At 67.0% G+C, this 57,671-nt stretch carries 45 protein-coding genes and 4 tRNA genes (1 of these 49 only partly in view); 15 read left to right on the top strand and 34 right to left on the bottom strand.

Going from position 1 to position 57,671, the window contains the following annotated elements:
- Positions 1-23 precede the first annotated feature (23 nt).
- Complete coding sequence (locus EGT50_RS02390) at positions 24-869, top strand: alpha/beta fold hydrolase (protein WP_127951359.1); 846 nt, start codon at positions 24-26, stop codon at positions 867-869.
- 8 nt (positions 870-877) lie between these two features.
- On the opposite strand, the gene EGT50_RS02385 is transcribed toward EGT50_RS02390, so the two are convergent.
- The gene (locus tag EGT50_RS02385) at positions 878-2,224 is read right to left on the bottom strand and encodes an MFS transporter (RefSeq protein WP_127950983.1); all 1,347 of its coding nucleotides are present in this window, start codon (positions 2,222-2,224) and stop codon (positions 878-880) included.
- Positions 2,225-2,329: 105 nt separating this feature from the next.
- On the opposite strand from EGT50_RS02385, the gene EGT50_RS02380 reads away from it, so the two are divergent.
- The 5 genes from EGT50_RS02380 (at position 2,330) to EGT50_RS02360 (ending at position 6,773) form a co-directional block, all read left to right on the top strand.
- The gene (locus EGT50_RS02380) at positions 2,330-2,869 is read left to right on the top strand and encodes a PadR family transcriptional regulator (protein WP_127950982.1); all 540 of its coding nucleotides are present in this window, start codon (positions 2,330-2,332) and stop codon (positions 2,867-2,869) included.
- A 44-nt stretch (positions 2,870-2,913) separates the two neighbouring features.
- On the top strand, positions 2,914-4,944 hold the full coding sequence (locus EGT50_RS02375) for an NADPH-dependent 2,4-dienoyl-CoA reductase (protein WP_127950981.1): 2,031 nt from the start codon (positions 2,914-2,916) through the stop codon (positions 4,942-4,944).
- A gap of 44 nt (positions 4,945-4,988) precedes the next feature.
- On the top strand, positions 4,989-5,792 hold the full coding sequence (cmrA, locus tag EGT50_RS02370) for a mycolate reductase (RefSeq protein WP_127950980.1): 804 nt from the start codon (positions 4,989-4,991) through the stop codon (positions 5,790-5,792).
- A gap of 225 nt (positions 5,793-6,017) precedes the next feature.
- Positions 6,018-6,617: an oligoribonuclease gene (orn, locus tag EGT50_RS02365; protein ID WP_127950979.1), complete on the top strand. Its 600-nt coding sequence runs from the start codon at positions 6,018-6,020 to the stop codon at positions 6,615-6,617.
- Positions 6,618-6,700: 83 nt separating this feature from the next.
- Positions 6,701-6,773, top strand: a tRNA-His gene (locus EGT50_RS02360).
- A 114-nt stretch (positions 6,774-6,887) separates the two neighbouring features.
- On the opposite strand, the gene EGT50_RS02355 is transcribed toward EGT50_RS02360, so the two are convergent.
- Entirely contained in the window at positions 6,888-7,115 is a 228-nt protein-coding gene (locus EGT50_RS02355; protein WP_127950978.1) for a hypothetical protein, read from the bottom strand.
- A 52-nt stretch (positions 7,116-7,167) separates the two neighbouring features.
- Positions 7,168-8,412, bottom strand: coding sequence for a L,D-transpeptidase (locus tag EGT50_RS02350; RefSeq protein WP_127950977.1), 1,245 nt, complete (start codon positions 8,410-8,412; stop codon positions 7,168-7,170).
- Between the two features lie 261 nt (positions 8,413-8,673).
- On the opposite strand from EGT50_RS02350, the gene EGT50_RS02345 reads away from it, so the two are divergent.
- Positions 8,674-8,746, top strand: a tRNA-Lys gene (locus EGT50_RS02345).
- 24 nt (positions 8,747-8,770) lie between these two features.
- Positions 8,771-8,843, top strand: a tRNA-Lys gene (locus EGT50_RS02340).
- A 266-nt stretch (positions 8,844-9,109) separates the two neighbouring features.
- Here the strand turns inward: EGT50_RS02340 and EGT50_RS02335 are convergent.
- The 3 genes from EGT50_RS02335 to EGT50_RS02330 all read right to left on the bottom strand — a co-directional run bounded on the left by EGT50_RS02335 (position 9,110) and on the right by EGT50_RS02330 (position 11,008).
- Positions 9,110-9,949, bottom strand: a complete 840-nt coding sequence (locus EGT50_RS02335) for a hypothetical protein (protein WP_127950976.1) — start codon at positions 9,947-9,949, stop codon at positions 9,110-9,112.
- 678 nt (positions 9,950-10,627) lie between these two features.
- Positions 10,628-10,762: a hypothetical protein gene (locus EGT50_RS17320; RefSeq protein WP_268960648.1), complete on the bottom strand. Its 135-nt coding sequence runs from the start codon at positions 10,760-10,762 to the stop codon at positions 10,628-10,630.
- A gap of 24 nt (positions 10,763-10,786) precedes the next feature.
- Positions 10,787-11,008 (bottom strand): DUF3618 domain-containing protein, encoded by a 222-nt coding sequence (locus EGT50_RS02330; RefSeq protein WP_127950975.1) that lies wholly within the window; start codon positions 11,006-11,008, stop codon positions 10,787-10,789.
- 161 nt (positions 11,009-11,169) lie between these two features.
- On the opposite strand from EGT50_RS02330, the gene bcp reads away from it, so the two are divergent.
- Positions 11,170-11,640, top strand: coding sequence for a thioredoxin-dependent thiol peroxidase (gene bcp / locus EGT50_RS02325; RefSeq protein WP_127950974.1), 471 nt, complete (start codon positions 11,170-11,172; stop codon positions 11,638-11,640).
- Positions 11,641-11,649: 9 nt separating this feature from the next.
- Here bcp and EGT50_RS02320 read toward each other — a convergent pair whose 3' ends face one another.
- A complete protein-coding gene (locus EGT50_RS02320) occupies positions 11,650-13,023 on the bottom strand; it encodes a dipeptidase (RefSeq protein WP_408014577.1) in 1,374 nt (457 codons plus the stop codon).
- 207 nt (positions 13,024-13,230) lie between these two features.
- Here EGT50_RS02320 and EGT50_RS02315 point away from each other — a divergent pair, with 207 nt between their 5' ends.
- Positions 13,231-13,842 (top strand): TetR/AcrR family transcriptional regulator, encoded by a 612-nt coding sequence (locus EGT50_RS02315; protein ID WP_235870564.1) that lies wholly within the window; start codon positions 13,231-13,233, stop codon positions 13,840-13,842.
- Between the two features lie 93 nt (positions 13,843-13,935).
- On the opposite strand, the gene acpS is transcribed toward EGT50_RS02315, so the two are convergent.
- Together acpS and EGT50_RS02305 are read right to left on the bottom strand one after the other, a co-directional pair.
- Entirely contained in the window at positions 13,936-14,349 is a 414-nt protein-coding gene (acpS, locus tag EGT50_RS02310; protein ID WP_127950973.1) for a holo-ACP synthase AcpS, read from the bottom strand.
- Positions 14,350-23,661, bottom strand: a complete 9,312-nt coding sequence (locus EGT50_RS02305; RefSeq protein ID WP_127950972.1) for a type I polyketide synthase — start codon at positions 23,659-23,661, stop codon at positions 14,350-14,352. It abuts the gene before it with no gap.
- Between the two features lie 611 nt (positions 23,662-24,272).
- Between EGT50_RS02305 and EGT50_RS02300 the strand changes: the two genes are divergently transcribed.
- Complete coding sequence (locus EGT50_RS02300) at positions 24,273-24,737, top strand: arsenate reductase ArsC (protein WP_127950971.1); 465 nt, start codon at positions 24,273-24,275, stop codon at positions 24,735-24,737.
- Here the strand turns inward: EGT50_RS02300 and EGT50_RS02295 are convergent.
- Both EGT50_RS02295 and phnA read right to left on the bottom strand, forming a co-directional pair.
- Entirely contained in the window at positions 24,715-25,338 is a 624-nt protein-coding gene (locus tag EGT50_RS02295) for a class I SAM-dependent methyltransferase (RefSeq protein WP_127950970.1), read from the bottom strand. The two genes, EGT50_RS02300 and EGT50_RS02295, sit on opposite strands and share 23 nt — an antisense overlap.
- 250 nt (positions 25,339-25,588) lie before the next feature.
- Positions 25,589-26,938 (bottom strand): phosphonoacetate hydrolase, encoded by a 1,350-nt coding sequence (phnA, locus tag EGT50_RS02290; RefSeq protein WP_127950969.1) that lies wholly within the window; start codon positions 26,936-26,938, stop codon positions 25,589-25,591.
- 368 nt (positions 26,939-27,306) lie between these two features.
- On the opposite strand from phnA, the gene EGT50_RS02285 reads away from it, so the two are divergent.
- A tRNA-Leu gene (locus EGT50_RS02285) sits at positions 27,307-27,391 on the top strand.
- A gap of 179 nt (positions 27,392-27,570) precedes the next feature.
- Here EGT50_RS02285 and EGT50_RS02280 read toward each other — a convergent pair.
- The 15 genes from EGT50_RS02280 to EGT50_RS02205 form a co-directional block, all read right to left on the bottom strand.
- Positions 27,571-28,665 carry a metal-dependent hydrolase family protein gene (locus EGT50_RS02280; RefSeq protein ID WP_127950968.1) on the bottom strand — a complete coding sequence of 365 codons (1,095 nt, stop codon included), beginning with the start codon at positions 28,663-28,665 and terminating at the stop codon, positions 27,571-27,573.
- 7 nt (positions 28,666-28,672) lie between these two features.
- Positions 28,673-30,247: a signal recognition particle protein gene (ffh, locus tag EGT50_RS02275; protein ID WP_127950967.1), complete on the bottom strand. Its 1,575-nt coding sequence runs from the start codon at positions 30,245-30,247 to the stop codon at positions 28,673-28,675.
- Positions 30,248-30,360: 113 nt separating this feature from the next.
- Positions 30,361-32,925, bottom strand: coding sequence for a [protein-PII] uridylyltransferase (locus EGT50_RS02270; RefSeq protein WP_127950966.1), 2,565 nt, complete (start codon positions 32,923-32,925; stop codon positions 30,361-30,363).
- Entirely contained in the window at positions 32,915-33,253 is a 339-nt protein-coding gene (locus tag EGT50_RS02265) for a P-II family nitrogen regulator (protein WP_127946474.1), read from the bottom strand. Before EGT50_RS02265 ends, EGT50_RS02270 begins: the two co-directional genes overlap by 11 nt.
- Positions 33,254-33,257: 4 nt before the next feature.
- A complete protein-coding gene (locus EGT50_RS02260) occupies positions 33,258-34,637 on the bottom strand; it encodes an ammonium transporter (protein WP_408014576.1) in 1,380 nt (459 codons plus the stop codon).
- Positions 34,638-34,894: 257 nt separating this feature from the next.
- A complete protein-coding gene (gene ftsY / locus EGT50_RS02255; RefSeq protein ID WP_127950964.1) occupies positions 34,895-36,322 on the bottom strand; it encodes a signal recognition particle-docking protein FtsY in 1,428 nt (475 codons plus the stop codon).
- A 31-nt stretch (positions 36,323-36,353) separates the two neighbouring features.
- Positions 36,354-39,962, bottom strand: coding sequence for a chromosome segregation protein SMC (smc, locus tag EGT50_RS02250; RefSeq protein ID WP_127950963.1), 3,609 nt, complete (start codon positions 39,960-39,962; stop codon positions 36,354-36,356).
- Between the two features lie 22 nt (positions 39,963-39,984).
- Positions 39,985-40,272, bottom strand: coding sequence for an acylphosphatase (locus EGT50_RS02245; RefSeq protein ID WP_127950962.1), 288 nt, complete (start codon positions 40,270-40,272; stop codon positions 39,985-39,987).
- Positions 40,273-40,280: 8 nt separating this feature from the next.
- Complete coding sequence (locus tag EGT50_RS02240; protein ID WP_127950961.1) at positions 40,281-41,204, bottom strand: SMP-30/gluconolactonase/LRE family protein; 924 nt, start codon at positions 41,202-41,204, stop codon at positions 40,281-40,283.
- Positions 41,205-41,290: 86 nt separating this feature from the next.
- A complete protein-coding gene (locus EGT50_RS02235; protein ID WP_127950960.1) occupies positions 41,291-41,725 on the bottom strand; it encodes an OsmC family protein in 435 nt (144 codons plus the stop codon).
- The gene (locus tag EGT50_RS02230) at positions 41,718-43,157 is read right to left on the bottom strand and encodes an alanine/glycine:cation symporter family protein (protein ID WP_127950959.1); all 1,440 of its coding nucleotides are present in this window, start codon (positions 43,155-43,157) and stop codon (positions 41,718-41,720) included. Before EGT50_RS02230 ends, EGT50_RS02235 begins: the two co-directional genes overlap by 8 nt.
- 249 nt (positions 43,158-43,406) lie before the next feature.
- Positions 43,407-44,852, bottom strand: a complete 1,446-nt coding sequence (locus EGT50_RS02220; RefSeq protein WP_127950958.1) for an alanine/glycine:cation symporter family protein — start codon at positions 44,850-44,852, stop codon at positions 43,407-43,409.
- Positions 44,853-44,953: 101 nt separating this feature from the next.
- Complete coding sequence (locus EGT50_RS02215) at positions 44,954-45,634, bottom strand: response regulator (RefSeq protein WP_127950957.1); 681 nt, start codon at positions 45,632-45,634, stop codon at positions 44,954-44,956.
- Complete coding sequence (locus EGT50_RS02210; protein WP_127950956.1) at positions 45,634-48,165, bottom strand: sensor histidine kinase; 2,532 nt, start codon at positions 48,163-48,165, stop codon at positions 45,634-45,636. Before EGT50_RS02210 ends, EGT50_RS02215 begins: the two co-directional genes overlap by 1 nt.
- A 386-nt stretch (positions 48,166-48,551) precedes the next feature.
- Positions 48,552-49,289: a FadR/GntR family transcriptional regulator gene (locus EGT50_RS02205; protein WP_127950955.1), complete on the bottom strand. Its 738-nt coding sequence runs from the start codon at positions 49,287-49,289 to the stop codon at positions 48,552-48,554.
- A gap of 149 nt (positions 49,290-49,438) precedes the next feature.
- On the opposite strand from EGT50_RS02205, the gene EGT50_RS02200 reads away from it, so the two are divergent.
- Positions 49,439-50,833: a GntP family permease gene (locus EGT50_RS02200; RefSeq protein ID WP_127950954.1), complete on the top strand. Its 1,395-nt coding sequence runs from the start codon at positions 49,439-49,441 to the stop codon at positions 50,831-50,833.
- A 43-nt stretch (positions 50,834-50,876) separates the two neighbouring features.
- Positions 50,877-51,437, top strand: a complete 561-nt coding sequence (locus EGT50_RS02195) for a gluconokinase (protein WP_127950953.1) — start codon at positions 50,877-50,879, stop codon at positions 51,435-51,437.
- Here the strand turns inward: EGT50_RS02195 and EGT50_RS02190 are convergent.
- Positions 51,379-52,734 carry an MFS transporter gene (locus tag EGT50_RS02190; RefSeq protein WP_408014594.1) on the bottom strand — a complete coding sequence of 452 codons (1,356 nt, stop codon included), beginning with the start codon at positions 52,732-52,734 and terminating at the stop codon, positions 51,379-51,381. The two genes, EGT50_RS02195 and EGT50_RS02190, sit on opposite strands and share 59 nt — an antisense overlap.
- Positions 52,735-52,952: 218 nt before the next feature.
- Between EGT50_RS02190 and EGT50_RS02185 the strand changes: the two genes are divergently transcribed.
- On the top strand, positions 52,953-53,333 hold the full coding sequence (locus EGT50_RS02185) for a MarR family winged helix-turn-helix transcriptional regulator (RefSeq protein ID WP_127950951.1): 381 nt from the start codon (positions 52,953-52,955) through the stop codon (positions 53,331-53,333).
- Positions 53,334-53,379: 46 nt separating this feature from the next.
- Here EGT50_RS02185 and mutM read toward each other — a convergent pair whose 3' ends face one another.
- The 7 genes from mutM to rsmD all read right to left on the bottom strand — a co-directional run.
- A complete protein-coding gene (gene mutM / locus EGT50_RS02180) occupies positions 53,380-54,240 on the bottom strand; it encodes a bifunctional DNA-formamidopyrimidine glycosylase/DNA-(apurinic or apyrimidinic site) lyase (protein WP_127950950.1) in 861 nt (286 codons plus the stop codon).
- 23 nt (positions 54,241-54,263) lie between these two features.
- Positions 54,264-55,046 (bottom strand): ribonuclease III, encoded by a 783-nt coding sequence (gene rnc, locus EGT50_RS02175; protein WP_127950949.1) that lies wholly within the window; start codon positions 55,044-55,046, stop codon positions 54,264-54,266.
- A gap of 16 nt (positions 55,047-55,062) precedes the next feature.
- The gene (gene rpmF, locus EGT50_RS02170) at positions 55,063-55,245 is read right to left on the bottom strand and encodes a 50S ribosomal protein L32 (RefSeq protein ID WP_127950948.1); all 183 of its coding nucleotides are present in this window, start codon (positions 55,243-55,245) and stop codon (positions 55,063-55,065) included.
- 2 nt (positions 55,246-55,247) lie between these two features.
- The gene (locus EGT50_RS02165) at positions 55,248-55,865 is read right to left on the bottom strand and encodes a YceD family protein (protein WP_408014575.1); all 618 of its coding nucleotides are present in this window, start codon (positions 55,863-55,865) and stop codon (positions 55,248-55,250) included.
- A gap of 82 nt (positions 55,866-55,947) precedes the next feature.
- Entirely contained in the window at positions 55,948-56,703 is a 756-nt protein-coding gene (locus tag EGT50_RS02160) for a DivIVA domain-containing protein (protein ID WP_127950947.1), read from the bottom strand.
- 106 nt (positions 56,704-56,809) lie between these two features.
- The gene (gene coaD, locus EGT50_RS02155; protein WP_127950946.1) at positions 56,810-57,304 is read right to left on the bottom strand and encodes a pantetheine-phosphate adenylyltransferase; all 495 of its coding nucleotides are present in this window, start codon (positions 57,302-57,304) and stop codon (positions 56,810-56,812) included.
- Positions 57,301-57,671 carry the 3' portion of a 16S rRNA (guanine(966)-N(2))-methyltransferase RsmD gene (rsmD, locus tag EGT50_RS02150; RefSeq protein WP_127950945.1) on the bottom strand. The gene runs 196 nt beyond the window's last position, so the window shows 371 of its 567 coding nt (coding positions 197-567); its start codon lies off the right edge, out of view; the stop codon is at positions 57,301-57,303. Before rsmD ends, coaD begins: the two co-directional genes overlap by 4 nt.

Raw genomic sequence — 57,671 nt, 5'->3', positions numbered from 1 at the left:
ATCGATTCGGCTACGGTGACCGCATGACTACGGATGCACGGATCGACCGAGTTCAGCTGGGTGAATTAACGTTCGACGTCACGATTTCCGGACCGGACGACGGAACCCCGGTCGTACTCCTGCATGGGTTTCCCGAGAGTTCGGCGGCTTGGCGGCTTGTTACTCCGCGGCTGGTCGACGCGGGAATGCGCGTCATCGCGCCGAATCAGCGCGGCTATTCGCGCGACGCCCGGCCACAGGCCATCGAGGACTACCGGGCCGATCGCCTCGTCGAAGATGTCGTCGGACTGCTCGATGCCTATGGCCTGGACTCGGCGCACCTGGTGGGTCACGACTGGGGTGCGGCCGTCGCCTGGGAGGTCGCCGGACACCATCCGGACCGACTCCGTAGCCTGACCGCGGTGTCGGTCCCGCATCCGGCTGCGTTCGGATGGGCCCTACGTGAGGATGAGGACCAACAGCGCCGCTCCAGCTACATCAACCTGCTCCGTCAGGAAGGCAAAGCAGAAGCTGTCTTGCTGGAGGACAACTCGCGGCGACTGCGAGCGATGTTCGGCGACGGGGTCGACCCCGAGCTCGTCGAGGAGCACGTGCGACTCCTGTCCGAGCCCGGGGCGCTGGCGGCTGCGCTGCATTGGTACCGCGCCATGGTCCAGGAGTCCGAGAACCTGCCACCGGTACGGGTGCCCACGACGTACGTGTGGAGCACCGCGGATCCGGCGCTCGGTCCGGCTGCTGCCAAGCGGTGCGTCGAGTTCGTGGATGCGCCATACCGTTTCGTCGTCCTCGACGGTGCCAGCCACTGGATTCCCGAGGAGAACCCGGATGCCCTGACCGACGCGATCCTCGCGCACGCGACGGTCGGCTGACGCATCGGTCAGCTCGGGAGGGTGCCGGCCGCACTGCGCGCCGGCCCCTGCACCACCGACACTGCCGCGAGGCCGACACCCAGGACTACGAGCAGCCCCACGATCCCTGCCCGGTCGGCACCGAGCCACCACGCGAAGAAGCCGAACAGCGTCGGCGCAAGAAAGGACACGGCACGGCCCGTGGTGGCGTAGAGGCCGAACAACTGGCCCTCACGCCCGGGCGGGGTGATCCGGGTGAGGAAACTGCGTGCCGAGGACTGCACCGGCCCGACGAACAGCGACAGCAGCAGCCCGAAGATCCAGAACAACGCCGGACCAGAGATCGCCAGCAGCACGATGCCGACGACGATCATCGCGACCAGCGAGGCCACGATGACGAGCTTCGGACCCGTACGGTCGTCGACACGTCCGCCGACGACCGCACCCAGTGCGGCGACAACGTTGGCCGCAACGCCGAACAGCAGGACGGTGTCGGACGCGAGTCCGTATACATTGACCGCGAGCACCGCTCCGAAGGTGAAGACGCCGGCCAACCCGTCGCGGAACAAGGCACTCGCGATGAGGAATTTCACGATGCGCCGATCGACGGCCCACAACTCGCGCAGGTCTCGCCACAGCCCCCGGTAGGAGTCGATGAATCCCCCCGTGTCCGCACCCGGGTCGGCGGAGGTGCGTGGCACTTCGGGCACCATCAGCAGCACGGGGATGGCGAACACCGCCAGCCACACAGCCGCGAGCAGCGCGACCAACCTGACGTTGAGACCGCCCTCGGTGGTCAGCCCGAGCAGGCCGCGTGTGTCGCCGTCTCCGGAGATGAACCCGAAATAGCATACGAGCAGCAGCACGATGCCACCGAAATAGCCCATCGCCCAGCCGAACCCGGACACCCGACCGACGGTCTCCGGCGTCGAGACCTGACGCAGCATGGCGTTGTACGGCACCTGAGCGAGTTCGAAGATCACCGAGGCGAAGCCCAGCAGGACCAGGCCGAGCCAGAGGTAGTGATAGTCGTCGACAACGAAGAACATGCCCGCCATCGCCGCGACCGTCAGGAACGTCAGCACGGCGAGTGAGCGCTTGCGCCGACCCGTCGCATCGAATCGCTGTCCGCTCACCGGCGCGAGCACCGCGACGAAGAAGCCTGCGATGCCGAGAGACCATCCCAGCCAAGTACTCGCAGACACCGAACCGGGCAGGTCGTCCCCGACCGCGTCGGTGAGGTAGACGGAGAACACGAACGTGAGGATGACGGCGTTGAACGCCGCCCCACCCCAGTCCCAAAGGCCCCATGCCGCGATCTGGCGTCGTGTCGCCGCCTGACCGATGCCCGCCTCCCCCGCCACACCGGCGCTCATGGCTCCTGAGCCTAATCGCGCACGCCGTCGACCTGCGGCCACAACACACCAACCTATTTAAGCACCGGGTTGCATACTCACCCTGTTGCATACAAGATGTTGGTCGTGGCACTCGAACACGCGATCCTCGTGTCCCTCAGCGAACAGTCCGGCTCAGGGTACGAACTCGCGCGCCGGTTCGACAGGTCGATCGGCTTCTTCTGGAGCGCCACCCACCAGCAGATCTACCGCGTACTCAAGCGGATGGACGATGCGGGCTGGGTCACGGGCGAATCGATCGCACAGGACGGTCGCCCAGACAAGAAGGTGTACCACGTCTCGAGCGCGGGACGGGCCGAAGTGGCCCGCTGGATCGCCGAGCCCACCCAACCCGGACCCCTACGCAACGAACTCGCCGTGAAGATCCGCGGCGTCGCGAACGGGGACGTGGCCTCACTGCTCGCCGAGGTACGCCGGCACCGCGACGAGCATGCCGCGCGCCTCGACCTGTACCGGCGCATCGAACGACATGACTTCCCCGAGCCCCGGGACCGCACCGGCCGGACCCTGCACCAGTACCTCGTCCTTCGTGGCGGCATCCTCGTCGAGGGAGGATTCGTCGACTGGTGCGATGAGGTGCTGGCCACCCTCGGCAACCAGCACTGACGACGTTCCCACGGTAAACCTCCTACCCGACCGAAAGGCCAGGCATGACCTCCTCCTTCCCACACATACTCGCGCCGCTCGATCTCGGCTTCACGACGCTGAAGAACCGCGTGATCATGGGTTCGATGCACACCGGCCTCGAGGACCGCGCGAAGAACACCGGGCGCCTGGCCGAGTACTTCGCCGAACGGGCACGCGGCGGCGTCGGGCTGATCGTGACCGGCGGATACGCTCCCAACCGCACCGGGTGGCTGTTGCCGTTCGGCGCCAAGCTGACCAACCGGCTAGAGGCCCGGCGGCACCGCACCATCACCAAAGCCGTCCACGACGAGGGTGGCAAGATCGCACTGCAGATCCTGCACGCCGGCCGCTACAGCTACCAGCCGTTGAGCGTGAGCGCATCGTCGATCAAGGCGCCCATCAACCCGTTCCGCCCCCGACGGCTCACCAGTCGCGGCGTGAAGTGGCAGATCCGCAATTTCGTGCGCTGCGCGCGCCTCGCCCAGTCGGCCGGGTACGACGGCGTCGAGATCATGGGCGGCGAAGGCTATTTCATCAACCAGTTCCTGTGTGAGCGCACCAACAAGCGCACCGACGAGTGGGGCGGCACATCGCAGAAGCGTCGGCGGATGGCCGTCGAGATCGTTCGTCGCACCCGTGCCGCAGTCGGGCCGGAGTTCGTCATCATGTTCCGCCTGTCGATGGCCGATCTCGTCGAGGGCGGGCAGACCTGGGACGAGATCGTCGCGCTCGCACAGGAAGTCGAGGAGGCCGGGGCGACGATCATCAACACCGACATCGGCTGGCACGAATCTCGGGTACCGACGATCGTGACATCGGTACCGCGGGCAGCGTTCGTCGACGTCACCGAGAAGCTCGCGAAGCACGTGTCGATTCCGGTCGCGGCGTCGAACCGGATCAACATGCCCGAGGGGGCCGAGGAGATTCTCACCCGCGATCAGGTGCAGCTGATCTCGATGGCCCGGCCGATGTTGGCCGACCCGATGTGGGTTCGAAAGGCAGAGGCGGGCACGCCCGACGAGATCAACACGTGCATCGCTTGCAACCAGGCTTGTCTCGACCACGCGTTCGGCAACAAGCACGTCTCGTGCCTGCTCAACCCGCGTGCGGGCCGTGAGACCGAATTGAAGCTGCTGCCCACACGCCGGAAGAAGAAGGTGGCCGTGGTCGGTGCCGGACCCGCCGGACTCTCAGCGGCGCTTGGCCTTGCACAGCGAGGTCACGCCATCACGTTGTTCGAGGCTCGGGACGAGATCGGCGGCCAGTTCGGGATCGCGCAGAAGATCCCTGGCAAGGAAGAGTTCGCCGAGACGATTCGGTACTTCCGGCGCCAACTCGAACTCACCGGGGTCGATGTGCGACTCGGGACCCGGGCCGAGGCCGCCGACCTGATCGCAGCCGACTACGACGAGGTAGTGATCGCCACCGGCGTCACCCCGCGTGTGCCCGACATCGCCGGCATCGACCACCCGAAGGTGCTCTCCTACGCCGACGTCGTCCGGGATGGTGCGACGGTCGGAGGTACGGTCGCGGTGATCGGCGCGGGCGGCATCGGCGTCGACGTCAGCGAGTTTCTCACCCACGAGCACTCCCCCACGCTCGACCTCGCCGAATGGAAGCGCGAATGGGGTGTGACCGACCCGGAAACGGCCGCAGGCGCCCTCACCAAGCCGGAGCCGTCACCGTCACTGCGCGAGGTCTACCTGCTGCAGCGCAAGCCCGGTCGGATCGGAGCGGGACTCGCGAAGACCACCGGCTGGGTGCATCGTGCCGCACTGAAGGCCAAAGGCGTCGAAGAACTTTCCGGTGTCAACTACGAACGCATCGATGACGAAGGCCTGCACATCACGTTCGGCGAGAAGCGCGAGCGTCCCCGCACCCTCGCCGTGGACAACGTCGTGATCTGCGCCGGTCAGGAATCGGTGCGCGACCTCGTGGACGACCTCACCACGGCGGGCGTGACGACGCACATCATCGGTGGTGCCGACGTTGCGGCCGAGCTCGACGCCAAGCGCGCCATCGAGCAGGGCACGCGCCTGGCAGCGGGGATCTGACGCATGACCACCATGTTTCCCATGACCCGCTACGCTGCACAGTCGTGAGTCTGCCGAATCCCAACCCTGACGCGCGCGCGGTCGTGACCGGCGCTTCCTCCGGCATTGGCGAGGCGCTCGCCGCCGAACTGGCCGCGCGCGGACACTCGCTGATCCTCGTCGCTCGCCGCGGCGAGGTGATGGAGAAACTCGCCGCAGAGCTACGCGAGAAGTACGGCGTGGAGGTCGAGGTCCGTGCCGCGGACCTGTCCGACCGCGATGCCCGCGGCCCGCTCGTCGCCGAACTGGCGGAGCGGGAGATCTCGATCCTGTGCAACAACGCGGGCATCGCGACGTTCGGGCCGCTCACCGAGCTGGATCCGGGCTACGAGCGCGACCAGGTCGAGCTCAACGCCGTCGCTGTGCATGATCTGACGTTGGCCGTCCTGCCCGGCATGGTGGCCCGCAGGTCCGGTGCAATCCTCATGGTCGGCTCGGCCGCCGGCAACATGCCGATTCCGAACAATGCGACCTATGCCGCGACCAAGGCGTTCGTGAACACCTTCTCCGAGTCGCTGCGCGGCGAACTCAAGGACAGCGGCGTCAATGTCACGTTGCTCGCCCCGGGGCCCGTCCGCACCGAGACCCCGGACCCGGCCGAAGCGTCCATCGTCGACAAGCTCGTACCCGATTTTCTGTGGATCTCGAGCGAGTACGTCGCGAAGGTCTCGCTCGACGCCCTCGCCGAGAACAAGATGCGGATCGTACCCGGCATCCTCAGCAAGGGTATGTCGGTTGCCGGGCAGTACAGCCCCCGTTCCGTCGTCGCACCCATCGTCGGCACGTTTTACAAGAAGCTGGGCGGCTGACCCGGACCATCTAGGGTCCAGTAGTACTGCGAATACCGGAACGGGGCGCCGAAACCCGCTGATCTCAGCGCTGGTTCGGTGCCCCGTCCCGGTCACCCCGCGACCAGGCCGTGCCGGTTCATGTCGCGGGTGGAATTCGCACGCGCGCAGCCGTATTTCCTGCGCCGTCTACGAAGTTGTCCACTGTTGACACCACCCCGACCGGGCCTGACTACTGTGTGTCTCGTGCAGGACAAACTGGTATGGATCGACTGTGAAATGACGGGCCTTCGGCTCGGTTCGGACAAGCTCATCGAGATCGCCGCACTGGTGACCGACAGCGACCTGAACATCCTCGGCGACGGAGTGGACATCGTGATCCACGCCGACGACGACGCGCTGGAGGCAATGCCCGACGTCGTGGCCGAGATGCACATGCGCTCAGGGCTCACCGAGGAGGTGCGCGCGTCGACCGTGACCGTGGCCGAGGCTGAGCGAATGGTGCTGGACTACATCCGCGACCACGTACCTGTCGCCGGCACTGTGCCGCTCGCCGGCAACTCGATCGCTACCGACCGTGGATTCATCGCCCGGGACATGCCCGAACTGGATGCGCACTTGCACTACCGCATGATCGACGTCAGCTCGATCAAGGAACTCTGCCGACGTTGGTACCCGCGCATCTACTACGGCCAGCCGGAGAAGGGCCTCGCACACCGTGCACTCGTCGACATCAGGGAGTCGATTCGCGAACTGCGGTACTACCGACGGACCGCCTTCGTCTCCGATCCGGGACCGTCCAGCGTCGAGATCGCGGCCGTCGCGAAGGAGCTGGGGCCCGCCTGACCTGGCGATTGGCCCAATCGTCGATCGTCAGGCTAATATTTGTCTCGCTGAAGCCGCCGGTTCCGACCGGCAGCGATGCGATGGTGAGTGTAGTTCAGTTGGTAGAGCACCAGGTTGTGATCCTGGATGTCGCGGGTTCGAGTCCCGTCACTCACCCCGAGAAAGACGTCCTCTGGCGATGCCGGAGGGCGTTTTTCGTTGCCCCGTTTCCGAACCGCTCTCTGGGGCTCCGGGTTCGGCGCAATCCGACGAAACAGTCCCGCGCGGTGCCTAGTCGAACAGCGTGGGCGCGTCCCCGCCGCTGGGCTCGCCGGCGGCGCGCATGGTGCGAGCACCGGGTTCGGCCTTGCGGACCACGGTCAACGTGGTCGTCCGGCGCGAAAGCCGACGTCCGTCCGCGTGCTCGAGTAGCGCCATACCGTGCCTGACCTCGAGGACAGTCCACGGGCCCGCGTGCCCCGCCGCCTGAACGAGATCTCCGACTCCCACCGTTTCCACGCTCAGCTCCCGTTACTTAGGATGATTCGGTCATACCCAGAATAGTCGGAAGCTACGCATTTCCTGCGCTCCAAGTCTCCCACGGGATGTTCCAGTCACCGAGCCCGTCGGTGCCGGACAACGTCGCACCGACCGTGTTCTTGACGATCACGATGTCGCCGCGCTTGGTGTTGTCGTAGATCCACTTCGCGTTCGATGGGCTCAGGTTGAGGCACCCATGGCTGACGTTGGTGTACCCCTGCTCCGCCACCGACCACGGAGCGGAGTGGAAAAAGATGCCACTGTAGGACATTCGCGTGGCCCAGTCGACCGGTGTGCGGTAACCGTCGGGCGAGTTCACCGGCACACCATATGTGGATGAATCCATGACGAGGTGATCGAAGCGATCGCCGATGATGTATATGCCGTTTTCGGTCGGCGTGCTGTCCTTGCCCATCGACGTCGCCATCGTCTTCACGTCGCGCCCAGACACGTTGACGGTGACCTGCTTCGTGTCGTCGTCAGCGGTGATGACTACGGCGTCGCCGATCGTGAACGACGATTGCACGTCCTCCTGGCCGAACAGCCCCGTACCGAGATCGCGTCCGTACACATTGACGTCGACGGTCACCTTGGTCCCCGGGGCCCAGTAGTTCTGTGGACGCCAACGCACCTCGCGGTTGTTCAGCCAATAGAAGGCTCCCTCGACGGGCGGGCTGGTGGTGATGTCGATAGCCGCCTCGGCAGCCTTGCGGTCGGGGATGTTCTCGTCGAACTGGACCGCGACAGGTTGCCCGATACCGACGACACTTCCGTCGCCCGGCATCACATACGGCATGGTGAGGTTCCCCGGCGCACTGGTAGTGAAGGACGTGGTCGTCGTCAACGCGCCACCGAGACCGTACGCGTCGACTTGCAGCGTGTACGTGCGGTTGTATCCGAGCGGCTCCGAGTTGGTCCACGTCATCGCATCGGGCGCGACCCTGCCCGCCACGACCCGCCCCTCGGGGTTGTGAAGGGTCGCGTTCGCCAACCTGCCGTCTGCGACACGGACGGCGACGGGATCCACCGGTGACACACCCACCGCTCCGTCGGTGACCGACGTGGTGAGCTTGGGCTTGATCAGCGCCACGAGCGGATTGGAATTGACGGACGCGGAGTCGGCGGTGGAGGCACCTACTGCGCCCGTCGGGATCGTGCATCCGGTGATGAGCATCACCATGCCCAGCCCCGCCCCGCTGACTGCGACCAGCGCCTGCAGCCGCTTTCCTCTTGCCCCGCCCCTGCGCCAACACCGACCAGCGCCCCTGATCCCCATGCAAACCCCACTTCGCACTGCGCAAACCACAGAGCCGCGCCCCCAGGAAAAGGCCCAACCGCGGATCGCTGACCATCCGCATCACTGCATGATGGCAGTTCCGACGAACACCCCACTTTCACGCGCCGAAGGCCGAAGTAACGGTCGAGTACCGATCGTCAGCTGCGGGTCGAGGGTTGCCGCGTGACTGATTTGCGTTAGCTCGAGGCGGTCCGTTAGTGTTCTCCTCGCACTGAGCGGGGGTCACCTCGCGAAGGTAATGCGCCGCTAGCTCAACTGGCAGAGCAAGTGACTCTTAATCACTGGGTTCGGGGTTCGAGTCCCTGGCGGCGCACGCTGGTTCTCGCCGGCGCAACGAGCGCCTATAGCTCAATTGGTAGAGCAAGTGACTCTTAATCACTGGGTTCGGGGTTCGAGTCCCTGTGGGCGCACCGAGAAGGCCTCGCACGCGAGCCGGATTCACACGGTCGTCGCAACGTTCTCTATGCGGGAGGTTGCGACGGCCGTGTCGTTTCCGGAGGGATGAGCCCCCAAACGATCTACCGAGCGACGTTCCCCCGGACCGACGGCACGCTCAAACGTGAAGTTCAACAAGCGCTTCGGAGCCTCGAACACGCCGATGCGCAGTTGGCCGGCCGCCCGCACAGACGCTCGGCTGAGATATCCCAGCCGAGCGTCTGCATGATCTACTTACTGCCTACTCGGGCGGAGCGACGACATCGACCGTCGCCAGCGGACCGGCGCCGGCGTTGAGCGGGTCGCTGCTCGAGTCGCGAGGAACGCAGCGGGTGTTGGCCCACTGGATTCCGAAGAACGAAGCCTTCGGCAGGAAGGTGTTGAAGTTCTCGTAGGCATTGAAGTTGCCCGCGTCACCATCCGTCCGCAGCTTGGGCTCGATCGGTGTTCCAGCCTCCCCGGCGACCACCGTGACGTCGACGGCCGGCAACTGGAACCAACTGTCACCGTTCTCGTTCGGCGTGCCGTCGAGGTTCAGCTGCAGCTTCGGTGCGCGGATGCCGCCCTCGGATCTGGTACTGACACTTTCCGAGGGCCCGTTCCCGATCACTTCGTTGTCTCCGGACAGACGCAAGATCTGACCGGTGTCGGACGGGTTTCCGGTCTCGTCGACGCGGATGACGCTCGGAGGCACGTTGTCGAGGTTGGTGCCCGAGCCGACCACCGCGGCTTCGACGAAGGTCGAGTTCTCCGGGATCATGAAGTCGAGCTTGAGCCGTGAGACATTCCTCGTCGTCGCGCCGGAATCGCGGTTCGGGTACGAGGACGGACCTGGCTGAATGCGGTAGGTGAAGGTCTCGCCGGCTTCGACCTGGGTCGGGGCGGTGACGCTCACAGACGTGTCCTGGATCTTCGTCACGTCGATGATGCTGTTCGCCTGACAGGCCGCTTTGTAGTTCGTCACCGTCGTGACCGGGTCGTTTGCCGCGGACGCCGCCTGTGCGCCGATCAGAATCGTCCCTGCCACGAGCGCTGCGCCTGTGATGGGGGCGGCGCAGTGCCTGAATAACGGACTTCTCATTCGTCACTCCTCTTCAGATATTGCTGATGGATGGGAGAGAGATCCGCGCAGATCGGGAACACCATAACGACTTCATCACGGCGGTGTAGCGCTTTTGCAGAACAAACGGTCTAGTTGTTGCTGCCGGTTTGCTAGTCGGCGATTAGATTACCGGCGAGTAGCCGCCGATCGACCCGCTCAGGGCCCGTTCCCAGGGGGTATTAGCTGTACTAACGACACATGGTCCGTCCAACCCTGTGCCCGATCGATAGCTCTCGCCTCATCGCGATCTCTCGATCCTGGGTTTGCTGTGGGCTGCCAAGAGTGGACGAATCACGCATCGGCGGCGTATGCGACGGGCCGAGACTCGCGGAACGATGCCGTTGAGGTGGCTCCGAGTTCCGGTGATCAGGCCGCTCGATACGACACCGGGTTATCGCATCGATCGAGGTTGCTTGTCGAGGGCTTCGACGGGCATCTTCCATCCGAGTGGAGTGCCGAGTGTCGGGCAGGGTCTACCGTTGAGGGAAGTCTGGATCTGTCGCCTTCGGGAAGTATTGCCGCATAGGACTATTGACGTCCTGGACGGCACCGGATTGACGCGCGCTATTCGGGTCGACGAAGTAGACCTTCACCCCGGCGTCGACGGCGAGGGTGATCGGAGAGTTCTTCGCCCCGATCCCCGTTGACAGAGCGCGGCTACCGCAGATCCGTCCCCGCCGCTCGAGCGACCTTGTGCACCCCACCGCGCTGCGCCTTGCACCACGCGATGTCCCCAAGCTCCACGAACGACGGATACCGGCCCGTGAGCGGGATGACGATGTACGTCGGCATCCCGCCACGCTCCCATTCGGTTGTTCAGCGGAAGATCTTGCGTAGCACCAGGAATCCGACGACGGTACCGGCACCGATGAGAGCCGCTTTGACTGCGGGCTCGTTCAGCTTCGCGAGCAGGTTGTGCTTGGTCGTCTCGACCAGCCGCTTGGGGTTGGTCCGGACAGCGAGCACGTCGAGTGTTTCCGCGAGCTGATTGCGGGCGTTCTCGATGTCCCGCTCGATGGCCTCGGTGTCCCTGGGCACGTGTCCTCCAACTGTCGAAATCGGTGCGGCTGTGATGCTGCTGTGCCGGTCACGCTACCGGCACCGGTCGTCACAACCGTAGAACAGTGCGCGAGCGGGGCGGATTTCGTCCGTCAAGATGGTGTACGAGCCGTCGGGCGTCTTGGGTAGCCTCATTCGCTGTGACCGACAACAGGCTTGCACCCGGAGACCGCGCCCCCGACTTCACGCTGCCCGATGCCGACGGCAACGAAGTGTCGCTCGCCGACTATCGGGGACGCAAGGTGATCGTGTACTTCTACCCCGCTGCGAGCACGCCCGGGTGTACCAAGCAGGCTTGCGACTTCCGCGACAGCCTCGCCGAACTCAACGAGGCCGGCCTCGACGTCGTCGGCATCTCCCCCGACAAGCCCGCAAAGCTCGAGAAGTTCCGCGAGAGCGAGGGCTTGAACTTCCCTCTGCTGTCGGATCCGGAGAAGACAACACTCACCGCGTGGGGCGCATTCGGCGAGAAGAAGATGTACGGCAAAGTCGTCCAGGGCGTGATCCGGTCGACCTTCCTCGTCGGCGAGGACGGCCAGATCGAGGTCGCGCAGTACAACGTGCGGGCCACTGGGCACGTCGCGAAGCTGCGCCGCGACCTGTCGGTCTGACCCGCTCGATCACTCGACTCGATCGCCGAGGCCCTGTAGGAACAGGGCCTCGGCCACGGCCAGGTTCTCGATCTCAGACGGGTCGACGCTCTCGTTCGGGGCGTGGATGAGCGCTCGTGGCTCCTCGACCCCCATGAGCACGATCTCGGCATCGGGAAACTGCTCGGCCAGCACGTTGCACAACGGAATGGATCCGCCCTGGCCCGCAACCACGACATCGGCACCGAACGCAGCCGTCAATGCAGCCGTCAACGCGGCATACCCGGGTCCCGATGTCCGCGCCTGGAACGGCTCACCGAAGGCCTCCCGCTCGACCGTGACGTGCGCGCCCCAAGGCGCCGCCTTCTCGAGATGTGTGACCAGCGCATCCTGCGCCCGGACCGGATCCATCCCCGGCGGGACCCGCAGGTTGAGTCGGGCCGAGGCGCGCGGCTGGATCGCGGCAGCGGACCCCACAACCGGCGGCGCATCGATGCCGAGGATCGTCAGAGCCGGGCGGGCCCACACCGCGTCGGCGACAGACCCCGACCCGGTGAGCCGGACACCGTCGAGCACCCCGGCATCCTTGCGGAATCGCTCTTCTGGGTACTCGGCCCCGTCCCAGACCTGGGCGGTGTCGAGTCCGCTGACGACGGTATTTCCCCCGTGGTCCCGCAGTGTCGAGAGCATTTGCACGAGCGCAGCGAGTGCGTCCGGTGCCGAACCCCCATACATGCCCGAATGCAGCTCTCCTGCTAGGGTTTCCACGCTTACGACGACATTCACGATGCCCCGCAGACTGGTCGTGAGCGTGGGTGCGCCGACCGCGACGTTGCCGGTGTCGGCGATCACGACGACGTCGGCCGCGAACAGTTCGGGACGTTCGCGGACCAACTCCTCGAGTCCGCCGGTCCCCATCTCCTCGGAACCCTCCGACACGATCCGTACACCGACCGGCAACGGCTCGCCCGCCGCCGTGAGAGTTCGCAATGCCAGCAGGTGCATCACGACATTGCCCTTGCAGTCGGCGGCGCCGCGCCCGTACCAGCGCCCGTCCCGCTCGGTCAGCTCGAACGGCGGCGACTCCCACAGCGCCTCGTCTCCCGCCGGCTGCACGTCGTAGTGGCTGTAGAGCAGCACCGTCGGCGCACCCTCGGGGCCGGGCTGATGCCCGACGACGGCCGTCGCTCCGTCGGACGTCTCGACCAGGTCGACATCTGCGATGCCGGCGGCCCGGAACGCGTCGGCGACCCAGTTCGCAGCTCCTGTGCACTGCTCGGGCGGGGACTGTCGGGGATCGGCGATGGACCGGAAGGCGACCAGCGCCGCGAGCTCGTCGCGCGCGGTCGGCATGAGCTGTTCGATCCGGGAGCGGATCCGATCCGACTGTTCCACCACGGCCACCTCCACAATCGCAACGACGGGTCGCGTCCGAGCCTACGAGCCGACGGCGGTCCAGGTGTCAGCGATACCGTGGGACACACGAACAGGCGCCTCGTCGAATCCGGCCCGAAAGACCGATAACCTGTTCTCGTGGAGTCCACAGCCAGCCGCCGTCCACGCCGCAGGGTGGACCCCGCGTTGGAGGTCCAGAGCGACCCCCAGGAGCTGATGCCTCGCCGTCGCCCGACGCAGGAACGCAGCCGCCGCAAGTTCGACGCCCTTCTGACCGCGTCCCGTGAACTGCTGGTCGACGTCGGTTTCGAGTCGTTCACGTGCGAAGAGGTGGCCGCGCGTGCCGATGTCCCGATCGGTACCTTGTACCAGTTCTTCGCCAACAAGTACGTCATCGTGTGCGAGCTCAACCGGCAGGACCTGGTGGGTGTGCAGCAGGAACTCGAAGCGTTCAAGGGCGAGGTGCCCTCGATCGACTGGCTGCGGTTCCTCAACAAGTTCGTCGACCACATGGCGGGCCTGTGGACGTCGGACCCGTCCCGCCGTGAGGTGTGGCTCGCGATGCAGTCGACCCCGTCGACACGAGCTACCGGCGTGATCCACGAGAAGGAGTTCGCCGAGCAGGTCTCCCGCATGCTCGCGCCGCTTACGCCGCACACCCCGCGCGAACGCCGCACGATGATGGCCCAAGTGCTCGTGCATGTTGTGTACTCGATGCTCAACTTCTCGGTACAGGACGGCCAGAGCCACGCCGACGCGGTCGCCGAACTCAAACGGCTCATGGCCGCTTATCTGCTGGTTGCGGAGAAGGAATCTCGCTCGAGCTAGCGGGGAGTCGGTCGCCGACACCTGCCCGGACATGCGGCGAGGCCGGTCGAAGGATTGTGTCCCTCGACCGGCCTCGCGTCCTTGGGTACCCGATCAGCTGATGGGCTCGATCGGGCCAGGTTCTTCGATGACGACCATTGCACCCGCCACGTCCCCGTCGTGGGTCAGGGACAGGTGGATCTTCGCTCCAGGCAGGAACTCGGCGGCCTCACCATGCAGCTTGATGCTGGGCCGTCCCCAGGCATCGTTGACGACCTCGACCAGCTCATAGGCGTTGTCGCCGACCGCGGGCGGGCGTGCGAATCGCGACGCCGCCCATGCCTTGATCACCGCCTCCTTCGCGGCCCAGCGGACCGCGTAGTGGCGGGCCGGATCGGTACTGCGGGACTCGCAGTACCGACGCTCGGCGGGACGGAAGCTCGACTTCATCGCGGTACCCGGACGCTTCAGCTGCTCCCCGAACTCCGAGATCATGACGACGTCGAACCCGATTCCCAGGATCGCCATCTAATGGCACCCCGGCTTACCGGTGCGGTACACGTGATCGGCGCCCAGGCGGGCCTCCTCGGTGAGGAGCATGTCAGCTTCGAGCTGGCGAGCCGCCTCGCTCGGCACCGCATCGCCGCCGAAGCGACGGTCCGCAGGACGCTCGTACAGGCTCTCGCCACCGCACATCGCCGCAGCGAGACGACGCTGCCCATCGATCGTGCGCTGCTGCGCCCGGGCACGGTACGCCTCGCGCTGATCTGCCGGGATGGACTCGACGAAGGCCTGCGGGTGCACCACCGCGATCAGACCCGACACGTGACCGAAGCCGAGGCTGGTCAGTAGACCGGCCTTGAGCGAGAACCGGTCCCCGAGTCGCAGCGGTGTACGCGGCCACACGAGATGCGGGTACTCGGCCATCTTGTCGTCGACGCAGTCGAGGCTGCGGTTCGGCGGGACGACGGCCTGACCCAGGACCTGGCACAGGCCGATCAGCTGGAACGCCGCGGCGCCGCCCTTGGCGTGGCCGGTGAGCGTCTTCTGGGAGATCACGAACAGCGGGGCGCCTTCGCTACGGCCCAGGGCCTCGGCCAGCCGCTCGTGCAGTTCGGCCTCGTTCGGATCATTCGCCGCGGTCGAGGTGTCGTGCTTGGAGACCACCGAGATGTCGTCGGCGGTGACTCCGAGCGCGCCTAGCGACGACGCGAGCTGCGAACTCTGGCCACCGCGCCCAGCGCCGAGGGCGCCGATGCCGGGGGCCGGGATCGAGGTGTGCAAACCGTCGGCGAACGAGCCCGCCCACGCGACCACACCGAGCACCGGCAGACCCATCTCGAGAGCCAGGTCACCGCGCGCCAGCAGGATCGTGCCGCCACCGGCCGACTCGACGAAGCCGCCGCGACGACGGTCGTTGGCTCGCGAGAAGCGCTTGGGGTCGATCCCGCGGGCCGCCATCTCGTCCGAGTCGGCCGTTGCGGACATGTCGCCGAAGCCGACGATGCCCTCGATGCCCAGGTCGTCGAAACCGCCGGAGACGACCAGCTTGGCCTTGCCGAGCTTGATCTTGTCGACGGCCTCCTCGACCGAGACAGCGGCCGTGGCACATGCTGCGACCGGATGCACCATCGCGCCGTAGCCTCCGACGTACGACTGGACGACGTGCGCCGCAATGACGTTCGGCAGCGCCTCCTGCAGGATGTCGTTCGCCCGGGACTCGCCGAGCAGCGTGTTGATGTACAGCGACCGCATCGAGCTCATGCCACCCATGCCGGTGCCCTGCGTGTTCGCAACGAAGGCCGGGTGCACCCAACGCAGCAGTTCGGACGGGGTGAAACCACCGGAGAGGAAAGCATCGACCGTGGTGACGATGTTCCAGAGGCCCACCCGGTCCACGGATCCCGCCATGTCGGCGGGGATGCCCCACTTGGTGACGTCGAACCCGGTCGGGATCTGCCCGCCTACTGTGCGGGTGAGCTTCAGCTTGCGCGGCACGCGGATCTCGGTGCCGGCCTTCCGGGTGACGGTCCAGTCGCCACTGTCCGGATCGGCCTTGGCGGCGGTGTTCTCCGGGTCCGCGTCGACGAACGCGCGGGCCTCTGCCTCCGAGCCGACGACGAACGACAGATCCTTGTCGATGAACACCGACGTCAGCAGCGGCGCGGCGTTGTCAACCATCGCACCGTCGTCGTCGTAGGTGCGGATGCCGCAGCGCTCGACAACGGCATCGTGGTAGCGCTCGGCGATCTCCTCCTCCGGCACGAGTTCACCGGAGGCGACGTCGTACCAGCCCGGCTCGGGATCGTTCTCCCACGCCACCAAGCCCGTTGCCCACGCGAGCTCGAGCACCCCCGCGGCTGACAGCTGCTCGTCGACCTCCATCTCGAATCGCGTCCGCGCGGAGCCGTACGGCCCGAGTTCGCCGGCGCCGACGATGACGACCAGGTCCGCCGGATCGACGTCCAGCTGCGGCCACGAGGGCGCGGCCGGCTCGTCGAGGATCCGCGGCGGAGCAGGAAGGGCGGCAATGGAGTTCGCGTCCACACCGGCACGGTCGTGTGCCTCACCGGCACTCTCGGCCGCCTCTGCGACCTCCTTCGCCAGCGCGGCCAGGTCCAGATCGGCCTCGGCGAGCCCGCCGGTGAGATCGACCTGTCGCGGTGCGTTCGCGGCGGCGCGCCTGACGTCCGCCGTACACGAGCGCAGCAGTTCGGCGGCCATCTCGTCGGTCGACCAGGTGCGCACGCCCCTGGCCTCGACGGTCTCGACCATCGGGTCGTTCGCGCCCATCAGTCCGGTGCCGCGCACCCACCCGATCAGCGCGTGCACCAGGGTGACCCGCTCGGCCCACGTGCGCTCGGCCGACCATCGACCGACGATCGCGTCGAGCGCGGCCTTCGACTCGCCGTACGCACCGTCACCGCCGAACAGGCCACGGTTCGGGGATCCGGGCAGCACGACGTGGAGGTGGGTGTCGACGTCCCGATCGTGGCCGATCTGCGACAGGCCGCCGATCAGTCGCTCCACCGACCACAGCAATACCCGCATCTCCATCTCGGCGCGCGAACCCGCGTCGGACAGTTCGCCGGCCACCCGCGGTGCGGCGAACGGGAACAGCATCGTCGGGGTCATCGGCTCCTTGACGAGTTTGCTGGCGCCGCCTGCGGTCTCGGTCTGGGCGTCGCCGATCCACTCGACCAGCGCGTCGACGTCGGTGTAGGACGCCATGTTCGCGGGCACCACCCACAGGGCCGCGCCGGCGCGGGCACTGCGGCTGTAGAGCGTGCGGTAGAAACCGAGGCGTTCGCTGTCGAGACGCGAAGTGGTCACGACGACCGTCGCACCGCCGCCGAGCAGCTTGGCCGCGACGGACGCGGCGATCGAGCCCTTGCTGGCGCCGGTGACGACGGCGATCTCACCGCTGTACTGTCCCATCTCCTCGGTCGGAGCAACCGCGACCTGTGCGATGCGGCCGTAGACCTCGCCCAGCGTCGTGCGTCCGGACTTGCGAGCACGCTGCTGCCACCACTTGGCGTGCGCAGCCACTGCGGCACCGGCACCGTCGAGATGCTCGACGGTCAGATCGATTTCGCCGGTCCAGGCGCGCGCCAGGTCCTCTCGGGCCGTGGCCCAGCGGTCGTCGATCAGGACCGCCTTCGCCGCGTCGAACACCGGCGCGACCAGGCGCGGCCAGTCGGAGCCCAGCTCCGCCGACACGAGGTCGACGAGCGCGGAGTCTTCGGCCGCGACGGCGGTCGCAGGCTCGCTGAACCCGAGCTGCTCGAGGACCAGGCGAGCGGCCGAGGCCAGTACGCCGTTCCGGCCGGTGATGTGCTCGGTGAATTCTCCGAGCGCGGCCGCGTCAACGGTTCCTCCCCCGCCACCGGCAGCGGCGGGCATGGAAACCGCGACGCCGCGACGACTCGCGACGGACTGGACGGCGGTGTCGACGAGCGTGTCGACGGCGGCACCGTCGACAAGCGCGCCGTCGTGCAGACCACCCATCTCGCCACCGCGGACGCTGGAGCCGTCACGCGTTCCGAGCGCGACCTCCGCGGTCACGTGGTGAACCCAGCCGTCGCCGAGTTCCCAGACCTTCTTGACGCGATCGGCGATCGCCGCGGGACGCCGGCCCGACGGTCCGAGCACCCGACGCAGATGATCGCCTATGGAGTCGGCCAGGACCGGGCCGAACGGCTTGTAGGTGCGGGCCAGACGGTCGACGGTCACGGAGAGCGAGCCCATGTCGGCGTCGGCGGCACCGTCGATCGCGCCGAGCGAGAGCTCGGAACCGAGGTCGACGAGCAACTGGTTGCGGCGCGAGGACACACCATCGCACAGGGCCTCGATCGTGTCGGCGGGCCCAATCTGGTCCGGACGCAGCTTGGTCCACAGCGCGATGAGCACCTTGGTTGCGTCGGCGGCTTTGAACGCGATGTCGTCCGGGCGCGGTCCGCCGGCCGGTGCAGCCGGGGCCGCTGTGGGGGCGGGCGCCGCTGGCGCGGCTGCGACTGGGGCTTCGGCTGGGGCTTCGGGCTCGTCGGCCGGCTCGTGCTCGGCCGGAGCCGGATCGACGTCGGTGCTGTAGACGATCGACGCCTCGCGCTCGATGTTGAGCACCTCGACCTTGGTGTCCGTGTGCTCGGGCAGCTTGATCGTCTGCGATGCCAGGTTCGCGACGGTCGGGGTCGCACCCAGGCCGATCTCGACGAAACGTTCGACGCCCAGACCGCCGTCGGCAACGTCGGTGAACAGCAGGTCCTGCGTCTCGATCCAGCGGACCGGGCTCGCGAACTGCCACGCGAGCAGTTCGATGAGCAGCACACGGGTCAGCTGGACCGGGCGCTCGGCCCAGCCGTCGAAATCGGCGAGCACCGCTTGCAACGGCTTCGACGGCACCAGGTCGACGATCTCCTCGACGAAGTCGCGGCCCAGGTTGAACAGCTTCGGGACCAGATTCGGGATGTAGCGGCCGATCAGCAGCGACGGGTCGATCTCCTGCGGCAGCAGCTCGTCGAGCTTGGCTCGGAAGTCGTCGACGCCGTCGCGTAGCACCGTCGAGTGGAACGGCACGTCGATGCCAGGCACCATGACGAACGCACGCTTGCCGCCGAAAGCCTCACGGCGGATCCCGATCTCGCGCTCGAGCGCCTCGAGGCCCTTGACCGTTCCGGCGATCGCGTACTGCGAACCTTTGAGGTTCAGGTTCACGATCTGCAGAAACTCGCCGGCACGGGCCCCGACTTCGCGTATGAACGCCTGGAGCTGGTCATCGGTGACACCGATCTGCGACGGGCGGATCGCGGCCATGCGGTAGTCGCTACGACCGGCAGCGTCGCGGGGCACCAGCTCGTGCATTGCCGAGCCGCGCTGGAACACCACCTCGAGCAGCGCCTCGAGCGGCAGCACTCCGGCAACCGCGGCGAGGGCGTTGTACTCGCCGACCGAGTGACCGGCCAGGTACGAATCCTCGACGTAGGCGCCGGCCTCGCGGAGTTCGGCAACCTGCGCGACGCCGAGGGTCGCCATCGCGACCTGGGTGAACTGGGTCAGGTGCAGCACACCGTCCGGGTGACGATGCTCGACGCCTCGCGCCTTGACCGCGGTCGGGTTGTCGCGGACGACGGTGAGGATCGAGAAGCCGAGGGCCGCACGGGTGTGCTTGTCGGCCCGCTCCCAGACCTCGCGGGCGGCCTTGCTGCGGGCGCGGGCGTCGAGGCCCATGCCCGAACGCTGGATCCCCTGACCGGGAAAGGCGTACACGGTCTTCGGGGCGGCGACGCGGCCGGTCGCGACCATCACCAGATCGCCCTCGACACGGCAGCCGACCTCGACGATCTCGTCACCGTGATCGGTGGCGACACGTTCGATGCGGACGTCGATCTCGGCGCCGGGGCGGACCATGCCGAGGAAGCGCGCGGTCCACGCGGTCAGGCGGCGGGCCGGCACCGCTGCGTCGGCGTCGGTGGCGGCGACGGCTTGTTGGGCCGCGGCCGAGAGCCACATTCCGTGGACGATCGGGCTGTCGAGCCCGGCGAGCAGTGACGCGGCGTCCGATGTGTGGATCGGGTTGTGGTCACCGGAGACGCTGGCGAACGCAGCCATGTTGCGCGGCGCGATCATGCTCAGGTCGCGGCGCCGGCGACGGGGGGTCTCCGAGACGTCCGGGCTGAGCGATCCGCCGGCGCGCGCCGGATCAGCCAGCTCACCCTTGCCGGTGCGGCCGCGGATGGCGAAGCGCTCCACCAGCTTTGCGACGGCCGGGGCTTCGAGGCCGTCCCCCAGCATCGCGCCGACCTCGACGCAGACCTCGACGACGCGGCCGATGTCGGTGTCGACGACGTCACCGGCCTCGGCTCGGACCACGAGAATGCTGGTCTCCGTGGGCAGTTCGCCGATCAACCGCACCGAGTGGTCGAGGTGGACCAGGTCGAGCATGCCCTCGATGACGTGCACACCCGACTCGGTGGTCGTGGCACCGAGCACGGCGAACACGGCTGGCCAGCAGGCGCCGACGACGACGTCGGGTACGGCCTCGCCGCTGGTGCTCAGGGTCTGGGGCAGGCCGACGCCGGTAACACCGGCGTGGTCTGCGGTCAGGTCCGGGGTCCACGCCAGGTTGATGTGCGCGACACCGTTCTTGACCTGTGGTAGCTCCTGGCCGGCGGCCACACCGAGCAGGGCGGCCATCGAGGCCTCGGCATCGGCGGCGGTGATGACCGGCGCCCCGCCGTCCCGAACAGCGGCGGGTACGGTGATCCGGATCTCGACGGTCTTGTCCAGGGCAAGCGGCACCGTGAGGTCGACATGCTCCTCGTCGGCGACGACGAGACGGGCACCGGTCTTGTCGTGGCTCGCGACGTTGTCGGACTCGATCGTCCATTCGGCGACCTCACCGAGACGGCGGACCGGGTTTCGCGTCAGACGTGCCGCCCACAGCACGTCGGGTGCCGTCAGAACGGCGTCGAGAAGGCCGGTCCCGAAGCCGCCGTGGCGACGCCCCGCGACCCGGGTCGGGGTGGCGCCGTCGGCGACCAATTCGTCGGCGGTGGCCTTCTCGAAACGGTCGAGCAGCTCGCCGACGGGCTCGTCGACGCGGGTGATGCCGGCGACCGAGACGGGGCCGGGGATGATGCAGACCCGGTCGGCGCGGTAGCGCGCATCGTGCGCCTGCCACAGCGAATCCGACCGCCACCAACGGCGCACGTCACCGTCGACGACGGGCACGAAGTTGACCGGCTTGCCGGGGGTCTTGCACAAGGCGACGAAGAACGGCACGTCGGCCGGGTGCAGGAGAGTGGTTGCGTAGTCCGGGTACGCGGCCTCGAGCGCACACAGCGCGGCGAACGGCCGTTCGAGCGTGGCCGGGTCGGCGAACAACGTCCGGATCGGACCGCGGTCGTTGCGGTGCAGGCGCGCCTCGGCACGCTGGAGCATCTCGCCGAAGCGGTCGCGCCACGAGACGTCCAGCCACACCGAGCGGGTCGCGTCGGCGATTGCATCCTGCACGTCGCCGCCGCAGTCGAACGCCTGAGGGGAATCGACGCCGACCGCTAGTTCCAGGTAGCGGCGCAACCACTGCCGATAGGTCATGGACGAGACATCACCGAAGTACGGCTTGGCGGTCGCGTCGAGCGCGGCGATGATCTCGTCGCGGCGGGCGGCGACCGCTTCGGCGTCACCGGCGACCTCGTCGAGCAGACGACCCGTGCGCGACGCCGTGTTGTCGATCTCGTGGATGTCGGCGCCGAGCTGGCTGCGGCTCGAAGCCATGCCGCCCTGAGCGGTTCCCGCACCGACCCAGTCCGGGGTACCGGGGGTGTCCGCCAGCATCTGCTTGACCTCGGGCGAGGTGGTGGCCTCGAGTGTCGCCATCGCGGCGGTGCCGACGAGGATGCCGTCGAGCGGCATCGCGGGGAAGCCGTATGCGCTGGACCAGCTTCCGGTTAGGTAGTCGGCAGCTCGCTGCGGAGTGCCGATACCGCCGCCGACGCACAGCACGAGGTTGCCGCGAGTGCGCAGCTCGGCGTAGGTGTCCAGGAGCAGGTCGTCGAGGTCCTCCCACGAGTGGTGCCCGCCGGCGCGTCCGCCCTCGATGTGCACGATGACCGGGAAGTCCGGCACCTCGTTGGCGATGCGGATCACGGAGCGGATCTGCGCGAGGGTGCCGGGTTTGAACGCGACGTAGCTGAAGCCCGCCTCGGTCAGTTCGTCGATGAGCGAGACCGCGTCCTCGAGTTCCGGGATACCGGCGGAGACGACGACGCCGTCGAACGGCGCACCAGCCGCGCGGGCGCGCGGCACCAGGCGTTTGCCACCGACCTGCAGCTTCCACAGGTACGGGTCCAGGAAGAGCGAATTGAACTGGACGGCACGGCCGGGCTCGAGCAGACCCTTCAGCTCCTCGACGTGGGAGGCGAAGATCTGCTCGGTGACCTGTCCTCCTCCGGCGAGTTCGGCCCAGTGACCGGCGTTGGCGGCGGCCGCGACGATCGCGGGGTCGACGGTCGTGGGGGTCATGCCTGCGAGCAGGATCGGCGAGCGGCCGGTCAGCCGGGTGAACGCGGTCTCGACCGCGACGCGGCCATCGGGCAGCTGGATGGTCTTGGGCGCGAACTCGGCCCAGGCGTGCGACACCTCGGGAGCGGCACCCGGGGTGAGCAGGTTGCGGTGGCCGCCACGGGTGGAGGCGGCGACGATCCCCACCCCCTGACCGCGCAGGGTCGCGGAGGTCATGCGGGTGAGCAGGTCGCCGGGGCCGAGGTCCAGGATCCACGCGGCGCCGGACTCGATGGCGCCCTCCACGGCGTCTACCCAGTCGATGGGATCGACCAGGGCGGCCTGGGCGAGCGCACGCACCTGATCGGCGTCCAGGCCACAGCGGGCAGCCCAGCCACCAACGATCTCGACGGCCTCCTGCAGCGCCGGGTGGTGGAACCCGACCTCGACCGACAGCGACTCGAAGACGGGTGAGAACGCAGAGCCACCACGGGACTTGACCTCCCGCGCGTGGGTCTCTTCCGCAGCGATCTGCTCACAGCGCTTCTGCACGCGAGCGAGCTGCGCGGGCGGACCGGACAATACGACGCGACGACGCCCGTTGCGGATTGCCATGACGGCCGCGCGTTCCTCACCGACGCCCTCGGCCAGTTCGGCGACGATCGCAGCGAGACGTTCGGGGTCGACGTTGGAAACGGCGAGCATCGGCGAACGGTCAGCGGCTGCGATGATCCCGCGGCGGCGTCCGACGAGACCGGCGGCGGCGCCGAGAAGCTGAGCGGTCGCGAGCAGTGCGCCGTCCGCGGCACCACCACCGTGAACGGCCGCTGCGGCGATGAGCCCCTGCGAGTGCCCGATGGTGGCCACAGGCTCGGTGACAGCCGGCGAGAGGCCCTGCTGCGCCAGTGCACGCAGCGCGGCGAGCTGGGTGAGGAGCACGCCCGGCAGCGACACCGCCGCCGAGGTGAGCGCGGCCGTGGACGGGCCGGAGGTCGCGCCGTCGTCCTCGGCAAGCTCCCGCTCGAGGATCCACGCGATCGGGTCGAAGCCAACGGGGCGCACTATGAGCAGATCCTGCGCGACCGGTTCGAGGATCGCGGCGGCCTCGTTGACCAATTCAGTGAGTGCGGGCTCAAGACCGCTGTCCCTGGTGAGTTCCTCGAGCGCGCTGAGCCAGGGCGCGCCCTGCCCGCCGAATGCGAGCGCATAGGGTTCGCCCGCGCGCAATCGGTCCACGAGCGGCCGCTGGGCGCCCGGCCGCACCGCGTGACGCTCCGCGCCGATTCGGCTGTGGTCCTTCGAGGTTCGTCCGTTTCCTGCAGTGTCGTCGATCGTCACCGAAGTTGTGTCCTCTCCTGGTTCCCGAACGCTGGATGGTCATGGTCGGCCGGCCTGGGCCGAGCGGACGCGCGGTTCTCAGAGAGAACTCGGGACATCGACGACGTCTCGTCTCAGACATCGACGTCTCGGGACAACTCGGACAACCCGCGGCGCCTCTCGGGTACGCCTTCGAGCAGCGAACCCGGGTACTCCGAGGTTGGCACAGAATCATGAGGGGTTCCTCACGTTTTCGCCGGGGCACCCTTCCTACCAGCGAGTATCGAGTGACATTGGACACATATTCACCCGAAAGTGACCCGTCGGTAGACAGGGTCTCTGCGGGTCAGCGTGCATGCTTGGACGTCCACAAACCTGAGGAAATCCTCATGTTGATCGTTATAGTTTCGTGACCCTCTTGACTACACGGCCCCGACGTGCGTCACGTCCCGGAGGCAGGTCGGCACACACTCGGCCGATCGAGCCGGACTGATCACCGTGGCCTTGAACCGCTGCATGGCAATGGTGGTCGTCTTCGGGGCTACTTCGCTATCACGGAGTTGTGGCTAGCTCCGGTGTAGCCTCCGGTCAGGCCCTCACAGATGTCCTCGCTCGTGAAGGAGTCCGAACCGATGTCTACACCCCCGAGCGTGATGTTCGTCTGCGTCCACAACGCCGGTCGCTCCCAGATGGCAGCCGGGTTCCTGACCCACCTGGCCGGTGATCGGATCAGGGTCCGCTCGGCCGGCAGTGCGCCGGTCGGCCAGGTGAACCCGGCCGCGGTCGCAGCAATGGCCGAGGTCGGGATCGACATCTCCGATCAGACCCCGCAGATCATCACCGTCGACGCTGTCCGCGCATCGGACGTCGTCATCACAATGGGCTGCGGCGACACTTGCCCTGTTCTACCCGGAAAGTCCTACCGCGAGTGGGTACTCGACGACCCCGCCGGTCAGGGCATCGAAGCCGTCCGGCCGATCCGCGATGAGATCAAAGCCCGGGTCGAAGCGCTCATCGCCGAACTGACCTCGCAGCCCGCCACCCGCTCTGCCTCGACACGGTCGGGCTCGTCTATCACTTCTCGACCGGTGCAGTGACCCCGAGGGATAGGGCGCCCAGGAACTTCGGGGTGCCCTCCTCGTAGAAGGTGTCGAGGTCCTGGATCTCGAAGCCAGCGGCCCGCACGATGGCGGGGATCTCGCGGGTCAGGTGGCAGCCGCCGGCTACGGCCTTCTGGATCGGTTCGAGCCGGTACTGCCAGCGCCGGACCTTCTCGTGTGGAGCGAGCCCGTGCTCTACGAAGTGCAGGGTGCCACCGGGCTTGAGGACGCGCCGCACTTCGCGCAGCGCGGCGTCTACGTCGGGGATGGTGCACATCGTCCAGGTCGACAGCGCGGAGTCGAAGGTGTTGTCGTCGAAGGGAAGTGATTCCCCGTCGAGTCCGGATCGTTCGACGGGAACCGTGGAGGTTGCTAGCCGTTTGGCCGCCAGTTTCCAGCCGAGGTCGGCAGGCTCGACGGCGCTGATCGATTCGATGGTGGATGGGTAGAACGGGACGTTGAGACCCGATCCGAAGCCGATTTCGACAACTCGGCCGCGCAGGTCGGCGCACACTCGTTTGCGGAACGGTTCGGTCAGGGACATCCCGCACGCAATGTTCACCAGCCGTGGAACGATCCGATCGTCGTAGAACCCCATCACTGATTCCCCCTGTGGTCTTGGTCTCTCGTCCAGCATCCCACACTTCACACTGGCGGCACCGCCGACGTCTCGTCAGCGTCTCCAACGATGACGCCGGTTCGATCGGCACAAGCAACATGCGCCGCTGCAAGCCACGGAGGTCGGTGTCGGTTACCGGACGCGCGATGCCGGAATCGTCGACGGGCATCCGTGCGGTCTCGGGCCGTCGCCGGCTATTCGGGCGGCATCTTTTGTCACGAGCGGGAATTCACACAGGGGTGGGCCGGGTGCGCTGTCTACGGCTGAGCGCGGTCGTCGCGACCCAGAATGCGTCGTAGTTGTGCACGCGAGCCGAGCCGTCGCCTAGGTGGGTGTCGACTGGCTCTGGCTGCTCCAGCTTCCGGTTGATCACGAACGGGATCTGCAGTTCGCCGAGTGCCCCGTGTGAGCGCAGCGGCGCGTCGAGCTGCGTCAGATCGTGCCACTCTGCGAACCTTCCGACGGCGGTGTTCTTCTCGGCCAAGACGACGAGGTCGCCGATACGATCGGCGGGAAGTTCATAGCGGTCGGCCGCCTCCTGTCGCTCGTGCACGGCCTCGATGCCGTCGATGCCGGCCAGTGCTCGGGAGACGGCGTCGACGTCGGCGCCCGAAGGCAGGTACACACTCGCGAACGAGCCGAGCGCGCCGTGATGGACGGTGTACGGGTCGGTGATCGGCAGGATGACCCGGACGCCGTCGGTTGGCGCGTCGAGCCCGGCAAGAATGCGCTTGACCTCGTCCTCGACGAAGATGACCCTCGGGGTGCCGTCCGTCAACGACTTCGCGCTCATGCCGTGGTCTGCCGTGACCGCGACGATGGCTCCGAGCGCATCGAGTTCGCTCGCGTACCGGTCGATCATCTCGTAGAAGGCGTTCGCGACCTCGGTGCCGGGCGCGTGCTTGTGCTGGATGAAGTCGGTCAGGGTCAAGTACATCAGGTCCGGCCTACGGGTCTGGAGGATCTTGACGCCGGCGGCGAGCGCGAATTCGCTCAGGTCGGCCGAGTACACCGCGGGTAGCGGCCTATTCACGAAGCTCAGGACGTCGCCGACGCCATTCGACTCGATCGTTGCCTCGTCGGCCTTCTCGGCAGAGAAGCAGATGCCCTGCCGAGACGGAGCCGTCATCCCGGGAGTTCCGTCGAGGTTCGGCCCCTCTTCGACGAGCCCGGCACCCAGCAGGCGACGAAGTTTGTCCTTGGCGGTGACGACGGCGACGTCGAGACCCGACTCGTTGGCAGCCGCAAATATGCTCGGAATTCGCAGGAACTTCTTGTCATTCATCAACACCTCCTCGCCGGTCGCGGTGTCGAAGATGTAGTTGCCGCTGATGCCGTGGTATTTGGGCGGCCGCCCGGTAGCGATGGAGACGTTGTTGGGATTGGTAAGGGCGGGCATCGCACAGTGGGCAGGAATGTAAGTGCCGCCGCCCGCCAGCGTCGCCTCCAGCCACGGCATCCGCCCCGCCTCGATGGCCTCTTGGTGGTACTCCGGTTCACTGCCATCGATGCATATCACGACCACTGGCAGGTCGGGCACCTCGTACTCGCGGCCGTTGACACTGAACGATCTGGACATATGGACCTCCTCGGACCAAATGTGGCAGGCGGCCGCCGCGCCACTGTTTGTCGAGGACGCGTCCGGTCGTACGCCACTGTGAACCCACTTCCAGGCGGGCGCAAGAGGTACTTCCTCGAGGTGCTCCCTGCACCGCCGACGGCTGCCGCCGAGAGCATGGCGTCATCGGCACGGACCCCGTTGAACACAAACGTTTTTCGCCGGAGTTCCTCCCTACAGGGGCACACGCAAGTCCATGTAGTTGTCCGAGCCCGTGGGACCGTTCCGGCCCGCAGACCCCGACTGCCTCGCCCCCTTCGTGGAGCCGCCCGCTCGGACGGTCCCGACGATCCACCCCGGCCTACAGTGGCGTAGGCTGTTGAGCGCTCGCGCGAGTGGCGGAATTGGCAGACGCGCTGGATTTAGGTTCCAGTGTCTTAGGACGTGGGGGTTCAAGTCCCCCCTCGCGCACCATCACGATCCGTCGGACCCATTGCACCAGGATCGAGGCCGTGACCGGGACGCGAAAGTTCACCGCTCCGACACCTCGACTCACAGCACACCGCTTCGGCCGAAATCGCCCACGTGCTGCGTGCGGAATCGGTGTGTGAACACGACAGAAGGTGTGTGCCGCCGAAGCCGGGGGCTCAATGTCAGGCGAACGATCCTCGCGTCGTCACGACCTCGCCGCCGACCATCACGAGCGATGGCTCCTCGAGCACTCTCGGACCCGTCCTCGGATCTTGTTCGTAGACAATCAGATCCGCTGGCGAACCTGCTTCGAATCCACCGCCGCCGAGCCAATCCTGCGCGTTCCAGCACGCCGCACCGAGCGCCTCCGTGGGTGCCATGCCCACCTTGCCGAGTGCCTCGACCTCGTCGGCGATCCGGCCATGGCGCACGTGCCCACCCGCGTCGGTGCCCGCGTAGATCGGGATTCCCGCGTCGTGGGCAGCCCCGATAGTGTCGTTCACCCGCTCGTACAGGTCCCGCATGTGCGCGGCGTAGACCGGGAATCGTGTAGCGCCGTCCGCGATCTCGGGGAAGTTGTCGATGTTGATCAGTGTCGGCACCAGCGCCGTGCCGCGTTCGGCCATCATGGCGATCGTGGTGTCGGTCAGGCCGGTGCCATGCTCGATGCAGTCGATTCCGGCGTTGATCAGGCCCGGCAGCGCATCCTCGCCGAACACATGCGCTGTGACCCGAGCACCCTCGCGGTGCGCGGCCTCGACCGCGTCGGCGAGGATCTCGTCACTCCACAACGGCGCGAGGTCGCCGACCTCGCGGTCGATCCAGTCCCCCACCAACTTCACCCAGCCGTCGCCGGCGCGTGCCTGACGCACCACCTCGTCTGGCAACTGCGACTCGTCCTCGAGGTCCACCGGCAGTTCCCGCGCGTACCGCTTGGGCCTGGCAATGTGCCGTCCGGCCCGGATGATCCGGGGTAGGCCTGCGACGTCGTCGAGTGAACGGGTGTCGACGGGCGATCCGGCGTCGCGCACCAGGAGCACACCCCGGTCCCGCTCGATGCGGGCCTGCGCGAGCGCGCCGCCAAGGTCCTCGGCGCCACCGCCGTACCGGATACCGATGTGGCAGTGGGCGTCGACGAGGCCGGGCAGGACCCAGCCCTCGGTGCACAGCGTCTGCGCCCCGGGCACCGGCTCATCGGAAAACTCCCCGTTCCGGATCCACAGCTCGACCGGCTGCTCGCCGGGCAGGCCAATGCCCCGCACGTGAAACGAGCCCACGCGTGGGCTACTTCTTGGGGAGCTTCAGCTGCGACAGGTCGATGTCCTCGAGCCCCGGGGGCAGCTGGTCGAGACCCTTCGGCATCTTCGACAGGTCCGGGAATCCGGTCGGCATCCCGCCGGGCATCCCTGCAGGCAGACCGCCTGGGAATCCGCCCTTGACCTTCGGTGGGGTCGGGCCCTTGCCGCCCTTCTTGCCTTTCTTGCCCTTCTTCCCGCGCATCTGCTTGCGGGCGCCTGGCATCCCCATACGCCCAGCCATCGCGGCCATCATCTTGCGGGCCTCGAAGAAACGGTCGACGAGCTGATTGACGTCCGATACCTTGACGCCCGAACCGTTCGCGATGCGCAGACGGCGCGAGCCGTTGATGATCTTCGGGTTCGCACGCTCCTCCGGGGTCATACCGCGGATGATCGCCTGGATGCGGTCGAGATGCTTCTCGTCGACGTTCGTGAGCGCGTCCTTCATCTGACCGGCACCCGGGAGCATCCCGAGCAGGTTGCCGATCGGGCCCATGCGGCGCACCGCCATCATCTGCTCGAGGAAGTCCTCGAGGGTCAACTCCCCCGAACCGATCTTCGTCGCAGTGGCCTCCGCCTGCTTGGCGTCGAACACCTGCTCGGCCTGCTCGATGAGCGTGAGCACGTCGCCCATCCCGAGGATGCGGCTGGACATGCGGTCCGGGTGGAAGACGTCGAAGTCCTCGAGCTTCTCACCGGTCGACGCGAACAGGATCGGCTCACCGGTGACCTCGCGGACGCTGAGCGCGGCGCCACCGCGGGCGTCGCCGTCCAACTTGGTGAGCACGACACCGGTGAATCCGACGCCTGCACGGAACGCCTCCGCGGTGCTGACGGCGTCCTGACCGATCATCGCGTCGAGCACGAAGAGCGTCTCGTCGGGCTGGACGGCGTCCCGGATGCCCGCAGCCTGGGCCATCAGGTCGGCGTCGATGCCGAGACGGCCGGCGGTGTCCACGACCACGACGTCGTACTGCTTGGCGCGCGCCTCCTCGACGCCGGCGCGCGCCACCTCGATGGGGTCGGCGGCCGAGATGCCCAGGGGGTTCTCGCCGCCGCCCACGGAGGTGCCGGGGTGGGGCGCGAACACGGCCGCACCCGCTCGCTCACCGACGATCTGCAGCTGGCTGACGGCGCCGGGACGCTGGAGGTCACACGCCACCAGCAGCGGGGTGTGCCCCTGGTCCTTCAGCCACTTGGCGAGCTTGCCGGCGAGTGTGGTCTTACCGGAACCCTGCAGACCGGCCAGCATGATCACCGTCGGCGGGGTCTTCGCGAACTGCACGCGCCGCGTCTCACCACCGAGGATGCCGATGAGCTCCTCGTTGACGATCTTGACGACCTGCTGCGCGGGGTTGAGCGCCGCCGAGACCTCGGCGCCCTTCGCGCGTTCCTTGATCTTCGCGATGAACGTGCGAACGACGGGAAGCGCGACGTCGGCCTCGAGGAGCGCAAGACGGATCTCGCGGCAGGTGGCGTCGATGTCGGCTCCGGAGAGTCGACCCTTGCCACGCAGATCCTTGAGGGCTCCGGTCAACCGGTCGGAAAGGGATTCGAACACCGAATGCGCTCCTGAGCTCTATGCGAAGGCCGTGGATATTTCTTCGACCAGGGTAACCGTTCGATTCGGCGCCGCCGCGCGGCAACCCGGGCCAGCCGGGCGAGCTCTACTGTTCATTTGCTCACCTCGGGCTCCGGGTCGTTCGGATCTGCGTCGGGCTTCTTCGGCTCCGGAGCCGGCACGACGGCCAGTATCGCCCGCGAGAGTTGTTCCCGGCGGGTACGGGTGTCGCCGTCGGTCAACCGAACGCAGAATGCGTCGACCACCGAGGAACCGAGCGTGCTCACCTTCGCCCAGCGCACGTCCGCACCGAACCGTTCGAAGACTCGGGACAGTCGACTCAGTAGGCCCAGCCGGTCCTCCGCGCGCAGTTCCACGATCACCTCACCCGGTTCGGCGGCCCCGCCCTCGGCGGGGTCGAGCCAGATGACCCGTGGCGGAGCCTGCGCGTACTGGACGGGCACACCCGCCATGGCGCTGTCATCGAGGACCTGCTGCTCACGCGCCTCCCGCTCCTTCGTGTCGAGCTGGGCGAGAACGTCGATCTGCCCCGCAATCGCCCGGATGAGTTCCTGACGCAGCAGCCCGGCCTGCGGCGGCGTGCCGAACCGGGGAGACACGACGAAGGAGTTGATCGCCGAGTCTTCGTAGTGACCCACCGAAGCCGACAGCACCCGCAGCGAGTTCAGGGCCAGCACCCCCGCCGAGTGCGACAGCAGTCCGGGCGTGTCGGATGCGACGACCGTCACCACATAGGTGTGCGCCGAGGTGCCCGGATGCAGCGTTACATGTATCCCGCCCGCCTCCGCCACGGCCACGAGTGCCGGGTCGATCGGTTCCGGCACCGGCAGCGGCTCGCCCGCCATCGTGAGCCGGCACTTGCGCACCAGTTCCCCGATGAGCGACGACTTCCAGTCGCCCCACACCCCCGGGCCTGTCGCGAGCGAGTCCGCCTCGGACAGGGCCTGCAGCAGTTCGAGCAGCGCCGGGTCGCCGCCGAGCGTCTCGACCACCATCTCGACAGTCGCCGGATCGTCGAGATCACGTCGGGTCGCGGTATGCACCAGCAACAGGTGGTGGCGCACCATTCCGGTCAGCAATTCGATGTCGGACGGCCACAGCCCCAGACGCGCCCCTATCTGCGCGGCCAACTCGGCTCCGACGACACTGTGATCGCCGTCCCGTCCCTTGCCGATGTCGTGCAGGAGTGCGCCCAGCATCAGCAGGTCGGGCCGCGCGACACTGGTCGTGAGCGCGCTCGCCTGGGCAACGGTCTCGACGAGGTGGCGGTCGACGGTCCAGGTGTGTACCGCGTCGCGAGGAGGCAGGTCCCGTACCGCTCCCCACTCGGGCAGCAGCCGACCCCACAACCCGGTCCGGTCGAGGGCCTCGATCGTCGGGATCGCACGCTGCCCCGAGCCGAGCAACACCAGGAGATCCCCGAGCGCGCTCTTCGGCCAGGGCTCGCGCAGCTCGGGTGCACTGTCCGCCAACCGCCCCAGCGTCGACGCCGAGATCGGCAGCCCGGTCGACGCCGACGCCGCCGCGACCCGCACCACCAGCCCCGGATCTCGTTTGGGCTGGGCATCACGAGCAAGAACGAGTTCACCCGACTGCTCGACGACCCCCTCGTCGATCGGCCGACGAATCGGCACACGGCGCAGCACCGACAGTCCTCGCCGCGGCAACGCATTGCTCGCGGTTCGCAAACCCACATCGACCGAGTACCCGATCGTCCGGGCGCAATCGCTGAGGGTGCGGGCCAGATCGAACCGGTCACCGATGCGCAGTGCGGCCCCGATCTCGTCGGCATCCTGCGCCCGCAGCTGGTCGCGTGAGCGACGGGCCACCCGGTGCAATTCGGTGCGGACGTCGAGCAGGCGCCGATGCGCCAGCGCCAGCCCGCCACCAGGGGTCTGCGGTCCCAGGCCGGGCATCCCGTCCGTGAGCTGCGCGATGGACAGGGCGTTGAGGAGTTGAACGTCCCGCAGACCGCCGCGCCCGTTCTTGATGTCCGGTTCGGCGCGGTGAGCGATCTGCCCGCTGCGAGCCCAGCGCGCCTCCGTCTGCTCGACGAGTTCGTCGAAGCGGGAAGGGATCCCGGTACGCCATTGCCGGCGCACCCCGCCGATGAGCAGGTCGCTCAGTTCGGCGTCGCCGACGATGTGCCGAGCCTCGAGCATCCCGAGGGCGGCGGTGAGATCAGAGGCCGCGACCTGGAGAGCCTGCGGCACCGTCCGAACGCTGTGATCGAGTTTGATGTGTGCGTCCCACAACGGGTACCACAGCTGATCCGCCACCTTCGCGACCTGTGCCGGATCGACGTCGTCGTGCAGCAGGATCAGATCCAGATCGGAGTACGGCAGCATCTCGCTTCGCGCGAGCCCGCCGACGGCGACGATCGCGAACCCGGACTCGGGTTCGATGCCGAGCTCGTTCCCCTTTCGGGTGAGCCAGAACTCGTACAGATCGACCAGCGCCTGCCGCAGCGAGGCGGCGTCGAGGCGATGGTGCCGGGTGCCTCCCACGAGTAGTCGTTCGCGGGCCCGCGCGAGATCCCGGGCGTCGTCGGGGTGGTACGCGTCGGGGCCTCGAGAGCCGGACGGCCCCGACCCGGCCGCCATACCGGCGACTGGGTCGGGGCCGTCGAAGCCAGACCCGTGAGGGTCAGATCGCATCCGCTCCCCGCTCCCCGGTGCGAACCCGGATAACGGACTCGACCGGCGTGACCCAGACCTTCCCGTCACCGATCTTGCCGGTGCGGGAGGCCTCGATGATCACCTCGACGACCTTGTCGACGACGGAGTCGTCCACGACGACCTCGACGCGCACCTTGGGCACGAAGTCGACCGAGTACTCGGCGCCGCGGTAGACCTCGGTGTGGCCCTTCTGCCGCCCGTAACCCTGGACCTCGCTGACGGTCATCCCGAGCACACCGGCTTGTTCGAGCCCAGTCTTGACGTCCTCGAGCGTGAACGGCTTGACGATTGCGGTGATCAGCTTCATAACCTCATACCTCCCTGGCGGCTACAGTGGCGGGCGCAGGTGTGCGACCCGTGACCGGGCTACCCGAGTGCGCGACGAAGTCGTAGGCGGTCTCGGCGTGCTCGCTCTCGTCCACGCCACCCTCCTCGGCCTCGGCGGGAACCCGCAGTCCGATCGTGGCCTTCACGATAAGCGCGATGACGGCCGTAGCGACAAGCGAGTACAGAAGTACGGCACCCGCGCCGACCGCCTGACGCCACAGCTGGTCGAATCCGCCGCCGTAGAACAGTCCGTTGATACCGGTCGGAGCGGCGTCGGTCGCGACCAGACCGACCAGCATGGTGCCGACGAGGCCACCGACGAGGTGGACGCCGACGACGTCGAGCGAGTCGTCGTAGCCGAAGCGGTACTTGAGGCCGACGGCGAGGGCAGCCAGCACACCGGAAGCGACACCGATGAAGATGGCGCCGAAGACGTCCACCGAGGCGGCGGCCGGGGTGATGGCGACCAGACCGGCGACGATGCCCGACGCGCCGCCGAGGGTGGTGGCGTGGCCGTCACGAATCTTCTCCACCAGCAGCCAGGCCAGCAGCGCGGCAGCGGTCGCGACGACCGTGGTGAGGAACGCGGCACCCGTGGCTCCGTTGGACCCGACCGCCGAACCGGCGTTGAACCCGAACCAGCCGAACCACAGCAGCGCGGCGCCGAGCATCACGAACGGCAGGTTGTGCGGACGGAACGGCGTCTTGGGCCAGCCGCGGCGGTTACCCAGAATCAGAACGAGCACCAGGCCCGCGATACCGGCGTTGATGTGCACAGCGGTACCACCGGCGAAGTCGATCGCCTCGAGCTGGTTGGCGATCCAACCACCGGTCTCGGCGGTGGAACCGTCGAACGAGAACACCCAGTGCGCGACCGGGAAGTAGACGACCGTGGCCCACAGGCCCGCGAAGAGCAGCCAGGCGCCGTACTTCATGCGGTCGGCAACCGCGCCCGAGATCAGGGCGACGGTGATGATCGCGAACATTCCCTGGAAAGCGACGAACACGAGCGCCGGAATAGTACCGACGACCGGGACCGCCCCATCCGTCTCGCCCCAGTAGTCGCCCCCGAACAGGCCCCCCAGCCCGAAGAACTCGGTCGGATCCCCGATCAGCCCGCCGCCCAGGTCGTTACCGAAGGCGATGGAGTAGCCGAACAGCGCCCAGAGCACGCCGACGACGCCTATTGCGCCGACGCTCATCATGATCATGTTCAGCACGCTCTTCGCGCGGACCATGCCGCCGTAGAAGAACGCAAGGCCCGGCGTCATCAAGAGCACCAGCGCGGCTGCCATAAGCATCCACGCGGTATCCCCAGTGTCCGGGGCTCCGAGAGTGGGAAAGTCCACGGTGAGCCTCCTCATCAGAGTTTGAATGTCTGGGGACAAAGAGTGCTCAGGTGGTGTTTCATCCGTGGTTTCGCCGAGTTTCGGATAGGTGAACGGATTGGCCGATCGTGTTGCGCGCAGGTTTCGTGGTTTCCCACACGGCGTCAAACGGCGATTCCTGGCACGCTCGCACGCAGACGTGACGCCCGACGGAGTAGTGCCTCACCCTGCCCGCACACAACCGCTGCCCGGCCCCACAGAGCCGGAACCGGGCAGCAGCGTGTGAAGGACTCTCAGCCGAGCAACGCGTCTACGAACGCCTCCGGCTCGAAGGGGGCGAGATCGTCGGCGCCCTCACCGAGGCCGACGAGCTTGACCGGCACGCCGAGTTCGTGCTGAACCTGGAAGACGATGCCGCCCTTGGCGGTGCCGTCGAGCTTGGTGAGCACCACACCGGTGATGTCGACGACCTCCGCGAACACACGGGCCTGCATGAGACCGTTCTGCCCGACGGTGGCGTCGAGCACCAGCAGCACGTCGTCGACGCCGGCCTTCTTCTCGACCACACGCTTGACCTTGCCGAGTTCGTCCATCAGGCCGGTCTTTGTGTGCAAACGGCCAGCGGTGTCGATGACCACCGCGTCGATGCCGTCCTCGATGCCCTTGGAGACGGAGTCGAACGCGATTGCGGCAGGGTCGCCGCCTTCCTTGCCGCGCACCACTTCGGCACCGACGCGTTCGGCCCACGTCTGTAGTTGGTCGGCCGCGGCGGCACGGAACGTGTCGGCCGCGCCGAGCAGGACACGGCGCCCGTCGGCGACGAGGACGCGGGCGAGCTTGCCGGTGGTGGTGGTCTTGCCGGTGCCGTTGACGCCGACGATCAGCAGCACGGCGGGGTGATCGGGGTGCGGCAGCGCGTGGATCGAGCGATCCAGGTCCGGACGCAGCTCGTCGATCAGGACCTCACGCAGCAGGGCACGCGCCTCGGCCTCGGTGCGCACGCCGCGTGCGGCCATCTCCTCGCGCAGGCGCTCGACGATCTTGGTCGTGGTAGCGGCGCCGATGTCTGCGATCAGCAGCGTGTCCTCGACCTCCTCCCACGAGTCCTCGTCGAGGTCGCCGCCGCCGAGCAGACCGAGCAGGCTCTTGCCGACCGCGTTCTGCGAGCGAGACAGGCGGCCGCGCAGCCGGTCGAGGCGGCCGGCGGTTGGCGCAATCTCCTCGATCGCGGGCGCCTCCGGTTCCGCGGGAGCGGCGGCCTCGGGCGCGACGACAGGCGCGGCCTCTACAACTGGCTCAGGCTCGACGACCGGCTCGGGAGCCGCGGGCGCCTCGGGCTCCGCGACTGGCTCAGGTTCTGCAGCAGGCTTCGGCTCGACGACCGGCTCCGGGGGCGCGGTCGGCTTCACTTCACGCGCGGGCGGTGCAACCGGCCCCGGCTCGGGCGCGGGGGGCGCAATCGGCTCCGGCTCCGCGGTAGGGGGCTCAGCAGTAGGCGCGGTCGGCGGAACCGGCGGCGCGGTGGCCGACGGTCCCCGGCTGAAGTTGAATCCTCCACCTGCTTGATAACCGCCCGATTGGTCCTTGGGCTCGGTCAGCTCGGGCTTCTCAGGAGCGGCGAGGCTGATCCGTCGGCGTCGCGCCAACGTAAAGCCGACGACGAGCGCAACGACGAGGACGGCCAGCACGGCCGCGATTGCTATCCAGGCTCCGGTACTCACCCCAACATCCTGTCAGGCTGCGGGACCTCGGTCAGCCCGACACTGTCAGGTCCTGACCGCGCAGACGTTGCGAGATGACGGTGGTGATGCCGTCGCCCCGCATACTGACGCCGTACAGCGCGTCGGCGACCTCCATCGTCGGCTTCTGGTGCGTGATCACGATCAGCTGCGACTTTTCCCGCAGCTGCTCGAACAGACCGATCAGCCGCCGCAGGTTGGTGTCGTCGAGTGCGGCCTCGACCTCGTCCATGACGTAGAACGGCGACGGCCGGGCCCGGAAGATCGCCACCAGCATCGCAACCGCGGTAAGCGACTTCTCGCCACCGGAGAGCAGCGACAGGCGCTTGACCTTCTTGCCGGGCGGCCGAGCCTCGACGTCGATGCCGGTGATGAGCATGTCTGACGGGTCCGTGAGGACGAGCCGACCCTCACCGCCGGGGAACAGCGTCGCGAACACCTCGACGAACTCGCGCTCGACGTCGGCGTAGGCCTCGCTGAACAGCTGCAGGATCCGCGCGTCGACGTCGGCCACCACGCCGAGCAGGTCTTGGCGGGCGTTCTTGACGTCCTCGAGTTGAGTGGAGAGGAAGTTGTAGCGCTCCTCGAGCGCGGCGAATTCCTCCAGCGCGAGCGGGTTGACCTTGCCGAGTGTCGCTAGGTCCTTCTCGGCTCGCTTGGCCCGCCGCTCCTGCGTTGCTCGGTCGTACGGCTGCGGAGCCGGGGCCACCACCTGTTCACCACGGTCTCGTGCCTGCTCGTACTCGGCAATCTCCAGCTCGGACGGCGGCAGCGGCACGTCGGGGCCGTACTCGGCGATCAGATCGTCGGGCGCCATCGCGAACTGGTCGAGGATCATCTCCTCGAGCTGTTCGATTCGCAGCGCGGCCTGGGCACGTGCCACCTCGTCGCGGTGGACCGCGTCGGTGAGCGCCGACATCTGGGCAGTGAGCTCGCGGACGTGCTCCTTGAGGGCCTCGGCCTGCTCGGCGTGCGCCGAACGCAGCTGGGTCAGCTCGTCGCGATGCGCCACGGCCGCCGCGACCACACCCTCGAGCCGCGCCGCTACCCGCGCACCGGCCTCGGCGACCGCTGCAGCGACGGCCGCGGCAGCCTGACGGGCCCGCAGGGCCCGCTCCGCCCGCGCACGCGCCTCTCGTTCGGCCTGCGCCGCTCTCCGCAGTGAATCAGCCTTTCCACGAACTGATTCGGCACGCTCTTCCGCCGTCCGCACCGCGAGCCGGGCCTCGACCTCGACGGCCCGCACCTCTGCGAGAGCCGCCGATGCGAGCTCACGCTCGGTGTCGGTACCGTCCCCGCCGACTGAATCCGTCAGGTCGGCGCCGGACTGTTCGTGCTCCGCCAGACGCAGCCGCTCCTCGAGCTCCGCGAGCGACGCGAGATTCTCCGCCCGTCCGGTCTCGGCCTCCGTGCGCTGTGTAAGGAGACGCTCGGATTCGTCCCGTGCGGCGCGCACCACGTGACCCAATCGGCCCAGTTGCTCGTAGACCGCGGACATGTTCGCGTCGGATTCGTGGAGGGCGGCGAGGGTCTGCTCGGCCACCTCCGCGCGGTCTTTCTGCTCGGCGAGTGCCCCGGCAAGGGCCGCCGATAGCTCCTCCGCATGGCGTTCTGCTGCCTCGAGCCCCGTTACGGACGTGTCGATCGCGGCCTGCACCTCGAGCGTGCTCGGCTGGCGGTCGGATCCACCGACGATCCAACCAGGTCCGATGAGGTCGCCGTCTCGCGTCACGGCACGAACCGAGGGCACCTGTCGGACCAGTGTGAGGCCGTCGGCAAGCGAGTCGACCACCGCGACCCCGTCCAGAAGTGCGACCGTCCCGCCGCGCACGCCGTCGGGGCAGTCGACGAAGTCGACGAGCCACCGGGCCCCACTCGGAAGGTCCGACCGCGTTGCCGGGGTGGACTTTTCGATCCCGAACAGGATCGAGGCCCGTCCCTCGTCGGCATCCTTGAGTGCCTGGACAGCCGCCGTGGCTGCCGTAGCGGACTCGGCGGCGATCGCGTCGGCGGCCGGCCCCAGCACGGCCGAGACCGCCGCTTCGAAACCGGGTTGGACACGCAGCAGTTCGGCTACCGGCCCGGCGAGGCCACGACCGCCGTGATGTTCGAGCAGCCAGGCCCCGCCGTCCCGGCGTTCGAGCCCGATCGACAGCGCGTCGATGCGGGCCTTCAGTGATGCGACCTGCTGGCCGGCCTCACGCTCGGCGGACTGCAGTTCCTCGACCCGCGCCGTGACGAGACTCAGTGCGGCAACGGCTCGTTCGTGCTGCCCGTCGAGCCCGACCTCGCCCGCGTCGAGATCGTCGACCGTGGCCTCGACGGCCTCGAACTCCGCCTGCGCCGCGTCGCCACGCTGCCGGGCCTCCTCGATCGCGACGTCGAGGCGAGCGACCTCGGCGTCCACGGACTCGGCGCGGGTCTGCAAGGTGTCGATCTGTCCGGCGAGGCGGGCCAGTCCTTCCCGCCGGTCCGCGACGGCGCGCACCGCCGCCAGGTGCGCACGCTCGGCCTCGGCGGCGGCCTCCTCCCGGTCGGCGAGCTGCTCGCGGGCAGCCTCGAGCGTCGCGCGGGCCAGTTCGACGGCCGCGACCAGCTCAGCTTCCTCCTGCGCGATCCGCTCGGCCCGGGCCTCCATCTCGTCCGGGTCCTGCCCACGTCCGGTCTCCGGCTCGGTCTCGAGGTGCCGCGCACGTTCCTGGGCGATGCGGATGGTCGCGCTCACCCGTTCGGCGAGTGCCGACAGCTGAAACCACGTCTGGCTCGCCGCCTCGGCCTGGGGGGCGAGCCGAGTCAAGGCCTGCTCGTGCCCGCCGAGTTCGGCGGTCGCGGCGTCGAGGGCGGTCTGGACCGCCTCCTGCTGCTGGCGGGTGAGCTTCTCGTCGTGCGTCTGATTCTCGAGTTCGGCCCGACGGGTCACAAGGTCGTCGGCGGCCAGTCGCAGCCGGGCATCGCGCAGGTCGGCCTGCACGGTCTGGGCCCGGCGTGCGACCTCGGCCTGTCTGCCGAGGGGCTTGAGCTGTCGGCGCAGTTCCGCGGTGAGGTCGGTGAGTCGGGCCAGGTTGGCCTGCATCGACTCGAGCTTGCGAACCGCCTTTTCCTTGCGCCTGCGGTGCTTGAGCACCCCGGCGGCTTCCTCGATGAACGCACGCCGCTCCTCGGGGCGCGATTCGAGAATCGCCGCCAGCTGGCCCTGCCCCACGATCACGTGCATTTCGCGGCCGATACCAGAGTCGCTGAGCAGTTCCTGCACATCCATCAGCCGACAAGAGTTCCCGTTGATCTCGTACTCGCCGGCGCCGTCACGGAACATCCGCCGCGTGATCGACACCTCGGAGTAGTCGATCGGCAGCGCGCCGTCGGAGTTGTCGATCGTGAGCGTCACCTCTGCTCGCCCCAGCGCAGCCCGTCCCGCGGTGCCGGCGAAGATCACGTCCTGCATCTTGCCGCCGCGCAGCGCCTTGACGCCCTGTTCCCCCATCACCCAGGTGAGCGCGTCGACGACATTGGACTTGCCCGAGCCGTTCGGACCGACGACACAGGTGATGCCGGGCTCGAACCGCAGAGTCGTTGCGGACGCAAAGGACTTGAAGCCTTTCAACGTCAGACTCTTCAGGTGCATGACGGTGGACTCTACCGGCGGTTCAGCGTTCGACGAATCCGGAAAGACCCCCGCGCGCCGCGTCGAAGTGCTCGACGACGAGAGTCACACTTCCGGGCGTCCGTCCGGACCGCAGCAGCACCAGCAGCCGTTCGAGGGCATGGCGCGGACCCTCCGCGATCACGAGAACCCGGCCGTCGGTGTGATTGGTCGCGTGGCCGATCAGTCCCAGCTCGAGCGCACGCGAGCGCGTCCACCACCGGAAGCCGACGCCTTGGACGTAGCCGTGGACCCACGCCGTGAGTCGTTCGGTCGCGCCAGAGTCGTGCATGGGTTCCATTATCGGACGGGCGGGATCAGTTGGCGGACGGTGCCGTCGAAGCCCGTTGCATACAGCGAGGCTTCGTCCCACCCCCGACCGGCCCCGAACTGCACCGAGGAGGTCAGCGTCAGACCGGACGCGATCTCGCAACTGGTGCCCGTCGCGGTATCCACGCGCAGTACCTTCCCGGGGAGGTTGTAGGTCACGTAGACGGCGCCGTCGGGACCGACGGTGAGATCGTCGGCGATGTTGAGCGGCCCGACACCCGGCAGCGGGATCGTCCGGACCGGACCGTGAAGGTCGTTCGCCGAGAGGATCTTCAACTCACTCACCGGATCGAAGGAGGTGCTCACATACACGCGGTCGCCGTGAGTGGCGATGCCGTTGACGGTACCGAGATCGGCACGCACCAGCTCCGGTGAGCCCGGGCGCTCGGCCGGAATCCGAGTCAGGCCCGGTGCCCCGAGATCACGGGTGGTGAGCAGATCGCCGTTGCCGAGCCTGGTCAAGCCGTTGGGCATCACCAAACCGGACGCGAGGGTGCGTCGGTCGCCGGTGCCCAGGTCGACCGCGTCGATGGTGCCGTCGGCGATCCCGAGCAGGCCCGAGAGCGCGGTGTTTCCGGTGGTGAAGTACGCGTCCTCACCGACGAGGACGAGGCCGCCGGGTCCGTTCACGTTCTCGACGAGGGTGCTGCGAGCGCCGGACGCGTCGAGCGCGCGGACCGCGCCGGGACCCACGAGCGCCGACTCCGACAGCAGCATCGAGCCCTGGCCGTCGAACGCGAGGTTCTCGAGCATCCCGTAGCCGGCCGCAACGGTCACGGCGCTCCACTGCGGACAAGGGTTGGCGCCGACGGACATCTCGGCAGCCGCCGGGGCCCCGGACACGAGCCCGATAGCAGCCGCGAGCGCACCGACAGCTCCTGTACTCCGCCGCATCCGCACGGGATCCCCCTTCCGCTACGGTCTGTGAACTCGAATTCCGTTCTTGCCCAAAGAATCTAGCAAGAACAGGACCAGGAAACCTAGTCCGTTTCGACCTTCAACGTGATGTTCGTACCGGCCTTCAGGGTGCGCCCGACGGTGCACACCTTGTCGATCGAACGCTCGACCAACGCGACCAACCGCCCCTGCGCCTCGGCATCGAGTTCACTGAGATCGAGTTCGAGGACCTCCTCGAGGTGAGGGTACAGTTCGTTTTCCCGGTCGGCGGCACCCGAGACGCGAATGGTCGCGTCGTAATCGTCACCGAGACGCCGAGAGAGCGGGAAATCCGAACTCATGCCCGAGCACGCGGCCAGGGCTATCTTGAGTAGTTCGCCGGGTGTGAAGACCCCCTCGACCGATTCCGATCCGATGCGAACCTCGGCGCCACGTGAGCTGCGCCCGGTGTAGAGACGAGTGCCGGTGCGCTCGACCCACAATTCGGTGGGAGCGGATGCAGGAGTCTGTTCAGCCATGTTCGGACATCCTGCCATGCGTGGCCGTCTCCTCCCACACCTGTACTCCGCGGATCTCCGGCAGGTCAGCGCGATGGAACACCGGATCGATCCCCTGCTTACGCTGACGCGAGTAATGCGCGAACAACGCGAACGCGACTCCCGACAGCGGCATCAACGCCAGGAGGTTGACCGTTGCCATCACACCCATGGTGAGGTCGGCCAACTCCCACACGATCGGAAGCGACCCGATGGCCCCGCCGAACACGCATGCCACGACGAGTAGCCGGTAGCCCCGCAGCGCACCCGGGGAACCTGTGAGGAACTCGACGTTGACCTCGCCGTAGTAGTAGTTGCCGATAACCGACGTGAAGGCCAGAAGGAGGATGGCGATCGCGAGGAAATGCACGGTCCAGCCGCCGAGTTGAGCAGCCAGTGCGTTCTGAGTGAGCGAGGCACCGGCCGGGGTGCCGTACTCGGGGTCGGACAGCAAGATGATGAACGCCGTGATCGAGCAGATCAGCAGGGTGTCGAAGTAGACGCCCAGGCTCTGCACCAGACCCTGCTTGACGGGATGCGAAACAGCAGCAGTGGCACCAGCATTCGGCGCGGAACCCATGCCTGCCTCGTTGGAGAACAGGCCCCGGCGGACCCCGTACATGAACGCCGCACCGAATCCACCGCTGACCACCTCGCGGATACCGAACGCGTCCTCGACGATCAGCTGGAACATCCGCGGCACTTCACCGATGTTGAGCACCACGACCAGCAACCCGAGCACGATGTATGCGCTCGCAACGAGGGGCACGAGGATCTCCGAGACCACCGAGATTCGCCGTATTCCTCCGAAGATCACGGCGGCGACCAGCACTGAGATTCCCAGCCCGACGAGGGCGGCCGGCCCGTGCCCTTCGAACCCGATCGACTCCGAAGCAGCATCGACGATCGCGTTGGCCTGCACCGCGTTGAAGGCGAACCCGTAGGTGAGGGTGATGACGACCGCGAAGATCGCGCCCATCCATCGTCGCCGCAACCCGTGCAGCATGTAGTACGCGGGACCACCCCTGAATCCGTCGCGGTCGCGCACCTTGTACAGCTGGGCGAGCGTGGATTCGATGAACGCGCTCGCCGCACCGAGTACGGCCATTGTCCACATCCAGAACACCGCACCCGGCCCGCCGACGCTGATCGCGATACCGACTCCGACGATGTTGCCGGTACCGACGCGGGCGGCGGCCGAGACCGAGAACGCACGGAAAGCGGAGATCCCCCTGGTGCCGTCGGGGAGCAGCTCGGCGCGTTCGACAATCGAACGCAGCATGTCGGGAATCAATCGAAACTGCACGAACCGCGACCAGACGGTGAAGTACGCGCCCAGGCCCACGAGGAGAACGATTACGCCGTACCAGTAGATATCGTTGATTCTCGTGACAGCATCGATGGACGCGTCCATCTGTCGATCATCGACTTTACGTAGGTGATGTGCAACACATCTATATGAGCAATATATCTACGCGCCGTAGAGCGGAGATCCGAACTCATGCCCGAGCACGCGGCGGAGCCATCTCGAGTAGCCCGCCTGCGTGAAGACCCCCGACCGATTCGATCCGATGCGCACCTCGGCGCCACGCGAGCTGCGGCGTAGAGACGAGTGCCGTTGCGCTCGACCCACAATTCGGTGGGCGCCGGTTCAGGAGTCTGTTCAGCGCTGTTCGGTCATCCTGCCATGCTCGGCGCCCGTCTCCTCCTCCCACACCTGCACTCCGCGGATCTCCGGCAGGTCAGCGCGATGGAACACCGGATCGATCCCCTGCTTACGCTGACGCGAGTAATGCGCGAACAACGCGAACGCGACTCCCGACAGCGGCATCAGCGCCAGGAGGTTGACCGTTGTCATCACACCCATGGTGAGGTCGGCCAACTCCCACACGATCGGAAGCGACCCGATGGCCCCGCCGAACACGCATGCCACGACGATCAGCCGGTAGCCCCGCAGGGCTCCCGGGGAACCTGTGAGGAACTCGACGTTGGCCTCACCGTAGTAGTAGTTGCCGATGATCGAGGTGAAGGCCAGGAAGAAGATCGCGATCGCGAGAAAATGCACGGTCCAGGCTCCGAGCTCGGCGGCCAGTGCGTTCTGAGTGAGCGAGGCACCGGCCGGGGTGCCGTACTCGGGGTTCGACAGCAAGATGATGAACGCCGTGATCGAGCAAACGAGCAAGGTGTCGAAGTAGACGCCCAGGCTCTGCACCAGACCCTGCTTGACGGGATGCGAAACAGCAGCAGTGGCACCAGCATTCGGCGCGGAACCCATGCCTGCCTCGTTGGAGAACAGGCCCCGGCGGACCCCGTACATGAACGCCGCAGCGAATCCACCGCTGACCATCTCGCGGATACCGAACGCGTCCTCGACGATCAGCTGGAACATCCGCGGCACTTCACCGATGTTGAGCACCACGACCAGCAACCCGAGCACGACGTATGCGGTCGCAACGAAAGGCACGAGGATCTGCGAGACCGCCGAGATCCGCCGAAAGCCTCCGAAGATCACGCCGGCGACCAACACTGCAACCCCCAGCCCGATCGCGGCGGCCGGCGCGCGCCCTTCGAACGCGATCGACTCCGAAGCAGCATCGACGATCGCGTTGGCCTGCACCGCGTTCCAGCTGAACCCGTAGGTGAGGGTGATCACGACCGCGAAGAGCACGCCCATCCACCGTCGCCGCAACCCGTGCAGCATGTAGTACGCGGGACCACCCCTGAATCCGTCGCGGTCGCGCACCTTGTACAGCTGGGCGAGCGTGGACTCCACGAAGGCGGTCGCCGCACCGACCACGGCCATAGCCCACATCCAGAACACTGCACCCGGCCCGCCGACGCTGATCGCGAGGCCGACCCCGACGATGTTGCCGGTACCGACGCGGGCGGCAGCCGAGACAGAGAACGCCCGGAAAGCGGAGATCCCCCTGGTGCCGTCGGGGAGCAGCTCGGCGCGTTCGACAACCGAACGGAACATGTCGGGAATCAATCGAATCTGCACGAACCGCGACCACACGGTGAAATACAAGCCCAGCCCCACGAGCAGCACGATCACGCCGTACCAGTAGATCTCGTTGATTCTCGTGACAGCATCGATGGACGCGTCCATTCGTCGATAATGGACCTGTATGAACATGATGTGCAATACATCTACATGTGCCATATATGTTCGCTGAGACGAATATATGTACGTTGACGCGAAAGTCGGGTTCACTCCCGGAAGCGGTAGCCCATTCCGGTCTCAGTCAGCAGGTGCCGCGGCTTCGACGGGTCCTTCTCGAGTTTGCGACGCAGCTGGGCGAGGTAGACCCGGAGGTAGTGCGTCTCGGTGGCGTAGGCCGGACCCCACACCTCGCGCAGGAGTTCCTTCTGCCCCACGAGCTTGCCGTTGTTGCGCACGAGCATCTCGAGCATCCCCCACTCGGTGGGCGTCAGGTGCACCTCCGCGCCGTCACGGGTGACCTTCTTTGCGGCCAAGTCAACTGTGAACGAGTCGGTGACCACGACCGGTTCGCTCGTCTCGGCTGCCGCTGCACCCCGTCGTACTGCGGCCCGCAGCCGAGCGAGGAACTCGTCCATCCCGAACGGTTTGGTGACGTAGTCATCGGCGCCGCCGTCGAGGGCTTCGACCTTGTCGGAAGAGTCGGTGCGTGCCGACAGCACGATCACCGGCGCCGTGTACCAGCCGCGCAGTCCCGCGAGGACCTCGATGCCATCCATGTCCGGCAGCCCGAGGTCGAGCACCACTACCTCAGGGTGTTTGTCGGCCGCCGCCCGCAGGGCAGCCGCGCCGGTCGAGGCCGTGGTCACCTCGTAGCCACGAACGATCAGGTTGATCCGCAGGGCACGCAGAATCTGCGGCTCGTCGTCGACCACCAACACCCGAGTCATCAGGCCTCCTCGGTGCCTCCGGTCGGGGAGGCAGCCAGTTCGACCGCCATCGTCAAACCGCCACCCGGGGTGTCCGTCGCGCTGACGGTGCCTCCCATTGCCTCGACCAATCCCTTCACCACCGACAGACCCAACCCGACGCCGATCGTGTTGTCCCGGTCGCCGAGCCGCTGAAAGGCGCCGAACACCTGGTCGTGGGTACCGCGCGCGAGCCCAGGTCCGGTGTCGGCGACCGTGATCGTCGTCCGGTCCCCCGCCCGTGCCACGCCGATCCGGATGGGTTCGTCGGGCGCGTAGCGCAGTGCGTTATCGACGAGATTGGCGATCACCCGCTCGAGCAGTCCGGCGTCGGCCATCACCGTCGCGTCGCCCACCTCGACTTTCACCTGGTCACGCACCCGCCGCGCCGAGCCCGGTCTCCTTGGTCCCGCACCGACGAGGGCCCGGTGGACCACCTCTTCGAGATACACCTTCCGCAGCGTCGGCTTGACCACGCCCGCCGCGAGCCGCGACGAGTCGAGGAGGTTGCCGACCAGCGCGGTCAGTTGATCGGTCGACTCCTCCACGGTGGCCAACAGTTCGGCGGTGTCCTCGGGCGAGAACTCGATGTCAGCGCTACGCAGGCTCGACACGGCCGCCTTCACGGCGGCCAGCGGAGTCCGCAGGTCGTGGCTGACGGCCGAGAGCAGCGACCGGCGCAACCGGTCGGCCTCCGCAAGCGCCGACGCCTGGCCGGCCTCCTCGGCGAGCTGCTTCTGTCGGATCAGTCCGACCGCCTGATTAGCCACTGCGCCAAGGACCTTGCGATCCCGCGCACCAAGTTCGGCGCCCGCGAGGAGCAGCGCGTACTCGCCGGCACCCGCCTCGCACACCGTTGCGGCCTCGTCGACCGACGTGGGCGGTGACGCGCCCACAGAACTGACCACGCCCTCGCTGCGCCGGACGACGCTGACCCCTGCCTGTGAGTATGTCTCCCGCACCTTCTCGAGTAACGCCGGCAGGTCCGCCCCGCGTAGCACCGACCCCGCGAACAGTGCCAGAAGTTCGGCCTCCTGCGATGCGCGCCGAGCCTCGCGTGCCCGTTTCGCGGCCGCGTCGACCAGCACGGCGACCGCGACGGCGACCACCATCAGCACCATCGTGGTGACGAAGTTGTCCGGCTCGGCGATCGTCAAGCTGTAGAGCGGGTCGGTGAAGAAATAGTTGAGCAGCAGCCCCGAAACGAGCGCTGACAGGATCGCCGGACCCACACCGCCGAACAGAGCGACCCCGAGCACCACTACGAAGAACAACGCGTTCTGGGCGCCGAGTCCCGTCACCTGATCGATGACCGCCATCAACGCCGCCGCCAGAGAGGGCACGACCACCGCGGCCAGCCACGAGAGGATCCGGCGCCCGCGACCCGGCATCGAAACACGGTGCCGGCGCGCGGCCTCGTCGTGCGTGACGATGTGAACGTCGATCGTCCGGGACCGCCGGACGATCTCCGAGCCGATCCCCTCCTCGAAGATCCGCGCCCACCGCGAGCGCCGGGACGTGCCGATCACCAACTGCGTGGCGTTGACCTCGCGGGCGAACTCGAGCAGCGTCGTCGGGACGTCGTCGCCGACGACATTGTGCAGACTCGCCCCTACTCCCGCGGCGAGCTTGCGCACCCTGCCCATGTCGGCGGCGGCCTCACCCTCGAGACCCTCACCGCGTACGACATGGACCACCATGAGTTCGGCGCTGGACCTGCTTGCGATGCGGCTGGCCCGCCGGACGAGGGTCTCCGATTCGGGGCCGCCGGTGACGGCCACGACGACGCGCTCACGGGCCTCTCGCGTTTCGGTGGTCTCCGTCTCGGCACTGTAATTCGCAAGTTCGGCGTCTACGTGGGCCGCAACCCACAGCAACGCGAGTTCGCGCAACGCCGTGAGGTTTCCGTGCCGGAAGTAGTCATCGAGGACTGTATCGACCTTGTCGGCGGCGTATCCGTTTCGGCGAGAGAGGCTGCGCCGCAGAGCTTCCGGTGTTAGATCGACGAGTTCAACCTGAGTGGCCTCGCGAACCACTTTGTCGGGCAAGGTCTCGCGCTGCTCGACCCCGGTGATCTGCTGGACCACGTCGCTCAGACTCTCGAGGTGCTGCACGTTGAGCGTCGACAGGACGTCGATGCCGGCGTCGAGCAACTCGTAGACGTCCTGCCAACGCTTGTCGTTGCGACTGCCCGGGGTGTTGGAGTGCGAGAGATCGTCGACCAACACCACCGCCGGCTGCCGCGCGATCACCGCTTCGACGTCGAGTTCAGGCATCGAGGTGCCCCGGTACGAGACCATCCTCGGCTCGAGGACCTCGAGTCCCGACAATTTCCCGGCGGTGCGGGCACGGTCACGGGTCTCCACGACCGCGGCAACCACGTCATCGCCCTTTTCGATGCGACGGTGCGCCTCCCCGAGCATCGCGTAGGTCTTGCCCACGCCGGGGGCCGCACCGATGTAGATCCGTAACTCGCCACGGCGCGGGGCGCGGGTCGGTTCGGGACTACTCACACACTCATCATTCACCCGGCATCGCCGCGCCGCATCCAGACGCGGTCGATCTCAGAAGTCCGAGGGAACGGTCAGTAGGGAACGGTCAGCGCACCCGCCTCGACTGAAGGCTACGCAGCACCAACGCGCATAGTGTGAATACACCGATTATCAACACGACGACGGCCAAATCAGCCATTGCGTTCTTCTTTCGAGTTCGTCGTCAGTTCAGGCTTACGGTGCCCGTACGGCAGCGCCACGCGTAGCGTTCGCTTGTCGGACGCTCATCTCCAATGCTGCACCCGTTTCGAGCCCTCACGCACCTTCCTGACAATCTGCTGACGCCCGAGTAGGTCGACATTGACGCGATCTTTACGCGTGCACCCGGTCGGTAGCCGTGGGAGTACCTACAGGGCTTCTTGGGCCTCTTTCAATTCCTCCATGGCCATAGCGGATTCGACGACGATCGCCTGCATGGCAACCTCCGCGGCATCGGCATCGCCCGCCTGAACGGACGCCGCAACGACACCGTGTAGGTGGATGGCCTCCGACTCGGCGATGTGCGGCATGAGGGAGTGCCGGGTCCGGCCCTCCAACACCTCCACGACGATCTCCGACATCGCTCGCAGAAGGGGGTTTCCCGAGGCGGCGAGCAACGTGCGATGGAAGTTCGAATCATGTGCCAGGAAGGCGTCGTTGTCAGCGGCGCGGGCCGTCGACGACATGCCGATCACTGACGCAGTCAGCACTCCACACTGCTCCGCCGTCGCGCGACTCGCCGCCAGCCTGGCTGCCAGCGGTTCGATTGCCGACCTGAGTTCGCTCAGACACGCAAGTTGCTCGAACCGTTGCGGGCCGGCCAGCTTCCATCGAATCACGTTCGGATCCAGCGAATTCCAGTGATCCTCGTTGAGTACGGTGATCCCGATCCGTCGGCGGACCGCGAGCAGCCCCAGCGATTCGAGGACGCGCACCACCTCGCGCACCACTGTTCGCGACACCGCGTACTGCACGACGATTTCATCGGCCAAGATGCGGGTACCCGGCGGTACTACACCCGCGACGATCTCACCACCCAGCCGGTTGAGGACCGATGCGTGCAACTGGCGGTTCACGGAGTCCTTGGGATCGTCGACGTTGACCATGCGCCCGATGGTGCCATGCCGACGCGTGCAGTCATACAGCAATACGGACTACGTAATACGACTGATACTTGAATTCGTAGTATTTTTCATGCACAGTTGCACAAGCCACACCGCGTGGCCTTCCAGGACCCCCAACCCGGAGCACCGACATGAGCACCGCTGAGGTCCTCGCGGCAGGCGATACCGCTGGACAGGATGTGCGGCTGATCACGGCCGCGATCGTCGGTGTCGCGGCCATCGTCGTCCTGATCACCTGGCTCAAACTGCACCCCTTCCTCGCCCTGTCCATCGGCGCGGCAGGTGTCGGCATAGGCGCGGGCCTCAGCCCAGCGGACACGGTGGCGTCCTTTGTCGAGGGCTTCGGTTCGACGATGGGCAGTGTCGGCCTCCTCATCGGCTTCGGCGCGATGTTCGGAAAGCTGCTCGCCGACTCCGGCGGCGCCGACCGGGTCGTGGACACCCTGGTCGGCCGCTCCGGGCCGCGCACCCTGCCGTGGACGATGGCGCTCGTCGGCGCGGTGATCGGCCTGCCGATGTTCTTCGAGATCGGCCTCGTGCTGCTGATGCCCGTCATCATCCTCGTCGCGCGGCGATCGGGGCAGTCGCTGATCCGTATCGCTATCCCCACGCTGGCCGGACTGTCCGCCATGCACGGACTCGTTCCGCCGCACCCCGGCCCGCTCGTGGCGGTGGCCGCGCTCGACGCCGACCTGGGGCTCACCCTCGCTCTCGGCATCGTCGTGGCGATTCCGACGGTGGTCGTCGCCGGACCGCTGTTCAGCAAGCTCGCGGCGCGGTGGGTCGATGTTCCCGTGCCCGACCTCTTCGTGACCCCGGAGGATCTCGAGGGTGCCGAGGCCGCGGCGGAGCGTCAGCGTCCCGGATTCACGGCAACGCTCTGCGCAATCCTGCTGCCCGTCGTTCTCATGCTCGGAAGAGCCCTCGCCGACGTCATTGCGCCTGACTCAGAATCCCCGTACAAGGCGTTGCTCGACTTTCTCGGGACCCCAGTCGTAGCCCTCGGCCTCGCCGTACTCGTCGGTATGGTGCTACTCGGTCGCGGCGGGGGCATGGACCGCAAGGACATCGCCAGGTCACTGGAGAGTTCGCTGCCGCCGATCGCGGGAATCGTGATGATCGTCGGCGCAGGCGGCGGCTTCAAGGAAGTCCTCGTCGACACCGGGATCGCCGACGTGATCGCCCGCGCGATCCAGGACAGCATGCTCCCCGTACTGTTCCTCGCCTGGCTCGTCGCGGTCCTCATCCGGGTTGCCACCGGTTCGGCCACTGTTGCCACGGTCACCGCATCCGGCATTCTCGCGCCAGTCGCGGCGGATCTGCCGACGACGCACGTTTCGCTGATGGTCCTGGCGATCGGGGCAGGTTCGCTGTTCCTCTCCCACGTCAACGACGCCGGATTCTGGCTCGTGAAGGAGTACCTGGGTGTCACCGTGGTGCAGAACCTCAAGACCTGGACCGTGATGGAATGCGTCATTTCCGTGACCGGTCTGGCCGGAGTGCTCGCACTGAGCACATTCATCTGAGGAGGAGCGGACCTGTGACCGACCTGAAGTTGGTGTGCCGCACATGAGTACACGCGAGCACATCCCGGAGACGACGTTCCCCGTCCTGGTGGTGATGGGAGTGTCGGGATCGGGCAAGTCGACGATCGCGGGAGTGATTGCCGGGGCGCTGGGCTGGGACCTCCAGGAAGGCGACACCCTGCACCCCCCTGCGAGCGTGGCGAAGATGGAGTCCGGGCAGCCGCTGACAGACGAGGACCGGTGGCCGTGGCTGGAGCGGATCGCGGAGTGGATCCGGGAGCACACGGACAACGGCCTGCCTGGGATCATCACCTGTTCGGCACTCAAGCGCAGCTACCGTGACGTGCTTCGCGGCGACCACGTCGTCTTCGTTCATCTCAACGGCACCCGCGAACAGATCGCAGGACGACTCACGACCCGACTGGACCACTTCATGCCCGCGTCGCTGCTCGACACCCAGATCGCGACACTCGAACCGCCCGATCCCGATGAGGACGCCATCGTCGTCGACGTCGGTGACCCGCCCAGCCAACTCGCGGCGGAAATCATCGCGCAGCTGGGGCCTCGGCGGAGATCGCACGGCGGACGAGCGGAGACACGGTGACCAGGAGTCCGGCAAGCGCGACCCCGGTGACGAGCACGAGGCCGGACTGGAACTGCTGGAATCCCGCGCCGCCGACACTGCTCGCCGCGTGCGAGCCTCCGGAGACGAGAGCGGTGGTCAGTGCCAGCACCACCGCAGCACCGACCTGAGCGGATGTCTGCACCAGTCCGGACGCCAGGCCTTGTTCGTGGTCGGCGACACCCGCCGTCGCCTGGGCCATGATCGAGGTGAAGCCGAACGCGAATCCGACTCCGAGCAGCAAGACGCTCGGCAGGATCGACACAACGTAATTCGGTTGGTCGTCACCCATGAGCAGGAACCACACATACCCGAGGGTCAGCGACGTGAGAGCCGCGATGATCATTCGTGCTGTCCCGAACATGTCGACCAGACGACCGATGAATGGCGAACCGAACGCGACGATGAGGCCGGCGGGAAGCAGGCCGAGCGCCATCTCGAGCGGCGACCAGCCGAGAACCGACTGCAGGAAGATCGTCATCATGAACTGGAAGCTGAGGTAGCTGCCGAACAGCGCGACGATGCTGACGTTCGCGCGCACGATCGCGCCGACCCGCAGGATGCTCAGTCGCACAAGGGGATGCGCCACCCGGTTCTCGATGACGAAGAACAGCGCCAGCAATGCGGCCGCCGCAACGAACGACCCCAGCGTGAGCGGGTCCGCCCACCCGCGGTCGGGTGCCGATACCACTGAGTAGACGGTGAGCAGCATGCCCGCAACCAACGTCGCAGCGCCGAAGACGTCGTGACCGCCGGTGTCCGCGGGGCGGTCCCGTGGAATGAGCGCGATGCCCGCGACGAGGGCGAGGGCTGCGAAGGGAACTGGCATCAGGAATGTCCACCGCCATCCTGCACTCGTGAGTAGTCCGCCGAGGATGAGTCCGGACGAGTACCCGCTCGCACCGAACACCGAGAAGATCGAGAGGGCGCGATTGCGGGCCGATCCCTCGCGGAAAGTGGTGGTGAGAATCGACATCGCAGTCGGTGCTGTGAAGGCAGCGGCCAGTCCCTTCACGAACCGGGTGGCGATGAGAAGTGTTCCGTTGTCGACGAGTCCACCGACGAGAGACGCGATCGCGAAGATCGCCAGTGCTATCAAGAACACTCGACGGCGACCGAGGAGATCGGCGGTGCGTCCCCCGAGCAGCAGCAGACCGCCGAAGCCGAGGACGTATCCGTTGATGATCCACTGAAGCGACGTGGTGGTCAGACCGAGTTCGATGCCGATCGATGGCAGGGCCACACCCACCATCGACACGTCGAGACCGTCGAGGAACATCACGAGGCACAGCACGGCGAGGATGCCCCAAAGTCGAGGGGTCCAGGCTTGATCGGTCGCCGGAGCGGAGGTGCCCGACGAGGTGGCGAGCTCCGGGGAGGTGTTGTTGAGAGTCACGAGGGACAACTTAGATGCATGCGCAATCACTGCGCAAGCACTTATTGCGTCTGCAATTAATTCGCTTGCATCAGTTTCGCACGCTGACTACCATGCCGGTCATGAGCTCGGACGTGGACTTGCGTGGCACGTGGCGGCTGCTCGCGAGCAAGTACAACGAGATCGCCTGTCAACTGGACCGTGAGATGCAAAATGCCCACGGCCTCAGCATGAGTGACTTCGAGACCCTCGACCGACTCATGGACGCCACCTGCGAGCACCCGCGCATGAACGAACTCGCCGCCGAGATGTACCTCAGCCCGAGCGCGCTGTCCCGCAGCGTAGCGCGGCTCGAGAAGGCCGGGCTCGTCGTCCGTGCCCTCTGCAAGGCCGACCGACGCGGCGTCTTCGTCGAAGTCACCGACGCCGGACGGAAGGTGCACACCAGCGCCAAGAAGATTCAGGTCGAAGTTCTCGCAGAACGGCTAACGGACGCAACCTGATCCGTCAGACGGGCAATTCCTGAAACGTTGAACCTCGCATCGCGCGTCAGCCGAACCGAGGCCTGGGCTGACACCTGGGGCAGCTGTACGACGAACGGTTCATGAACTTCTCGCGCCGGATCGGCGCCCCGCAACGCCGGCATGGCAGGTTCTCCTGGCCGTACACCGCCAACGAACGGTCGAAGTAGCCGGACTGTCCATTGACGTTGACGTACAAGGCATCGAACGACGTTCCGCCCTCCGCGAGTGCCTCTCGCATGACATCCCCTGCGGCATTGAGCAATCGACGAAGCCGTGGTCCGCTCAGCTTGGCCGTGAGCCGATTGCCGTGAATCTCGGAGCGCCACAACGCTTCGTCGGCGTAGATGTTGCCCACGCCCGATATCAAGGTTTGGTCGAGAAGGGCGCGCTTGATCTCGGTCTGTTTGCGGCGCAACGCTTTCACGAGCATGTCGGGATCGAAGAGTGGATCGAGGGGATCCCGGGCGATGTGTGCGACCGCATCGGGGACCAGAGTGCCGTCGACGGTTAAGAGATCCGCGAGCGCCCAACCCCCGAACGTGCGCTGGTCGACGAAACGCAGATCGATCCCCGAGTCGAGTCGGGCCCGGATGCGGAGGTGCTTCTCGTCGGCGACCGTGGGCTCCTGGACGAGCATCTGACCGCTCATTCCCAGGTGGACGACGAGCGCTGTCCTACTGGGCTCAAGGACGAGCCATATGTACTTGCCGCGACGCTCGGCCGACGCGATGGTCTGGCCCTCGAGCCGCCGGACCATGTCGACCGATCCGGGCAGGTGCCGACGGACAGCCCTGGGATGCAGAATCTCGACCCAGTCGATCGCGTGGCCCACGACGTGCGCGCCGAGGCCACGTCGGACGACCTCGACCTCGGGGAGTTCAGGCACGTCCGACTCGCTTTGCCGTCGAACTACTGCTCGACAGCGGGCTCGTCGACCTCGGCTGCGGCGTAGGACGATCGGGGAGCCGACTCCGACAACGCGCTCCATGCCGTGCTGGCGGCCTTCTGTTCGGCCTCCTTCTTGGAGCGGCCCACGCCCACACCCAGCGCCCCACCACCGACGAGGACGGTCGCAGTGAACTCCTTGTCGTGGTCGGGGCCAGTTGCGCTGATCTCGTACACCGGAACCCCGATGCCACGCTCGGCGGTGAGTTCCTGGAGGCTGGTCTTCCAGTCGAGACCGGCACCGAGCTTCGGAGCGCGAGTGAGCAGATCGGCGAACAACTCGAGCACCACCTTGCGCGCGGCGTCGATGCCGTGCTGCAGATGGACCGCCCCGAGCAGCGACTCCATGCCGTCGGCGAGGATGCTCGGCTTGTCGCGTCCGCCGGTCATCTCCTCACCCTTGCCCAACAGCAGATGTGCGCCGAGCCCGCCCGGGCCCAGGCCACGGGCGACCTCCGCGAGCGCGTGCATGTTCACGATGCTGGCACGGATCTTCGCAAGCTCGCCCTCGGACTTCTCGGGGTGCGATAGGTACAAGCGCTCGGTGATGGTCAGGCCGAGGACCGAGTCACCGAGGAATTCGAGCCGTTCGTTGGTCGGCAATCCTCCGTGCTCGTACGCGTAGGAGCGGTGAGTGAGCGCGAGCGTCAGGAGCGACTCGTCGAGTGTTGCACCGAGAGCGGCGAGGAGCGATCCATGATCCCCCTCGCCGCCGACAGGTGCCGTATTGCTTTTTTTGCTGGTCACAGCGCCACTGAGCAGACTAGACCGCAGCGGTAACCTGACGGCCCCTATAGGTGCCGCACGACGGGCACGCGGTGTGAGGCAGCGTCTTCTCGCCGCAGCCACGGTTCGGGCAGGTGATGAGGGTGGGCGCAGTGGTCTTCCACTGGCTCCGCCGCGACCTCGTGTTCGACCGCGACATTCTGCGCTTGGGGACGGCCACGTCTACTTCTCCTCGTTGTTCTTGCTGGTATCAGCAGTTGCGTTGCTGGCGTCGGACCCTGCACCGAATTTGGCTGCGAGCCCAGCCCAGCGAGGGTCCATTGTCTCATGACCGTGCCCGGATTCCGCAATCGCCAGGCGAACGCCACATTCGGGGCACAATCCCTCACAGTCGTCGCTGCACAGGGGCTGGAGTGGAAGCTCCAGCCCGACCGCATCGACGATCACCGGCTCGAGGTCGATCTCGTCGTCCACGATCCGGTAGATCTCACCCTCTTCGGTGGTCTCCTCGGTCGCGCTGTCCGGGTACGCGAACAGCTCGGTGAGGTGTAGGTCCACCGAGTCGTCGAACGGTTCGAGGCAGCGCGAGCACGCGCCCACCACGTCCGCTCGAACGGAACCGGTCACGAGGACGCCCTCGGACACAGCCTCGAGCCGCAGGTCGAATTCCACGTCCGTCCCCTTCTCGATCCCGATGAGGTCGAGACCCACACGAGAAGGCGCCGGAACCGCACGCGACACCGTGCGCATCGAACCGGGGCCGCGGCCCAGCGAAAGCGTGTCGAGCACGAAGCCCTCGTCGCGAGTCGGGCGCGAGGAGCGGTGACGATGGGAAGACACCGGAATTCTCTTTCAGGAAGAACGTGGAACGGGCAACCACACCACGATACGCGATCCCGGTACCAAGACGAAAATGGAATTCCTAGCGGTGGCGACCGCCGTAGCCGGCGTCGTAGTCCGGCACCCCGGTTCCCGTCCGCAGCTGCTGACGTCCCCGGCCCACCGACCGGATTGTGCCGCTGAGGAAGTCTTCGAACTCCGCAAGCTTGGTGTCGACGTACAGGTCGCACTCGGAGCGCAGGCGGTCCGATTCTGCGTGCGCGGCGTCGATGACTCGCGCCGACTCTGCATGCGCGGCCTGGACAACCTCTGTCTGCGAAACGAGCCGCTCCTGCTCTGCGATGCCGTCCCCTACCGCCCGCTCGTATGATGCCTTGCCCGACTCGATCATGCGGTCCGACTCGGCCCGAGCACGGGAGGTCAGCGAGTCGTACTCCCGCTGCCCCTCCGCAACGGTCGAGTCCGCCTCCTCACGAGCTTCGAGAACCAGCTGCTCCGCATGCGAGCGCGCCTCGGCAACCATTCGGTCGGCCTGATCCTTGGCGTCCGCGAGGATCCGGTCGGCGTTCTCACGCGCATCGGTGATCGTCTCGTGTGCTTCCGCATTCGCGGTCGAAACGGTCTGCTCCGCGTTCTGACGCGCATCCCCGACCAGCTTGTCGCGATGGTCGAGCACGTCCTGCGCGTCGTCGAGCTCGCCCGGGATCGCATCCCGTACGTCGTCGAGAAGCTCGAGGACGTCGCCCCGCGGTACGACGCACCCCGCTGTCATCGGAACCCCACGCGCCTCCTCGACGATCGCGACAAGCTCGTCGAGTGCCTCGAATACCCGGTACACGCACAACCCCAATCGTCAGTTGCCATTGCTCGTGCTGGAACTTAAGTCTGCCCCAGTCGCCGCGGCCTGGCCGCCGCGGCGGCCGGTGTGTCGGTTCGGAGGACTCTCAGGACTTCTCGGCGGCTCTCTCGGCGAGCCGAGCGGTCAGCCGGGTATGGACCTTCTCAGGCACCATGTCCGCGACGTCGCCTCCGAACGTCGCTACCTCCTTGACCAACGAACTGGACAGGAAGCTGTACGTGGGGTTTGTCGGGATGAAGAGGGTATCGACTCCCGACAGTTTCTGGTTCATCTGCGCCATCTGCAGTTCGTAGTCGAAGTCGTTGGCGCCACGTAGTCCCTTGACGATGGCGTTGATTCCTTGAGACTTCGCGTAATCCACGAGAAGTCCGTGCCACGCGGCGACGCGCACGTTGCCCAGGTGGCCGGTGGCGTCCTCGAGCATCTCGATGCGCTCGTCGACGGTGAACAGACCACTCTTGTTCTTGTTGACCATTACGGTCACGACAACTTCATCGAACAGCGCGGAAGCGCGTCCGATCACGTCCAGATGGCCGTTGGTCACGGGGTCGAAGGATCCAGGGCAGACGGCGCCAGTCATGATTTCAGACCGTAGCAGGTAGCGATCTCGATCCTCGTCTCGCCGTAGCGCTTGACCCGCTCCGGTTGCAGCCCGTCAGGCCACCTCGTCTCGGCCGAGCGCGACGACCGTTCCACCACGACGATCGAGCCCTCCCCCACCCAGCCGTTCGCGACTAGCGTGCCCAGCGCCGCGGTCACGTCTTCTCCGGTGATCGCGTAAGGCGGATCGGCCAGCACGACGTCGAACTCGCGCTCGGCGACCGAACCCACGACGGCCGCGACCGGAGCGGTACGCACGACCGCGCCGGACAGGCCGACTGCCGTCATGTTCTGCCTGATGACCGCGGCGGCCTTGACGTCCGACTCGACGAGCAGGACGTACTCGG

Origin of the sequence: Rhodococcus xishaensis (genome assembly GCF_004011825.1) — a bacterium.
GTDB classification, from domain to species: Bacteria; Actinomycetota; Actinomycetes; order Mycobacteriales; family Mycobacteriaceae; genus Prescottella; species Prescottella xishaensis.
Note: the sequence above shows the minus strand (reverse complement) of the source record. Positions and strands in the feature narration are given on the sequence as shown.

What these genes read in the sequence shown, in the direction of transcription:
- EGT50_RS02390 (WP_127951359.1), top strand. Translation starts at nt 24, where the DNA reads ATGACTACGGATGCACGGATCGACCGAGTTCAGCTGGGTGAATTAACG.
- EGT50_RS02385 (WP_127950983.1), bottom strand. Translation starts at nt 2,224, where the DNA reads ATGAGCGCCGGTGTGGCGGGGGAGGCGGGCATCGGTCAGGCGGCGACA.
- EGT50_RS02375 (WP_127950981.1), top strand. Translation starts at nt 2,914, where the DNA reads ATGACCTCCTCCTTCCCACACATACTCGCGCCGCTCGATCTCGGCTTC.
- EGT50_RS02350 (WP_127950977.1), bottom strand. Translation starts at nt 8,412, where the DNA reads ATGGGGATCAGGGGCGCTGGTCGGTGTTGGCGCAGGGGCGGGGCAAGA.
- EGT50_RS02335 (WP_127950976.1), bottom strand. Translation starts at nt 9,949, where the DNA reads ATGAGAAGTCCGTTATTCAGGCACTGCGCCGCCCCCATCACAGGCGCA.
- EGT50_RS17320 (WP_268960648.1), bottom strand. Translation starts at nt 10,762, where the DNA reads ATGCCGACGTACATCGTCATCCCGCTCACGGGCCGGTATCCGTCGTTC.
- EGT50_RS02315 (WP_235870564.1), top strand. Translation starts at nt 13,231, where the DNA reads ATGCCTCGCCGTCGCCCGACGCAGGAACGCAGCCGCCGCAAGTTCGAC.
- acpS (WP_127950973.1), bottom strand. Translation starts at nt 14,349, where the DNA reads ATGGCGATCCTGGGAATCGGGTTCGACGTCGTCATGATCTCGGAGTTC.
- EGT50_RS02300 (WP_127950971.1), top strand. Translation starts at nt 24,273, where the DNA reads ATGTCTACACCCCCGAGCGTGATGTTCGTCTGCGTCCACAACGCCGGT.
- EGT50_RS02295 (WP_127950970.1), bottom strand. Translation starts at nt 25,338, where the DNA reads ATGGGGTTCTACGACGATCGGATCGTTCCACGGCTGGTGAACATTGCG.
- phnA (WP_127950969.1), bottom strand. Translation starts at nt 26,938, where the DNA reads ATGTCCAGATCGTTCAGTGTCAACGGCCGCGAGTACGAGGTGCCCGAC.
- EGT50_RS02270 (WP_127950966.1), bottom strand. Translation starts at nt 32,925, where the DNA reads ATGCGATCTGACCCTCACGGGTCTGGCTTCGACGGCCCCGACCCAGTC.
- EGT50_RS02265 (WP_127946474.1), bottom strand. Translation starts at nt 33,253, where the DNA reads ATGAAGCTGATCACCGCAATCGTCAAGCCGTTCACGCTCGAGGACGTC.
- EGT50_RS02260 (WP_408014576.1), bottom strand. Translation starts at nt 34,637, where the DNA reads ATGAGGAGGCTCACCGTGGACTTTCCCACTCTCGGAGCCCCGGACACT.
- smc (WP_127950963.1), bottom strand. Translation starts at nt 39,962, where the DNA reads ATGCACCTGAAGAGTCTGACGTTGAAAGGCTTCAAGTCCTTTGCGTCC.
- EGT50_RS02245 (WP_127950962.1), bottom strand. Translation starts at nt 40,272, where the DNA reads ATGCACGACTCTGGCGCGACCGAACGACTCACGGCGTGGGTCCACGGC.
- EGT50_RS02240 (WP_127950961.1), bottom strand. Translation starts at nt 41,204, where the DNA reads ATGCGGCGGAGTACAGGAGCTGTCGGTGCGCTCGCGGCTGCTATCGGG.
- EGT50_RS02235 (WP_127950960.1), bottom strand. Translation starts at nt 41,725, where the DNA reads ATGGCTGAACAGACTCCTGCATCCGCTCCCACCGAATTGTGGGTCGAG.
- EGT50_RS02230 (WP_127950959.1), bottom strand. Translation starts at nt 43,157, where the DNA reads ATGGACGCGTCCATCGATGCTGTCACGAGAATCAACGATATCTACTGG.
- EGT50_RS02220 (WP_127950958.1), bottom strand. Translation starts at nt 44,852, where the DNA reads ATGGACGCGTCCATCGATGCTGTCACGAGAATCAACGAGATCTACTGG.
- EGT50_RS02215 (WP_127950957.1), bottom strand. Translation starts at nt 45,634, where the DNA reads ATGACTCGGGTGTTGGTGGTCGACGACGAGCCGCAGATTCTGCGTGCC.
- EGT50_RS02205 (WP_127950955.1), bottom strand. Translation starts at nt 49,289, where the DNA reads ATGGTCAACGTCGACGATCCCAAGGACTCCGTGAACCGCCAGTTGCAC.
- EGT50_RS02200 (WP_127950954.1), top strand. Translation starts at nt 49,439, where the DNA reads ATGAGCACCGCTGAGGTCCTCGCGGCAGGCGATACCGCTGGACAGGAT.
- EGT50_RS02195 (WP_127950953.1), top strand. Translation starts at nt 50,877, where the DNA reads ATGAGTACACGCGAGCACATCCCGGAGACGACGTTCCCCGTCCTGGTG.
- EGT50_RS02190 (WP_408014594.1), bottom strand. Translation starts at nt 52,734, where the DNA reads ATGTTCCTCGACGGTCTCGACGTGTCGATGGTGGGTGTGGCCCTGCCA.
- EGT50_RS02185 (WP_127950951.1), top strand. Translation starts at nt 52,953, where the DNA reads ATGAGCTCGGACGTGGACTTGCGTGGCACGTGGCGGCTGCTCGCGAGC.
- coaD (WP_127950946.1), bottom strand. Translation starts at nt 57,304, where the DNA reads ATGACTGGCGCCGTCTGCCCTGGATCCTTCGACCCCGTGACCAACGGC.